Source organism: Bradyrhizobium iriomotense (genome assembly GCF_018130765.1).
Taxonomy (GTDB): Bacteria; Pseudomonadota; Alphaproteobacteria; order Rhizobiales; family Xanthobacteraceae; genus Bradyrhizobium; species Bradyrhizobium iriomotense_A.
Map to the genome: position 1 here is coordinate 113,180 of NZ_JAFCJZ010000009.1, position 57,261 is coordinate 170,440.

Below are 57,261 nucleotides of genomic sequence, written 5' to 3' on the forward strand. Positions count from 1 at the left end.
CAAAGGTGCCTGACGGCGCGATGCGCGCGATGGGGGCGCGGCTCGACCAGTCCCTGCCGGTCGGCAATGAAGGGGCCGGCGTCGTTATCAAGACCGGCTCGTCGGATGCTGCGAAGGCGCTGATGGGCAAGACCGTCGCGATGATCGGCGGCGCCATGTATTCGCAGTACCGGACGATGAAGGTGAGGGATTGCCAGCCGCTGCCCGAGGGCACCACGGCGGCGGAGGGCGCGTCCTGGTTCGTCAATCCGCTCACGGCGCTCGGCATGACCGAGACCATGCGGCGCGAGGGCCACAAGGCGCTGGTGCACACCGCGGCCGCCTCCAATCTCGGCCAGATGCTGAACAAGATCTGCATCGCCGACGGCATCCCGCTGGTCAACATCGTGCGCAGCAAGGAGCAGGCGGAGATCCTGAAGAAGATCGGCGCCAAGCATGTCGTCGACTCCAGCGCGCCAAGCTTCCTCGACGATCTCACGGCCGCGCTGGTCGAGACCGGCGCCACCATCGCCTTCGACGCCATCGGTGGCGGCAAGCTTGCCGGCGACATCCTCAATTGCATGGAAGTCGCGATCAACAAGACCGCCAAGGAATACAGCCGCTACGGCTCCAGCGTGCACAAGCAGGTCTATGTCTACGGCGCGCTCGATGTTCGCCCGATCGAGCTTCCGCGCGGCTTCGGCATGGCCTGGGGTGTCGGCGGATGGCTGCTGACGCCGTTCCTCCAGAAGATCGGTCCGGCCGATATCGGACGGCTGCGCCAGCGCGTCGTGAATGAACTGAAGACCACTTTTGCCAGCCACTACACCAAGGTGGTGTCGCTTCAGGAGGCACTCGATCCCGCCAACGTCGCGGCGTATGCCAAACGCGCCACCGGCGAAAAATTCCTCATCAACCCAAATAAATAATCGTGATCCGCAACGACGGGTCACCGAAAGAAGGTCTTGCCTTCTGGGCGAGGCGGGGGATTATTCCCGCCGCCGTTGAAAGCGGAAAAACCGCAAAGCGCGCTCAGAAGGGGACCTCTCCATGACCGATCTCAATCGTCGTCACCTGCTCGCAGGCGTCGCCGCCGTCGGTGCGGCTGCCGCCACCGGACTTCGCCCGACCATTGCCAATGCCTCAGTGCCGCCAGCCGGGACGCAGGCGCCGGGCTTCTATCGCTACAAGGTCGGCAGCTTAGAGTGCACCTCGATCAACGACGGCGCGCGCACCTTCCCGATGCCCGACAAGTTCGTCGTCAATGTGCCGAAGGAAGAAGCCGCGGCCGCCGGCGAAGCCGCTTACATGCCCAAGGGCATGGTCACGGTGCCGTTCAATCCGCAGCTCATCAACACCGGCTCCAAGCTCGTGCTGATCGATACCGGCAACGGCGTCGCCAATCTCGAGCCGAGCAAGGGCGCTGTCGGCCGCACCCTGCAAAACCTTGCCGCCGCTGGCGTCGACCCGAAGAACATCGACGTCGTGCTGCTGTCGCATCTGCATCCTGACCACACCAACGGCATCCGTCTCGCCGACGGCGCGCTCGCGTTCCCGAACGCCGAGATCATGGTGCCGGGCAAGGACTGGGAGTTCTGGACCAGCGAGGACAACGTCGCCAAGGCCGAGTCCAACCCGATGATGAAGAACTACTTCGCCAACGTGAAGAAGACCTTCGCCGGGCTCGAGTCCAAGGTGACGAAGTACGAGTGGGGCAAGGAGGTGGCGCCCGGCATCACCTCGATCGCGACGCCCGGCCATACGCCCGGCCACACCTCGTTCGCGGTCGCCTCGGGCGATGCAAAGGTGCTGATCCAGTCCGACGTCACCAACATTCCGGAGTTCTTCCTGCGCAATCCGGACTGGCACGTGATGTTCGACAACGATGCTGCAATGGCGCAGGCGACGCGCCACAAGTTCTATGACATGGCGGCGGCGGAGAAGGCCACCGTGATCGGCTTCCACTTCACCTTCCCCTCGGTCGGTCATGTCGAGAAGGACGGCGCCAAGTATCGCCTGATCCCGTCGGCCTGGAATCCGACGATCTGATTTCGGTACGAACATGCGCGAACGTCAGGCCGCCGATTGGCGGCCTGATCGTTTTGGGCAACCATCTGCTTTCGCGAAACGCAGCGTTTCCAAATCGGACCGGTTCATGCACTTGCATCCATCGATCCGGATCGCTTAAGTGCCGCCCGGCACTTCCCCTCAAGGTTTCAAGGACACCCCATGGCCTATAATATCCTCGTTATCGCAGGCAGCCTGCGCAAGGACAGCTTTTCGCTGAAGCTTGCCAATGCGCTCGCCAAGCTCGCGCCAGCCTCGCTCAAGCTCGAGGTCATCACGCCGGCGGGCATCTCTTTCTTCAACCAGGACCTCGAGGCCGCGCCGCCCGCGGACTGGCTGGCCTTCCGCGACAAGCTCCAGAAGTCCGACGGCGTCATCTTCATCACCCCCGAATACAACCGCGCCATTCCGGGCGCACTGAAGAACGCTATCGACGTCGCCTCGCGGCCCTATGGCAAGAGCTCGTTCAACGGCAAGCCGGTCGGCATCATCTCGAACTCGCCGGGACCGCTCGGTGGCGTCAGCGCCGCCAAGACGCTGCAGAACATCCTGCCCGGCATTGCCGGCCCGATCATGCAGCAGCCCGAGACCTACCTGAACGCCGTCGGAGATGCCTTCGATGCGGAGGGCAACCTCATCAAGGACTCGCTGAAGGGTGTGCTCCGGGCCTACATCGATGCCTTCGCCGCCCACGTGGCGAAGCATCACGGCTGAGGCCGAACATCCCGCAGCCACGAGCGAAGCGCCGTCCGGAGACGGCGCTTCGCATCTCGCCATGAGGGTCGGGCAGGGGATCTCTTGATGTTAGGGCTCCCTTAACCAAGCTGCCCCATCTTCCCAAGATGGTCTCCCGCGCGCGCCTGAAATCGATCCTGACCGGTCTCGCCCTCTATGCGATGGCGGCCGCCATCGTCGGCTATTTCGGCGTCAACGCCTATACCGGCAAATATGGCCTCAACGCCCGTCAGGAACTCGACCAGGAGATCATCGCGCTGACGAGCGAGCTGGCGCAGCTCAAGCGCGAGCGTGCCCGGAGCGAGCAGCGCGTCTCGTTGCTGCGCACCTCGAGGATCGATCCCGACATGCTGGACGAGCGGGCCCGGTTCCAGCTCGACTACGTCAATCCGCATGATCTCGTTCGGATGATCCCGCAGAACTAGCACTTTCGCGCGATTCGAAAGCCGTATCGAAAGCCGTCGCCGAGCCCTGCGGACGCCGTGTCAGTCGCAACCGGAAGTCGCAAGGCGATAGTCGGTTTGTCGCCTTGACGGAGCTGCACCGGCGGGGGCATGGCTGGTTCGACGCGCGGCCTCCAGGATTGACGGAGATCAATAAGGCCCCGCCGGCACGTCTTAAGAATGCCACCCGGAGGAAACGGTGATGAATGGGCAAGCCCCCCAGCATCACGCGGCCCGTGTCGAGGCCGCCATTGCATCAGGCCAGGCGGCTCGTTCCGCGCTCGTGGCCTCCTGGCGCCGTTCGTCCCGATTGCATCATCTCGACCCCTCCGGCCGCGGCCTGCCGAAACGGCTGACGGAGGCGGAACTGCGCGAGGCACGCGAGCGCATCGCGCCGCTGCTGGCCGCCGCGCGAGGCGCCATGGACCGGCTCTATCAGGCGGTGGGCGCGGCGGGCTGCTGTGTGCTGCTCGCCGACGGCGAGGGGGTGCCGGTCGACCGTCGCGGCACGCCCGCGGACGATGCGACGTTCCAGTCCTGGGGTCTGTGGACCGGCGCGCTCTGGAGCGAGGAGCACGAGGGCACCAACGGCATCGGCACCTGCGTCGTCGAGCAGCGGCCGCTGACCATCGATCGCGACCAGCACTTCTTCACCCGCAACACGCTTCTGAGCTGCACCGCGGTTCCGATCTACGACCACGAGGCGGCCTTTGCCGGCGTGCTCGACGTCTCCTCCTGCCGCGCCGACCGCACCGATGCGTTTTCCAGTCTGATCGCACTGGCGGCGAGCGAGGCGGCCAAACGCATCGAGGCCGACATGTTCCGCCGCGCCTTCGCCCATGCCCGCATCGTGCTGACGCCGGCCGCGGATGGTCAGTGCGGCGGCCTCGTGGCCGTCGATGCGGACGATCTCGTGATCGGTGCGACCCGCTCCGCCCGGGTGGGGCTCGGCATTGGACTTGGGGTCGCGCCCGGCCGCCCGTTGCGGCCAGTGCCCGCGGCCGATCTGCTCGGTGGCGATATCGCGCATGAGCAACTTGCCAGCGGCCAGCGCGCGGTGCTGCAGCGGGCGCTGCTCCGCGCGGGCGGCAATGTTTCCGCGGCCGCCAAGGCCCTCGGCGTCAGCCGCGCCACGCTGCACCGGAAGCTCAAGCGCTTCGAGCTGAGCCACTGAGCCGCTGTTTCCTCTACCGTCATCGCGAGCCAACGGGTCTGCGCGAAGCGCGGCCCGATGACAGGCTCCGCGAAGCAATCCAGAGTCCCTCCGCGGCCGCAGCCTGGATTGCTTCGCTGCGCTCGCAATGACGGCGTGGAAGCAGGGGCGCTCCATCTCGCGCTTGCCTCGCCCACGACTGTCGCAGAACTGCGACAGGTCCGCGCCGCCATCGCTCCCGACCGGGCTGACAGAAAACACCTCCCGCATCATCGTCTGCGCAAGTCGTGAACACACGGCGACAAGCGCAAACACCAACATCGGGAGTGATCAATGAACAAGGTGGAATTCCTCGGCGTCACCCAGAATCCGTTCGCCGAACGCTATGACAATTTCATCGGTGGCAAGTTCGTCCCGCCGGCTGCCGGCAAGTATTTCGATAATGCCTCGCCGGTGAACGGCCAGGTCGTCTGCAAGATCGCGCGCTCCGACGCGCAGGACGTCGAGGCCGCCCTCGACGCGGCGCATGCCGCCAAGGGCGCCTGGGGCCGTGCCAGCGTCGCTGAGCGTGCCGCGGTCCTGAACAAGATCGCCGACCGCATGGAAGAGAATCTCGAGCGCCTCGCAATTGCCGAGACCTGGGACAACGGCAAGCCGATCCGCGAGACCCGCGCCGCCGACCTGCCGCTCGCGATCGACCATTTCCGCTATTTCGCCGGCGTGGTGCGCGCCCAGGAAGGCTCGATCGGCGAGATCGATCACGACACCATCGCCTATCATTTCCATGAGCCGCTCGGCGTGGTCGGCCAGATCATTCCCTGGAACTTCCCGCTGCTGATGGCCTGCTGGAAGCTTGCGCCCGCGCTCGTCGCCGGCAATTGCGTGGTGCTTAAGCCCGCCGAGCAGACCCCGGCCTCGATCATGGTCTGGGCCGAGATCATCGCCGACCTGCTGCCGCCGGGCGTGCTCAACATCGTCAACGGCTTCGGCCTCGAGGCCGGCAAGCCGCTGGCGTCCAGTCCGCGCATTGCCAAGATCGCCTTCACCGGCGAGACCTCGACGGGCCGGCTGATCATGCAATATGCCAGCCAGAACCTCATCCCGGTCACGCTGGAGCTCGGCGGCAAGTCGCCCAACATCTTCTTCAAGGACGTCACCGCCGAGGACGACGACTTCTTCGATAAGGCGATCGAGGGCTTCGTCATGTTCGCGCTGAACCAGGGCGAGGTCTGCACCTGTCCGAGCCGGGCGCTGGTCCACGCCGACATCTACGACCGCTTCATGGAGCGGGCGCTGAAGCGCGTCGCCGCGATCAAGCAGGGCGATCCGCGCGTGGCCGACACCATGATCGGCGCGCAGGCCTCGAGCGAGCAGCTGGCAAAGATCCTCTCCTATATCGACATCGGCAAGCAGGAAGGAGCCAAGGTGCTGGCCGGCGGCGGCCGTGCCGAACTCGGCGGCGATCTCGCCAAGGGCTTCTATGTCCAGCCGACGGTGTTCGAGGGCCACAACAAGATGCGCATCTTCCAGGAGGAGATCTTCGGCCCGGTCGTCTCGGTCACGACCTTCAAGACCGATGACGAAGCGCTCGCGATCGCCAACGACACGCTCTATGGCCTCGGGGCCGGCGTCTGGAGCCGCGATGCCAACCGCTGCTACCGCTTCGGCCGGGCGATCCAGGCCGGCCGGGTCTGGACCAATTGCTACCATGCCTATCCCGCGCATGCGGCCTTCGGCGGCTACAAGCAGTCGGGTGTCGGTCGCGAGACCCACAAGATGATGCTCGATCACTACCAGCAGACCAAGAATCTCCTGGTCAGCTACAGCCCGAAGAAGCTCGGCTTCTTCTGATCGGCAAGATCTGATCGGCGGAGAGGGCGGCGCCGTTTCGGCGTCGCCCGTTCCAAATGTCGGGACTTGGTTGACCGGGCGTTTCTTGACGCGGCCACGAATCTGCGCGTGCCGTCCCCCGGCAGCGATTTGTTGCCCGATCGGCGCCAAACATTTTGCAATATTACGATCACGTTGCAGTGCGGCATAATGAAAGTCGTGGCATGCCGCCGCGGTGCTTTCCAAGGGCGTTTGACTTGGGTTAGAGAGGGCTAAAGTTTTCTCTGACCCGGAATTCCCATGGCCGCACCCAAGAAAGCCGCCGCAGGCGCTGCACAGGACAAAACCGACGGCGGTTCGCCCCCGGAATTCACGAGGGAGCAGGAGCTCACCGCGCTTCGCGAGATGCTCCTGATCCGGCGGTTCGAGGAAAAGGCCGGCCAGCTCTACGGCATGGGCGCGATCGGCGGCTTCTGCCACCTCTATATCGGCCAGGAGGCCGTGGTGGTCGGCATGCAGATGGCCCTGAAAGAGGGCGATCAGGTCATCACCGGCTATCGCGATCACGGCCATATGCTTGCCACCGGCATGGACGCCAACGGCGTCATGGCCGAGCTCACGGGACGCCGCGGCGGCTATTCCAAGGGCAAGGGCGGCTCCATGCACATGTTCAGCAAGGAGAAGCACTTCTACGGCGGCCACGGCATCGTCGGCGCGCAGGTTTCGCTTGGCACGGGTCTGGCCTTCGCCAATCACTATCGCGGCAACGGCAATGTCAGCGTCACCTATTTCGGTGACGGCGCGGCCAACCAGGGCCAGGTCTATGAGAGCTTCAACATGGCGGAGCTCTGGAAGCTGCCGGTGATCTACGTCATCGAGAACAATCGCTACGCCATGGGCACCGCGGTCTCGCGCGCCTCGGCCCAGCAGGATTTCTCCAAGCGCGGCGTGTCCTTCAACATCCCCGGCAAGCAGGTCGACGGCATGGACGTCCGCGCCGTCAAGGCGGCGGGCGAAGAGGCGGCGGCCTGGTGCCGCGCCGGCAAGGGCCCCTTCATCCTGGAGATGCAGACCTACCGCTATCGCGGCCATTCGATGTCCGACCCCGCAAAATATCGCACGCGCGAGGAGGTCGAGAAGGTCCGCCACGACCAGGATCCGATCGAGCAGGTGCGCAATCGCCTGCTGGCGGCCAAGGTGAGCGAGGCCGATCTGAAGGCGATCGACGCCGAGGTGCGCGACATCGTCAACGCGTCCGCCGACTTTGCCCAGCATGATCCCGAGCCGGATGCCGCCGAGCTCTGGACCGACGTTTACCGCTGAACGCGCGCAAGCTTTCTTTTGGAGTCGATATGCCAATTCAAGTGCTGATGCCCGCGTTGTCGCCCACGATGGAAAAGGGCAACCTCGCCAAGTGGCTGAAAAAAGAGGGCGAGACGATCAAGTCGGGCGACGTGATCGCCGAGATCGAGACCGACAAGGCGACCATGGAGGTCGAGGCGACCGACGAGGGCACGCTCGGCAAGATCCTGATCCCCGAGGGCACCGCCGACGTTGCGGTGAACACGCCGATCGCGACCATTCTGGCGGATGGTGAAAGCGCGGCCGATCTCGCCAAAGCACCTGCACCGGCCGCGAAGGCTGCGGAGTCGGCGCCGCCTGCCGCCGCAAAGGCCGAGGCACCCGCGCCCAAGGCTGCGCCTGCGCCGCAAGCTGTCGCCGAACCCGATCCTGAAGTGCCCGCGGGCACCGAGATGGTGACGCAGACCATCCGCGAAGCGCTGCGCGACGCCATGGCCGAAGAGATGCGCCGCGACGCGGATGTCTTCGTGATGGGCGAAGAGGTCGCCGAATATCAGGGCGCCTACAAGGTCACGCAAGGGTTGCTCCAGGAGTTCGGCGCCAAGCGCGTCATCGACACCCCGATCACTGAGCACGGCTTTGCCGGCGTCGGCGTCGGTGCCGCCATGACCGGCTTGAAGCCGATCGTCGAGTTCATGACCTTCAACTTCGCCATGCAGGCGATCGACCAGATCATCAACTCGGCGGCCAAGACGCTCTACATGTCCGGCGGGCAGATGGGCTGCTCGATCGTGTTCCGCGGGCCGAACGGCGCCGCCGCGCGCGTCGCCGCCCAGCACAGCCAGGACTACTCGGCCTGGTACTCGAACATCCCGGGCCTCAAGGTCGTCGCGCCGTTCTCGGCCGCCGACTACAAGGGCCTGCTCAAGGCCGCGATCCGCGATCCCAATCCGGTGATCTTCCTCGAGAACGAGGTGCTCTACGGCCACACCGGCGAAGTGCCCAAGCTCGACGACTTCATCGTTCCGATCGGCAAGGCGCGCATCGTGCGTTCCGGCAGCCACGTCACTCTCATCTCGTGGTCGAACGGCATGACCTATGCGCTGAAGGCCGCCGACGAGCTCGCCAAGGACGGCATCGAGGCCGAGGTGATCGATTTGCGCACGCTGCGTCCGATGGACACCGAGACCATCGTCAATTCCGTCAAGAAGACCGGCCGCGCCGTCACGGTGGAAGAGGGCTGGGCCCAGAGCGGCGTCGGCGCCGAGATCGCCGCCCGCATCATGGAGAACGCGTTCGACTATCTGGACGCGCCGGTCGCGCGCGTCTCCGGCAAGGACGTGCCGATGCCCTATGCCGCCAACCTGGAGAAGCTCGCGCTGCCTTCGGCGGCGGAAGTCGTCGAGGCCGCCAAAGCCGTCTGCTACAGGTAGACCATGGCGGGCCCCAAGGAGCAGCCTCTGCCGCCCGACGTCATGACCCGCGACGACGCGGTCGAGATCCTGCGCGTGTTCGTGCTGGATGGCGGGCTGTCGATGGCGTTCCAGCGCGCCTTCGAGGAACCCGACATGTGGGGCCTGCTGCTCGTCGATCTCGCCCGCCACGCCGCGCGCGCCTATGCGCGCGAGAGCGAATATACCGAGGAGGACGCGCTGAACCGGATCCTCGACATGTTCCAGGCCGAGATCGAGCGTCCCACGGACACCGGCACCACGACGCCGCGCGGGAAGGGACACTGAAAGTGGCGATCGAATCCTATCACTTCGATTTCATGCTGGAGGCGATCCGCGAGGCGGAAACCTCGATCGCGCAGGGCGGCCTGCCGATCGGCGCCGTGCTGACGCGCGACAACAAGATCATCGCCCGCGGCCACAACAACCGCGTGCAGGAGAACAATGTCATCCTGCACGGCGAGATGAGCTGCCTGCGCGAGGCCGGCGCGATCACGTTCCACGACACCGTCATGTACACCACGCTGTCGCCTTGCTCGATGTGCGCCGGCGCGCTCGCGCTGTTCAAGGTCAAGCTGGTGGTGATCGGGGAGTCCGTCACCTTCCCGGGCTCCAAGGACATCCTCGACAAGTTCGGCATCTCCTGGATCGATCTTGCCGACGACCGCTCCATCACCATGATGAAGAATTGGCGTTCCATCCCTGCCAATGAGCGCCTGTGGCAGGGCGACATCGGCAACTAAACCTGGTCAGTTCGTCTCCGCTGTCGGAGACGACGTTTTGCAAAGTTCTTCTTGAGGTCAGCATGCCCATCAACATCCTGATGCCCGCTCTCTCGCCGACGATGGAGAAGGGCAACCTCGCCAAATGGCTGAAGAAGGAAGGCGACAAGGTCAAATCCGGCGACGTCATCGCCGAGATCGAGACCGACAAGGCGACCATGGAGGTCGAAGCCATCGACGAGGGCACGATCGCCAAGATCCTGGTGCCCGAGGGCACGCAGGATGTCCCGGTCAACGACGTGATCGCCGTGCTCGCCGGCGAGGGCGAGGACGTGAAGGCCGCTGGTAGCGCCAAGCCCAGCGCTTCGGCCGCGCCTCCGAAAGCTGCTGAAGCTCCCGCTGCTGCGCCGGCTCCCGCACCTGCGCCGGCCGCGCCCAAGGCGGCACCGCCCGCCGCCGCACCTGCGCCGCAGGCAGCACCTGCCGCGCAGAGCAACGGCCATGGCGGCCGCGTGTTCTCATCGCCGCTGGCGCGTCGTCTGGCCAAGGATGCCGGCATCGACGTGTCGATGGTCACGGGCACCGGCCCGCACGGCCGCGTGGTGGCTCGCGACGTCGAGCAGGCCAAGTCCGGCAAGGGCCTCAAGGCGCCCGCCGCGGCGCCGTCAGGTGCGCCCGCGATCGCGCCGACCATGTCGGACAAGCAGATCCTGTCGCTGTTCGAGCCGGGCTCCTACGACATCGTCCCGCATGACGGTATGCGTCGCACCATCGCGCAGCGCCTGACCGCGTCGATCCAGAACGTCCCGCACTTCTACCTCACCATCGACTGCGACATCGGCAAGCTGCTCGCCGCGCGCGAGGAGATCAACGCCGCCGCGCCGAAGGACAAGGAGAAGAAGCCGCTCTACAAGATCTCGGTCAACGATTTCGTCATCAAGGCGATGGCGGTGGCGCTGCAGAAGATCCCGAACTGCAATGTCAGCTGGACCGAAAGCGGCATGGTCAAGCACCACCATTCCGACGTCGGCGTTGCCGTGGCGATGCCGGGCGGCCTGATTACGCCGATCATCCGCAAGGCCGAGACCAAGACGCTCTCGACCATCTCCAACGAGATGAAGGACTTTGCCGCCCGCGCCCGCTCGCGCAAGCTGAAGCCCGAGGAGTACCAGGGCGGCACCACCGCCGTGTCCAACCTCGGCATGTACGGCATCAGCCACTTCACCGCGGTGATCAACCCGCCGCATGCGACGATCCTCGCGGTCGGCACCAGCGAGGAGCGTCCCGTGGTGCGCGGCGGCAAGATCGAGATCGCGCACATGATGAGCGTAACCTTGTCCTGCGATCACCGCGCCATCGACGGCGCGCTCGGCGCCGAGCTGATCGGTGCGTTCAAGCAGCTCATCGAAAACCCCGTCATGATGATGGTCTGAGATGGCGCATGACGACGCGCTGGCCCTGGATCTCGATGCTGGTTTCGCTGATCCTTACGCTCAGCCCGCTCGGCCGCGAGATCATTGAGTCAGCCTTCTTTGCCGGCGAGGCGCTGTCGCGCAACATCTGGGCGCCGATCGCACTCACCATCTTCGCCATCATGGCGGCGGTCATTCTCATCGAATGGCTGATCAGAGCCTACATATTCAAACGCCGCGCCCGCGGCGCAACGACCGCTTGAGTTGAATGGGAGCCGACATGGCCGATACATCCTTCGACATCATTATCATCGGCTCCGGTCCCGGCGGCTATGTCACCGCGATCCGCGCCGCCCAGCTCGGCTTCAAGGTTGCGATCGTCGAGAAATCCTATCTCGGCGGCATCTGCCTGAACTGGGGTTGCATTCCGACCAAGGCGCTGCTGCGCTCGGCCGAGATCTACCACTACATGCAGCACGCCAAGGATTACGGCCTGTCGGCGGAGAAGGTCTCGTTCGATCCGAAGGCCGTGGTGCAGCGCTCGCGCGGTGTCTCGAAGCGGCTCAACGACGGCGTCGGCTTCCTGATGAAGAAGAACAAGGTCAGCGTGATCTGGGGCGCAGCCTCGATTGACGCCCCCGGCAAGATCACCGTGAAGAAGTCCGACGTCGAGGGACCCAAGGGTACGCTGGGCGAGGGGACCTACCAGGCCAAGCACATCATCATCGCGACCGGCGCGCGCCCGCGCGTGCTGCCGGGTCTCGAGCCCGACAAGAAGCTGGTCTGGACCTATTTCGAGGCGATGGTGCCGGACCGGATTCCGAAGTCGCTGCTCGTCGTCGGCTCCGGCGCGATCGGCATCGAGTTCGCCTCGTTCTTCCACACCATGGGCTCGGACGTGACCGTGGTCGAGGTGCTGCCGCAGATCCTCCCGGTCGAGGACGCCGAGATCGCGGGCCTTGCGCGCAAGCGCTTCGAGAAGATGGGCATGAAGATCATGTCCTCGACCAAGGTCACCAAGCTCGACAAGAAGGCCGACAGCGTCGTCGCCACCATCGACGACGGCAAGGGCAAGCCTGTGACGACGGAGTTCGAGCGCGTGATCTCGGCGGTCGGCGTCGTCGGCAACATCGAAAATCTCGGCCTGGAAAAGCTCGGGGTCAAGACCGACCGCGGCTGCATCGTCATCGACGGTTACGGCAAGACCAACGTGCCCGGCATCTACGCCATCGGCGACGTCTCCGGTCCCCCGATGCTGGCGCACAAGGCCGAGCATGAGGGTGTGATCTGCGTCGAGGCGATCAAGGGTCTGCATCCGCACGCCATGGACAAGAACATGATCCCGGGCTGCACCTACTGCCATCCGCAGGTCGCTTCCGTGGGCCTCACCGAAGCCAAGGCCAAGGAGAACGGCCGCGAGATCCGCGTCGGCCGCTTCCCCTTCGTCGGCAACGGCAAGGCGATCGCGCTCGGCGAGGACCAGGGCCTCGTCAAGGTGATCTTCGACAAGAAGACCGGCCAGCTCCTCGGCGCCCACATGGTCGGCGCGGAAGTGACCGAGCTGATCCAAGGTTACGTTGTCGCCATGAACCTGGAGACCACGGAAGAAGAGCTGATGCACACGGTCTTCCCGCATCCGACCCTGTCGGAGATGATGAAGGAAGCCGTGCTGGATGCGTATGGACGGGTGCTGAATATCTGAGGGCACACGTCATTCCGGGGCGCCTCGAAGAGGCGAACCCGGAATCTCGAGATTCCGGGTTCGATGCTTCGCATCGCCCCGGAAAGACGGACGATAGAGATCACTGGCATAAGCAAGAAGAAAGAAGCCATGCACGACAACGACAACCTCACCATCGAACGCCCGACCTTCGTCACCCATCTCGAATGCGCGATGGAGGGCGACCATTACGCGGCCGATCAGGTCCACAACCTCTCCAAGGCCGGCAAGCCGCTCTTGGTGCGTTACGACCTCGCCGGTGTGAAGAAGGCGCTGACCAAGGACGCGCTCAGCAATCGCCCCGGCGACATGTGGCGCTACCGCGAGCTGCTGCCGGTGCGCAAATGCAAGGACATCGTCTCGCTCGGCGAAGCCACGACGCCGCTGATCCGGCTGCCCAAGCTCGGCAAGAAGCTCGGCGGCGGCGAGATCATCGTGAAGGACGAGGGGCGCCTGCCGACCGGCTCGTTCAAGGCGCGCGGCCTGGTGATGGCGGTGTCGATGGGCAAGGCGCTCGGCATCAAGCACATGGCGATGCCGACCAACGGCAATGCCGGCGCGGCGCTGGCGGCCTATGCGACGAGCTGCGGCATCAAGACCACGATCTTCTGCCCGGCCGATACGCCGGAAGTGAACGTCAGCGAGATCGAGCTGCAGGGCGCGACCGTCTACCGCGTCAACGGCTATATCGACGATTGCGGCAAGATCGTCGGCGAGGGCAAGGCGAAAGTCGGCTGGTTCGACACCTCGACGCTGAAGGAGCCGTATCGCATCGAGGGCAAGAAGACGATGGGCCTTGAGCTCGCCGAGCAGCTTGGCTGGGACGTGCCCGACGTGATCTTCTACCCGACCGGCGGCGGCACCGGCCTGATCGGCATGTGGAAGGCGTTCGACGAGCTCGAGAAGATCGGGTTCATCGGCTCAAAGCGCCCGCGCATGGTCGCGGTGCAGGCCTCGGGCTGCGCGCCGATGGTGCGTGCCTACGAGGCCGGCACCGAGCACGCAACGCGTTGGGAGGACGCCCACACCATTGCGTCGGGCATCCGCGTGCCGCAGGCGATCGGCGATTTTCTCATTCTGCGCGCGGTGCGCGAGAGCAAGGGCTTTGCGATCGCGGTCGATGACGACAAGATCTCGGCGGCCCTGAACGAGGTCGCGCGCGAGGAGGGGCTGCTGCTGTGCCCGGAGGGCGCTGCGACCTACGCCGCCTACAAGGAGAGCCTTGCCGACGGCCGCGTCTCGAAGGGTGACCGCGTGATGCTGTTCAATTGCGCCACCGGCCTGAAATATCCGCTGCCGCCGGTCACCCGCACGCTCGATCGCCACAAGCCGATCGACTACTCGCAGTTCTAAGCAAGACCAGACAGCCGGAGCGCGACTATCGCGCTCCGGCGCGTCATTTCGTCTCTTCACGACCGATCCCTCTTCCCGTACGCGGGAGGGCATAAAAATAACAACGACATCGCTGGGGAGAACACAATGAAGAAGGCCGTCTGGGCCGGACTGATCGGTCTTCTCGCTCTTGCAGGCGCCGCGCGCGCCGACGACTATCCCTCGCGCCCCATCACCATCGTCGTTCCCTTCGCAGCCGGCGGTCCCTCGGACGCGATGGCGCGCGTGCTCGCCGAGCGGATGCGGACCTCACTCGGCCAGCCCCTGGTGATCGAGAACGTCACCGGCGCAGGCGGCTCGATCGGCGTCGGCCGCGCCGTGCAATCGCCGCCCGATGGCTACACCATCTCCTTCGGTCATCTCGGCACTCACGTCGCCAACGGCGCCGTCTACAAGCTCAGCTACGATCTCGTCGCCGATCTCGAACCCGTGGTGCTGCTGCCGAGCAACCCGATGATCGTGGTCAGCAAGAACGCGGTACCCGCGGCCTCGCTGAAAGAGCTGATCGAATGGCTGAAGTCGCGGCCGTCGCCGCCGACCGCCGGCACCGCCGGTGCAGGCTCCGGCAGCCACATCGCGGGCGTCTATTTCGAGAGCGTGTCCGGCATCAAGCTGCAATACGTCCCGTATCGCGGCACTGCGCCTGCGCTGAACGATCTGATCGCCGGCCAGATCGATATCATCGTCGACCAGACCTCCAACTCCATCAACCAGGTCCGCGCCGGCACCATCCGCGCCTACGCCATCACCGACAACAAGCGCCTCGCGTCCGCGCCCGATATTCCGACCGCGGAGGAGGCGGGCCTGAAAGGCTTCAACATGACGCTGTGGTCGGGAATGTGGGTGCCGAAGGGCACGCCGAAGGCGATTGTGACGAAGCTCAATGCCGCGGCTGTGGAGGCACTGAACGATCCCGCCGTGAAGAAGCAGCTCGAAAGCCAGGGCCTGGAGATGACGCCGCAGGACCAGCTCACCCCGGAGGCGCTCGGTGCGCAGCAAAAGGCCGAGATCGCAAAGTGGTGGCCGATCATCAAGGCGGCCAACATCAAGGTGGAGTGAGTGCTTCGCTTTGGCCGCAGCGCGCAGGGCTTGCCCTGAGGACCGGCGGGACGCGGCGCCGCCGCATCACATCGTGGCGCCACCGGCGTCCGAAAGTGCCGTCTCCAGGCACTCGATCAGGGCTCGTGTTGAAAACGGCTTGGCGAGAAAGCCGATCGCGCCGGCCTTCAGCGCGCGGTCGCGCACGGCCTCGTCCGGAAAAGCCGTCATGAAGATGAAGGGCGTAATGCGCCCGAGGCCGCGCAGATGCGCCAACAGCTCGATGCCGCTCATGGCCGACATCTGCACATCCGCGATCACGCAGGAGGTCGTCTCCAGTTCGGCGGATTGGAGAAATTCGTGAGCCGAGCCAAAGGTGTAGACCGTGTATCCGCGCGACGTCAGGAGGTTGTTCGTCGCAAGGCGAACCGAGGCATCATCATCAATGACGGAAATGATCGAAGGCACTGACAAGATGATCGCTCCTGAACGGGGAGCCGCCGGCCGCGGTTCAGCCGCTTCAGGGAAGGTGGGCCACCGGAGCGAGCTTGGAAAGCATACTTAGGTTTGCAGGTGACCCCTGTTGCGCGGGATTCCGAGCGCGTCCGTCATCCTGACAAGATCGGCCAACGACTTCGCCCCCATCTTCCGCATGATCTGCCCGCGATAGATCTTCACGGTGATCTCGGCCAATCCAAGCTCGGCGGCGACCTGCTTGTTCATCAGCCCGGATGCAACCAGGGCGAGGACGTCGCGCTCGCGTGCCGTCAGCCCCTCGAAACGGGATCGCACACCCGAGATCGACTTCTCGGCATCGCGCCGCTTGCGATCTCGTTCGATCGCCGCCTGCACCGCATCCAGCATGTCCTGGTCGCGCACCGGCTTGGTCAGGAAATCGACGGCACCGCTTTTCATGGCTCTGACGGTCATGGGGATATCGCCATGGCCGGTGATGAAGATGATGGGCGTGTGAATATTGGCCTTGGCGAGGTCGGCCTGGAGGTCGAGGCCGCTCGAGCCCGGCAGGCGGATGTCGAGCACGAGGCAACTGGGGACCGCAGGCGGCTTGGCTTCCATGATCTCAGCCGCCGAACTGAAGGCTTGGACCTTGAGACCGACCGATTGAAAGAGATTGGTGAGCGCACGGCGCATCGAGGGATCATCATCGACGATCAGGACGATCGGTTCGCCGGCGCTCGCCTCGGTCTGCTTGGCATGGTCAGTCACGACGTGTCCTTGTGTGGCAAGGGCAGGGCGATCTGGAATGTTGCACCGCGCCCCTCGTTTTGAAAGGCCGAAAGCCGGCCCGCGTGGGCCTCGATGATCGACCGGCAGATCGACAGTCCCATTCCCAGGCCGCTCGATTTCGTCGTGAAGAAGGGAGTGAATATGCGCTCCTTGACGTCCTTGCCGAGGCCGACGCCGCGGTCCGTCACGGTGAGGAGCAGGCGGTCGTCGTCGTCCGCCCGGTACGAGCGGATCGCCAGTTCGCGCGGGCGGTCGACATTGCCCAGCATGGCTTCGATGCCGTTCATCACCAGGTTGATCAGCACTTGCTGGAGCTGGATCCGGTCACCGCAGATCCGGGGCAGGTCGGATGCCAACTCCATTCGCACCGACACCGCATGGGTCGCGAGTTCGCGCCGAACGAGCGCCACTGCCTCCCTGACGACCTGGTTGATGTCGAGCGGGACGACTTCGATCTCGGTCTTCTTCGCAAGCGCCCTGATCCGGCGGATCACCTCGCTCGCCCGATTGGCGTCCTCGACAATCCATTCAGCGGAACGGCGCGCGGCCTTCAGATCCGCCGGTTCGCGGTCGAGCCAGGCGATGCAGGCGTCCGCATTGGAGATCACCGCGGCCAGAGGCTGGGTGATTTCGTGGGCGATCGACGTGGTCAGCTCGCCGAGCGTCGTGACGCGCGTGACATGGGCGAGCTCGCCTTGCGCCTTGCGCAGCGCCTCTTCCGCTTGCTCGACGCGGATCGCCGCCGTGATGTCGCTGCTGACGCCGCGATAGCCGAGAAAATTGCCTTGCGCATCATGAAGGGGCTTGCCGCTGGTGCGCACGTAGATTGGAGATCCGTTGCGATCCCTGCTGCGGTAGATCAGATCGCGGAACGGGACATGGGCATCGAGCGCCGCGCGGTGCTGCTCCCATTTCTCCGGCTCGAACTCGGCATCGGGTGGGATGTCCCAACGGGTCAGGCCGATCAAGCCCGTCGGCGGAGCGCTGGACGTATCGGAATGTTCCGATATCCGCGTGATGCGGTGGTCCGGCCCGGTCTCCCAGAACCAATCCGATGCGGTTTCGGCATAGTCGCGGAATCGCTGCTCGGATGCCTTGAGCTCGTCGAACGCCTTATGCAGCGCATCCTTTGCCGCCAGCTGCTCGGTGACGTCTACGTGCGTGCCGATGATTTCTATCACCTCGCCATCGTGGCCGATCACGGGATGTCCCTCGCTATGGACGCGCCTGATCGAACCGTCGGGGCGCACGATCCGGAAGTCGATTTGGAAGGGCTGCTTCTGCCTGATAGCTTCGCGTTCCATCTCGACAATCCGCTGAAAGTCCTCCGGCAGGATACGTTGCTGAAATGCTCGGGCGGGGACATCGATCTGGTCCGGCTCAAACCCGAACAGACGGTAGAGTTCAGCCGATCGGTAGGCGAACTCCTGGCGATGAATGTCCCAGGCCCAGCTGCTCGTATGGCTGAGGCGTTGGGCTTCGCTCAAATAGGCTTCGCTGCGACGCAGCCTCTCTTCCGCTTCCTTTGCAATCGTGACATCGGTCACCGCCCCGACGAATTCGATGCGCCCGGACGGATGTCGAACCGCGCGTGCCACGGAATGGAGATATTTGACCGATCCATCGGGCATCAGCAGGCGGTATTCGTGGTCGAAATCCTCCGCCAGGCGGTAGGCCCGATCAAGGGTGCTGCGGACCGTATCGCGGTCTTCCGGATGGATGCGCTGAAAGACGAATCTCAGGGTCGGCTTCGCCGCCGGGTCGCATTGGAAGATGCGGAAGGTCTCCCTCGACCAGACCGCTTCGCCGGTCGCGAGGTTCAAGCCGAAGCTGCCGGTGTGGCTCAATTCCTGAGCCTGGGCGAGATAGGCCTCGCTCTGCCGCAGCGCATCCTCCGTCTCCTTGCGCTGGGTAATGTTCTCGCAGGCGACCAGCAGGATCGGCGTGCCGTCGCCGCGCAGCATCGCCTTGGCGTTTTCACGGACCCAGAGCACCGACCCGTCCTTCCGGAACTTGCGAATCTCCCAGGTGTGCGACTGGTCCAAGGTCGTAAGGCACAAGGCGACGCATTGACGAACGAAGTCGTGGTCCTCCTCGAAGAAGACGTTCAGCACGGATTGGCCGATCAGCTCGTCCGTCGTGTAGCCCAGTTGTGCGGCGCCGAACGTATTGACGTTGAGCACCGTTCCGGCCGGATCGACCATGAAGTACATGACCGGATTGTGCTCGAACACCTCGCGCCATTGCTTCATGGCGTCACGCAGATCGGTGTTCTGCCGCGCAGCGTCTGCGACCGCACGCCCGTCCTTCTCGCCGTTGCCGAATGATCGAAGCGCCGCAAGGCCGCCGAGCAGGAATTGTGCGGCCGAACTCCCGATTTTCGTGATCTGGCCAGGCATCATCGCAAGCGTCCCGGCTCGCCAGCGTCGAGGCGAGTAGAGCACTTTGGCATAACAGGGGCAATTCCCTGCGACGAAAGTCGGATTCCCGGCAAAATTCCCGATTGCCGTGCAGCTTGCGCGCGTTGCGCCGTCTCGTTGCGCGGGCGGGGAGGCCCGGAAAACTACGGCACAAACCTACGTATAGCTCGCACAACCCTAGTTCTAGCGCGCATTTACCTCCGTACAATTGAGCGGTGCGTTGCACGGAGCCTAGTCTTGCAGCCAATCGAGGGGAGACGATTGCGGAGCACGAATTGCCGAAAAGTTCGGCGTGTTGCCTCCAAAGAGCCAGGCTCTGCGTCCGCCGCCCTGACTAGCCGGATGAATAGCCGGTCACGATTGAGAAGCCGCATTTTCCGTGACGACCCCTGCCTTTGCGCACGAGGACGCCAGGACCCAAAGAGGTCAAGAGGAGAGGATGATGTGCGATAGCCCCGAGTATTCCGAGCGCCGTTCCGAGTCCAAAGGCTGTGCCGTCTGTGCCGGCAAGTTTGGCCTGATCCGATACTACTCCTGGCGGACGCCGCTCTGCTCAAGGAAATGCCTCGACCGGTTCAGGGCGCGTCGCGAACGCGACCGCAGCTGGCTGTTCCAGTGCCAGGCGGCATGAGGATCGGCCGCCGCACCTAGCCCGTCAGGTCATTTCTTCGTTCGGAGGCTGTGAATTGAACCGTGGCTGCAAGCTCCTGTTGGCGATCACGCTGCCGCTTCCGCTGCTGGCGGGCGTGAAGGCCGAGGAAGCCGGACGGGATGGTTCGCATCGTCACCATCCGCCTCAGGATCAGCTGCTGCACGAGAAATTCTATTCGGGCTGGCGCATGCCGGACAATCCGATTTTGAGCTGCTGCAACAATGCGGATTGCTACCCGACCGAGATACGCTACGCCGAAGGCAGGATCTATGCGCGGCGCCGGGAAGACGGGAAATACATCCTGATCCCGTCCCAGAAGGTCGAGCGCAACAGAGACAATCCCGACGGCCGCAACCATATCTGCGCGCCGCCGCCGTCCGCCTCTCTGGTCGACACGGTCTACTGCTTCGCGCTGGGAGGTGCCACGTGAGATTCATATTGGTGAACGGCAGAACCCCGTTTCGCAAGACGTCGTGCCTGTGGTGCTGCGAGGAGATCGAGGGGGGCTATCTGCGCGATGCCAGGACGCTGCTGCCCTACTGCGGCTACGAATGCTACGCGATTCACCAGGAGACGGCGCGGTTGATCGAGGGGCGTACGCGCGCGGCATCCTGAGCAGACAGGCCAGAGGGACGCATCAGCGGACATTCCATCGGCAGGAGAGGACACGGCATTGAGATTCATGCTCGTCAATCAGGAACATCCCTGCCACGACGCCGCCTGCAGCGCATGCGACCGGCCGCTGGGTTCGAGTTACGTCCGGCATGTGTCGAAGCAAGAGCGCTATTGCGACTACGATTGCTATCGTCGGCAGACGGCCACGGACATGCTGTGGCCCTACCGCAGCTCGCTCGAGGCGGTCGCGGTGCTGACGGCTATCGCGAGCTGGAGCTGGATGATTCAGATGGGCGCGCTGTCGCGCTCACTGGGCGAGGCATATCTGCGCGGGTACGACCTTCTGACCCTGGAAGGAGGTGACGGCTAGCTGCACGACGCAGGCCGCGCAGAATCGTCGGCCGCAGTCACCATTGTCCAGCCTCGCGCCGCGTCCAGCCCCGGCGGTCGCGAGGCTACGGCGATGGGGCTGCGGCCGATACCGTTGGTGCCGCGCTCGCGTCTTGCGTCACCACGCGCTGGTCGCTCTTGCCGGCGATCATGCCGCTGCCCTCGAACCGTGCGCGGTAGACCAGCACGTTCTCCATCACGCGCTGTACGTAATTGCGCGTCTCCGACAGCGGGATGCGCTCGACCCAGTCGACCGGATCGACATTGGCATCCCTGGGGTCGCCGCGCGCCTGCACCCATTCCCGCACCCGGCCACGGCCGGCATTGTAGCCGGCGAAGGTCATAATCTGGTTGCCGCGATATTCCGACAGCAGCGCACTGAGCTCGGCCGCGCCCATCTGCGTGTTGTAGACGGGATCGGAGACCATCCTGTCCCAATCATAGGTCAAGCCGAAGCGCTTTGCGGTGTCGCGGCCGGCTTCCGGCGTCACCTGCATCAGCCCGACCGCATTGGCGGGCGACTTGTCGCGCTGGTCGAACGAGCTCTCGGTGCGCGCCACCGAGTAGATTACGCTGGTCTCGATCGGCGGGGCGAGCTGCTTGTGCTCGGGGATGCCGATGGTCGGGAAGGCGTAATGGTCGAGCGCGAGCCCGCGCGCCAGCGCCGACTTGCCGACCTCCAGCATCACGCGCGCATCGTTGCGCCGGCCGGCGAGCTCGCCGAGCGCTTCGAGCGCTGCGACGTCGGTGCTCTCCTTGGCAAAATCCTCGGCGTAATAGAACACGGTGTCGCGCTCGCCGATCCCGTACAGCATGTCGGCGGCGCGCACGCGCTCGTCGGCAGGAAGGGTGTCGGCAGAAGCCAGAACAGGCGAGGGCGCACGCAGCTCGATGCGGTCGAGCCCGAGCTTGGCGCGGGCGAGCTGGCCGTAATAGGCGGTCGAGTAGCGCGCCGCGGCCTTGTAGCTCATGCGGGCGTCGGCGGTCGCGCCCATGGCTTCCGCTGCGCGGCCACGCCAGTAATGCGCGCGCGACAGCGCGATCGGATTGGCCGAGCCTTCGTCGATCGCGGCGAAATGCACCATCGCCGTCCTGGGATCGTTGAGGTAGCGCAGCGCAATCCAGCCGCACATGAAGTGATAATCGACGCGGTAGACTTCCTTCTCGGGCACCGCCGCGGTGCGCACTACGTCGTAAGCGGTCTTGAACTTGTCCTGGTCGAGCAGCTTGCGCGCCAGCAGGCGGCGCTCGCGCCACCAGGCGTCGGTGTCCTGCGCCGCCATCGTGTCGGGCGCGGCTGCGAGGATCACCTCGGCCGCATCGTCGATGCGGTCTTTCTGGAGATGCCACTGCGCGCGGCACAGCACATAGCCGAGATCGCGGCGCGCCTCGGCTGAGACATCGTCGAGATAGTCCTTGGCCTTGTTCGCCTTGCCCGTGACCGCGGCACAGGCCTTGACGATTGCGAGCGCATCCTCGCCGAGCCGTTTGGCCGCGCGCCTTGCGCCGGCGTAGTCCTTGGCGCCGAGCCGCTTGTCCATGCGCGCGCGATGGTCGTCGGCGTTCAGCAGATCGCGGAACGCCTCGTAGGAATCCTCCTCGCTGCGCTCGGACAATTCGTCGGTGCGCCAGGCCTCGCGCACCAGACGCGCGGCCCTGTCGCTCTCGCCTTCCGTGAGCAGCACGCGGGCGAGCGCGAACTTGCCCTTGGCGCTGGTCGGGTGGTCCATCGTGAATTTGTGCACGGTGGCGGCGTCGGCCTTTTCCTGCCACAGCCGGGCCTCGGCGCGACGGCGCAACAGTGCGCTGCTCGGCCAGTCCGGGTTGGCGGTGAGGAAGCCGGCGTAGCGCTTGAAATTCGCAGTGCTCTCGGAATGGCGCAGCATGAACCAGTCGGCGAGCTTCTGCCCGGCGGGGTCGGCGATGCGGTCGCGCGCCGCGCCCGCATCGTCGGTCTTGCCCTTGCGCGCGAGATCGATCGCGTCCTTCAGCGCGGCGAGATCGCCGGTGAGCGGCGGGGCGGCCGGCTTGTCCGCGGGCTCGTCGTCCTGCTTCTTCGACTTGCGTTTGGCCTCGGCATGCTTGCCGTGCCGTGACTTCGCCGCGGCATGGCGCTGCTTGCCGGCTTTCGCCTCATGCGTCTTTTTGGACGCAGACGATTTGTGACTGCTCTTCGCCGCCAGCTCCGACGGAAGGAGGGCCAGTGCGGCCACGGCAACGACACACGCGAGCGAGCGTAGGCACTGGTTCATTGGATGGTCCCCCTGCGAAACCACTACAAACCAAGGTCCGCGATCGTATGCGGCTTGAGAATCAAAGACACCAAACGATGCCACGGCATCGTTTCGCATTTCTCACGCTGTCGCAACAATGCGGCAAAATACGGATGAGGCGAGGGAACTTCCGCAAAGGAGAAAAGGACAGGCGCTTTAACCTTTGTTAACGATTTGGGCTCGCGCGACGGTTGTGCATGGTTTGGAGCGTCACACTGGCCAGATTGCGCGTGTTCCCGCCGCCAAATCCGGTGTATTGAGTTCCGAACCGTCCTTTCAGCATTTGCTCCGCACCTATGCCGATTTTCAACCAGTCGATCCGGCGCAAGATCGTCGGCATCGCCCTCGGACTCATCGTCCTGATGCTGGTCACCTCGATCCTGTCGATGGTGATGTCGAGCCAGGTCGGCGTCCTCCTGGACGAGCTGACCAACCGCTACATCCCGGCCTATGGCGATCTGGCGCGCGCCAACATCCGCTCGTTGGAGCGATCGGTGGCGCTGCGGCGGATGATCATGATGAAGATGCAGGCGTCCTCGGACGAGGAGGCCTACGCGGCGCGCCTGCGCGAGTTCGAGGAAGCGGACCGCAGGATCGAGGAGGAGGCCGAGCGCGCACGCCAGCTGATCACTGCGATCATCGACGACACCAGGACGCCGTCCGACAACGCGGCGCTGGCGCGGATCGAGACGCGCATCGAGACCGCCGTCAGCGAGCTGCGCCGCGACATGAACGAGGACCATGCAAAGCTTCTCAAGCAGGTCGATGCCAAGCAGATGGCGGAGGCGCGCGGCACGCTGGAGCACATCGACGCCGTCCGCGACCAGTTCAACCAGAAGATCGACGGCATCCGTGCCGACATGCTCAAGCAGGTCTTCGCCTCGACCTCGCAGGTGATCAGCCATCAGCGTCAGGCGATCATCATCTCGGGTGTCGTGACCCTGCTCGCCGCGGTCCTCGGCTTTGCCTTTGCGCTTCTCGTCTCCAGCGGCATCACGCGGCCGGTGCGGCTGCTGCTCGCCGGCACCCGCGAGGTTGAGGCGGGGCGCTTCGACAAGACCATCACGGTCTCGACCCAGGACGAGATCGGCGAGCTCGCCGCGGCCTTCAACCGCATGATCGAGCAGCTCAGGCACAATGAGCGCATCCGCGAGACCTTCGGCCGCTACATCGATCCCAAGGTGGTGCAGGGCCTGATCGACCGGCCGGAGGTCGCCATCGACGGCCAGCGCCGGGTCATGACCATCATGTTCTGCGACATGAGCGGCTTCACCTCGATGAGCGAGGGCATGACCCCGCGCGGCCTCGTCAAGGTGATGAACCACTATTTCACGGTGATGTCGGCGCCGGTCAGGAACAATCGCGGCGTCATCGACAAATATATCGGCGACGCCATCATGGCCTATTGGGGGCCTCCCTTCATCGAAGGGGACGAACCGGCGCTGCTCGCCGGCCTTGCCGCCATTGAGATGGCCGACCAGGTGCCCGCGCTGCAGAAGCAGCTGCCGGATCTGCTCGGCATCCGCGCCATGCCCGCGCCGTGCGACCTGCGGATCGGCATTGCCACCGGCGAGGTCCTGACCGGCAGCATCGGCTCGGAGCTGATGATGAGCTTCACCGTGATGGGCGATGCGGTGAACCTCGCCTCGCGGCTCGAGGCCGTCAACAAGGTCTACGGCACCCGCATCCTGATCGCGCAGGCGACGGCGGATGCGATCGGCGCGCAGCTCGAGCTGCGCGAGATCGATCGTCTCGCGGTCGCCGGCCAGAACGTCCCGCAGGCGATCTTCGAGGTGCTGGGCAGGGCAGGCGCGCTGACCGAAGCGCAAGCGAGCCTGCGAAAGCATTATGCCGAAGGTCTCGCCGCCTATCGCAGCTGCCGTTTCGCCGAAGCTAGTAGCGCCTTCAACGCGGCGCTCGAAGCCGTCCCCGGCGACGGTCCCGCGCGCGCGCTGCTCGATCGCATCGCGCAGTTCGAGGCCAATCCGCCGGAGGCGGGCTGGGACGGCGCTTGGCGGCTGGAGCAGAAATGAGCCGCCACAACGTCGCCGTGCCGCCTGTGCCGACGAAAATTGATTCTACTTCATAACGATGTTCGCCGTGACCTATTTCCCAGGCTTAGGTTGATTGTCCTTGAGGCGTTTGAATGGGGACACGCCGATGACAGAACTTGAGGACAGGCTGGAACGGTTCGAGACACTCACCGCCGAATGCGAGCTGATCGCCAAGCTCGCCACCGACAGCACCAAGCGCGAATTCTATCTGAAACTGTCAGAACAGTACCGCCAGCTCGCGGTGGACATGCGGCAGGCGATCGCGACCAAAGCTGCGGCCTGACGTCAGCTGCAATCCGTTTTTAATCTTTGACGCGCATCCTTCGGGGATGCGAGCGTCGGGCTTCCACGGTTGCTCGCGGTGGGAATGCCGGGGTCCGTTGCGGTGCAACGTACCTCGCTAACGTCGCTTGCCGCTCCCTACAGGGCAATCCCATGCGCCTTCTTGCAGTCCTTGTTCTCGCGCTCGCAACGGCGGCCTGCAACCAGGAGCAGGACATCACCGGGTCGACCTCGACCTGCCCGATGCGGAACTACAGCTCGTATAATGCGCGCGACATGAACCAGTGCGTTGCCGCCTGCAAGGCGTGCGATCACGGCACCACGGTCACCTGCACCACCTCCTGCACCCTCAAGGGCGCGCACTGAGCCGTTCGAAGCCGGAGGCCGGCGGATCGGGAACAGCCAGTCCATTTACTCCGCACGGCACGAGGCTGACGGTGCCAAGGCACCGGAACGATTCACATGGGTTAATCATTGAAGGAGCGGGCAGGCCGCGGAGGCCGATGGAATGGGTATGCTCGATCCCGGGCGATTTCTGGTGTCGTGCTCGAAATGCAAGGCCTGGCCGATGGCGGCCAATGTGAAACGTTCCAGCTGGTCGGCGTCCCCGCATGAGGTTCGCTTCGTGTGCTCGCGCTGCCGCCGCGAGGAGACGGCGATCATCTCCGCCTCGGGCGAATTGACACCGATCCGACGCATGGACGCTCCGCCGCGCGACGTTGCCGTGGCCTGGGCGCAGGCACAGCGCCCGAGAGGCCGGACGTAGACGGCCCCGGCACATCGCTCGCTTCCGTTTTGGACGCCTGCGGAGAAAGAGCCGGCGTGATCGCATTGGCCTGACGTTGGGGCCCATCGTTCGACCGGTCGATTGACTCAACCTGCGATGGCCTCGTAGATTGATCGGTGACGGTTCTCCTCACGGAGATCAAAAGGGAACGTGGTGCGGGATTTTCCCAAAACCACGGCTGCCCCCGCAACTGTAAGCGGTGAATCTTTCGTCATATGCCACTGGGAATCTCGGTCCTGGGAAGGCGACGTAAGGTAACGACCCGCGAGCCAGGAGACCTGCCGTCAGCCGTGGTCACACGCGAAGATGTCGGTCGGGGAGTACAGACATTAGCTTCACCGGAGCAATCCATCGCTCCGCGCGAAACCTCGTTCGCTGTGACGTGCCACTGACGTCATACCGAGGTTACAACTGTGTCCCGCATTGTCTCTGTCGCCAGGCGCCTCAGCGCCGGCCTTGTCGCATCTATTTCCCTCCATTCGCTCGATCTCTCCGCCGCCCGGGCGCAGCAGGCTGCCATCGAACAGCTGCCGCCGGTCGAGGTGACCAAGTCGGACGATCAGAATCGCACCCGCGCCAGGGCGACGGGCGATGGCGATACGGTGAGGAGACGTCCGCCGTCGAATTTCGCCCCGACCGGCGCCGGCTCATCCGGCTCCGGCAGTGCGGCCGCCGCCGGCAACGGGGGCATTGTCGGGGCCGCCACGACCGTTATCACGGCCGCGGACATCGCGCATTCGCCGTCGCAGACCCTTGCCGAGATCATCGCGACGCAAGTTCCGGGCGCCCAGATCACAACGCTCTATGGCGGGCCGGTGGCCGCGAAGACCAGCGTCGACCTGCGCGGCTTCGGCGCGTTTGCCACCGCCAACACGCTGGTGCTGGTCAACGGCCGGCGGTTGAACGATATCGACATGGCGCAGGTGGACCTCTCCACCATTCCGCTCAATTCGGTCGAGCGCATCGAAATCACGCGCGGCAATTCGGGCGCGGTGCTCTACGGTGACAACGCGGTCGGTGGCGTGATCAACATCGTCACAAAGAACGGCGTCGGCGGGCCGCCCGTGACCGCGCGGATCGAGGCCGGCTTCGGCTCGTTCAATACCAGGCTTGGCAACGTCTCGACCTCGCTCAATTCCGGTCCGTGGTCGACCTCGTTCTACGGCAATGTCGTCAAGACCGACGGCTACCGCGACAACAATCGCTATTCCCAGGAGAACGGCGTCGGCAATCTGAACTACACGACGCCGGGCCTGACCGCTTTCCTGACCGTCACCGGCGACAATCAGGAGCTGCGACTGCCGGGCGGCCGCACCGTCGATCCCTCGATCGGCGTCGACGAACTCGCAACCAATCGGAAGGGCACCAGCACGCCTTTCAACTACGCCAACCAGCAGGGGTTTAGCGCAACAGCGGGCTTCACCAAGACTCTGGTCAACGGCGTCGATCTCATCGTCGACGGCGGCGTGCGCGACAGGAAGCAGCAGAGCGCGTTCTTCTCCAGCCCGACGCCTGTCCCGGCCTTGTTCACGTCGACCTATGTCGATGCCGGTCTAACGACATGGTCGATCACGCCGCGTCTCGGCGTGAAGAGCCTGCTGCTGGGGATGCCGTCGCAGCTCCTGACCGGCATCGACTATTACGATGCGAGCTTTCAGCAGAACCGCGGCGCCGGGCAGGGGCTCGCTCCCTGGCACAATTACGATCTCAGGCAGCAGACGGTTGCGGGCTATTTTCAGCATACATTGGGTGTGCTGCCCACGACCGACATCTCCTATGGCGCGCGCGTGCAGAACGTCAGCCTCTCGGCGCGCGACAATTTCGACCCGGCGGCTCCGTTCAACACCGACATCGGCGCGCTCCCGCTTCGGAGCGATGAGACTCAATACGCGCTGCATCTCGGCGCGGAGCATCACCTCAACGACATAGTTTCGCTGTTCGGCCGCGCGGCGCGCGCATTCCGCACGCCCGACGTGGATGAGCGCGTGTCGTCGGGGCCGTCGTTCGATCCCTTCACCTTCGCTCCGATCCCGCAAACCTTCCAGCTCAAGACCCAGACCTCGCAAGACATCGAGGGCGGGCTGCGCATCAAAGGGGGCGGGCTGCAGTTGCAGAGCAGCCTCTATCTGATGGACCTCGCCAACGAGATCCATTTCAACCCGATCCTCTTCTACAACACCAATCTCGATCCAACCCGGCGCTACGGCTCCGAGACCAGCCTGTCCTATCGCGTCAACGACGCCCTGCTGCTGCGCTCCGGCATGGCCTATACGCGGGCCACGTTCCGCGAAGGCGTCTGGGCCGGCAACGATGTGCCGCTCGTGTCGCGCTACACCGCCAGTGCGGGCTTCACTTGGAACATCTGGCAGAACTATGTTGTGCTCGATGCCACCGCGCGCTTCTGGAGCGAGCGGCGCATGGACAACGACCAGGCGGGAACCCAGAAGCCGATCCCTGCCAACGGCACAATCGACCTCAAGCTCAGCGGCCAGTATGAGCGCTATTTCTGGTCCCTCAGCGTCAACAATGTGCTGAACACGCTCTACTACGATTATGCGATCGCAAGCACCTTCACCGACGGCCGCTTCAGCGCCTATCCGCTGCCAGGTCGCACCTATCTGCTCAAGGCCGGCGCCACGTTCTGATCCCCGATGGGGCTGTCACATGCTTCCGAATGTACTAGAGTTGGAAAAGAAGGAGATACCCATGGCTCTCGACATCCTGCCGTCTCAAGACAACCGCTTCCGGCTTCACCCGGTCGCGCCGCGCCTAGCGCCGATGTTCTGTCTTGCGCTGCTGACGGCATCGTGTGCGCTCGCAAGCTTCGCGCTCGCCTGCGCGACGCCGTTTGCTGCCTTCGCCGTCGTCGCGGCCGCGATGCTGCCGCTACGCCCGGCACTGCTCGTCGTCACCGGCGCATGGCTGGTGAACCAAAGCATCGGTTTTGGTGTTCTGCACTATCCGGTCGATGGCAGCACTCTCGCCTGGGGATTTTTGATCGGTGCCGCTGCGCTGGTTGCGACCGCGACATCGTCCGCCGTGCTCCGCGCGCTGCCGCAGGGGCGCACGCCGCTGGTGCTGGCGATCACGCTCGTCGCCGCCTATGCCGCCTATGAGCTCGTGCTGTTCGCCGCGACGCCGGCTCTCGGCGGAGAGGCGGCTTTCACTGCGGCTATCGTGACGCGGCTTGGGCTGCTCAGCGCCGTCTGGCTCGCCGGTCTCGTCGCGGTCTGTGAGATCGTCCGCCTGGTCGCACCGTTCGGGCGCAAGGCGATGTCGGCCTGAGCGGCCATTCGTAGCCCGGGTGAGCGAAGCGACACCCGGGTATCCGCCCGCAATATCCCGGATATCGCTTCGCTCATCCGGGCTACGGGACCCGGGCTGTGTCGCCCGGCTGTCAACCCGTCGCGCCAAAAATATTCCACTTTACCGAAATTCGGATTTGTCGTATGTGATCGCCCATCCCGGCTCATCGGGAGGGGCGATCATGTTGTCGTCACGATACGCGAGCCGGGCTTGCGGTGGACGCGGCAGCGTCGGCACGAAATGGTAGCGGGCAGGGCGGGTAGTCCCTGTGAGCTCGTGACCGCGTGCGGATGAGCGGCGCTGTGAGTTCGTCGTGCCAACATTTCGATGGCAACGTGCACAACGCCGTCGAACCCTGTGGTGCCAACGAACGCGCGTACGGCAAAACCGTGTGGTCCTGGCCGTCGTTGCTACGGTCAAGCCTTTCGCGAAGATGCGCGCGAGCCCAACCGGGCAGACGGCATCGTCAATTCGCGAAGGTGAGGGAGGCCAGAACGAACTCGGCTCCCGGGAGAGCACGGCATAAGCCGTCCAACCATCGCGCAGGGAAGGCCGTGTGTTGGGCTTCACCTGTATGCTGCTGTGCGGTCTCCTTGCGCACCATTTTCGCGCAGCGGACCGCGGGTGCCGCCGGCACCCGGCCTTCCCTGCGCCCTCTTGGCTTGAGGGTGGAGAGACGAAGCAAAGCTCGGGCGAAAATCAGCCGCGAGGCTGCGAAGGTGTGTCTGCAAGTTGAAGTGTGCAGTTGGAGGATGGTGACGCTGCCTCTTGCTCCGTCATTGCGAGCGCAGCGAAGCAATCCAGACTCTTTCCGCGGAGAGATTCTTGATTGCTTCGCAATGACGACTTGGAGAGAGCGTGTGCCCCACTTCGCTCTCGTGTCCCGCGCAGCGTCATCCCGGCGATGCGAAGCATCGTCCGGAGCGACGGTGCGCTGCAGAGCCGGGACCCATCTAACCGCCGGGGCCACGCCGCCCTGGGTCCCGGCTCTGCGCCGCAACGCCTTACGCGTTGCGGCTTGTCCGGGACACGAGCAATGCACCTCGCTCCGCGAGGGGCGCCAGCGACTCACTTCGTGGGTGTGCCCGTCGGTCGTTCCAGGCCGCGTGTTCTGTGCCTGCTACAAAATCTCAGATTGTAAACCGTCATCTTCGTAGCGGTATCCAAGTAGCCATCTCCGTGTCTTCCCGGTAACGATTGTGCTGTCTGCGCAACACCTATTCCGGATTAAGCCCTCATCGCCAGCCGTTCGCATCACCGCCGCTTTTTGGCCACACCCGAACATGAATAAAATCGCTCTAAGTTTTTCAGCGGGAGCGGCGGTCCGCGAAGACGACGGGAAATCCCCAAGGTCGATTCAAATCTTGGCTCTGATTTTTCGGGTCTGAAAGGGTTGACCGGGGAAACTGGTTGCGATGGACGCGAAGTCTAACATCAAGCAGAGGCTGCCGAGCCGTCACGTGACGGAAGGCCCTGCGCGCGCGCCCCATCGGTCCTACTTCTACGCCATGGGTCTGACCACCGAGCAGATCCACCAGCCCTTCGTCGGCGTCGCCTCCTGCTGGAATGAAGCCGCCCCCTGCAACATCGCTTTGATGCGCCAGGCGCAGGCGGTGAAGAAGGGCGTCGCATCGGCCGGCGGTACGCCGCGCGAGTTCTGCACCATCACCGTGACCGACGGCATCGCCATGGGCCATGACGGCATGCGCTCCTCGCTGCCGTCGCGCGAATGCATTGCCGATTCCGTCGAACTGACCGTGCGCGGCCACGCGTATGATGCACTCGTGGGCTTGGCAGGCTGCGACAAGTCGCTGCCCGGCATGATGATGGCGATGGTCCGCCTCAACGTGCCCTCGATCTTCATCTATGGCGGCTCGATCCTGCCCGGCAACTTCCGCGGGCAACAGGTCACCGTGCAGGACATGTTCGAGGCCGTCGGCAAGCATTCCGTCGGTGCCATGTCGGACGAGGACCTCGACGAGATCGAGCGCGTGGCGTGCCCCTCGGCGGGCGCCTGTGGCGCGCAGTTTACCGCCAACACCATGGCGACCGTCTCCGAGGCGATCGGCCTGGCGCTGCCTTACTCGGCCGGTGCCCCGGCGCCCTATGAGATCCGCGACGCCTTCTGCATGACCGCGGGCGAGAAGGTGATGGACCTGATCGCCCAAAACATCCGGCCGCGCGACATCGTCACCCGTAAGGCATTGGAAAACGCGGCGGCCGTCGTCGCGGCCTCCGGCGGCTCGACCAATGCTGCGCTGCATCTACCGGCGATCGCCCATGAGGCGGGCATTAAGTTTGACTTATTCGACGTCGCCGAAATCTTCAAAAAGACACCATATGTCGCGGATTTGAAGCCGGGCGGCCGTTATGTCGCCAAAGACATGTTTGAAGTAGGTGGCATACCGCTTCTGATGAAGACGCTGCTCGACAACGGATTTCTCCACGGCGACTGCATTACGGTCACCGGTCGAACGATCGCCGAAAACCTCAAAAGCGTGAAGTGGAATCCGCACCAGGACGTGGTGCACCCGGCAGACAAACCCATCACCGTCACTGGCGGTGTGGTCGGTCTGAAGGGCAATTTGGCGCCAGAAGGTGCGATCGTGAAAGTCGCGGGAATGTCCAACCTCAAGTTTACCGGTCCGGCCAGGTGCTTTGACCGGGAGGAGGACGCGTTCGAGGCTGTTCAGAACCGCACCTACAAGGAAGGCGAAGTCATCGTCATCCGCTACGAGGGCCCCAAGGGCGGCCCCGGCATGCGGGAAATGCTCCAGACCACCGCGGCGCTGACCGGGCAGGGCATGGGCGGCAAGATCGCGCTCATCACCGATGGCCGCTTCTCCGGCGCCACCCGCGGCTTCTGCATCGGTCATGTCGGGCCCGAGGCCGCCATCGGCGGCCCGATCGGGCTGCTCGAGGATGGCGACATCATCGAGATCGATGCGGACGTGGGTACCCTTAACGTAAAATTGAGCGACCAGGAGCTCGCCCAGCGCAAGACCAAATGGAGCGCTCGCGCGACTAACCACACGTCGGGTGCGCTCTGGAAATATGCTCAACAGGTTGGACCAGCGGTCGGGGGGGCTGTGACCCATCCGGGCGGCGCGCACGAGAAACAGTGCTATGCGGACATCTAGGCGTGCCATAGTTGCGTTTGTGTTGGGGGCCAGTGCGCTGGTCGCACCTGCGCTCGCCTTTGACGGCGCGCCGGTCAACCAGAAGGACGCGACCATCCCCGTCGTGACCACGCTGCCGGGCGCGGCGGGCGCGGTGCGCAGCAAGGTGCCGCCGGCGACCCAGGAAACCTCACTCAGCGCCCTGCAATATGCCGCCGAGGGCGGTCATCCCATTGCGCAGTGGAAACTCGGCCGCATGTATGCCAATGGCGACGGCGTCGCCCAGGACGACGTGCGCGCCTTCGAATACTTCAGCCGGATCGCCAACGCGCATGCCGAGGACAGCCCGTCGGCGCCGCAGGCACAGGTCGTGGCCAACGCCTTCGTCGCGCTCGGCCGCTACTACCTGAGCGGCATCCCGAATTCGAAGATCAAGGCCGACCCGGAGCGGGCGCGGGAGATGTTCTCCTATGCGGCCTCCTATTTCGGCAACGCGGACGCCCAGTACGATCTCGCCCGGCTATACCTGAAGACGCCGGACGCCTCGCGCGAGGACTTCCGCTACGGCGCCCGCTGGCTCGGCCTTGCCGCCCAGAAGGGCCAGCACGAGGCGCAGGCGCTGCTCGGCCAGATGCTGTTCAACGGCGACCGCCTGCCGCGGCAGGCCGCGCGCGGCCTGATGTGGCTGACGCTGGCGCGCGACAGCGCCGGTGCCGAGGAGACCTGGATCAAGGAAAGCTACAACCGCGCTTTCGCCAAGGCCTCCGACGACGACCGCGCCATGTGCCTGCAAATGCTGGAACAATGGGTGCAGGGCCGTAGGGAGTAATCTCGGCAGCACCAGTGCCGTAGGGTGGGCAAAGCGCAGCGTGCCCACCATCTCGACGTAGCTTACGCCGCCTCCAGATCCAGATCCGCCCACACCGGCACGTGGTCCGACGGCTTCTCCCAGCCGCGCACATAGCTGTCGATTCCGACATTGGCGAGCTTGTCGCTGGCCTGCGGCGACAGCAGCAGATGATCGATGCGCAGCCCCTGGTTCTTCTGCCAGGCGCCTGCCTGGTAGTCCCAGAACGTGTAGAGCCCCGGCTCGTCGGTCACGGCCCGCAAGGCGTCGGTCAGGCCGAGGCCGAGCAGGGACTGAAAGCTCTCCCGCGTCTCGGTCTTGAACAGGGCGTCCTCGGTCCAGGCGGCCGGATTGGAGACGTCGCGGGCATGCGGGATGACGTTGAAGTCGCCTGCGAGGATCAGCGGCTCCTCGGTCTTAAGGCGCTCCTTCGAATACTCAAGAAGCCGGGACATCCATTTGAGCTTGTAGGGATATTTCTCGGTCCCGACCGGATTGCCGTTGGGCAGATAGAGGCAGGCGATGCGCAGCACGCCGGACTTGAGCGTCACCACGCCCTCGAGGAAGCGGGCATGGGTGTCCTCGTCGTCGCCGGCGAGCCCCGACTTGGTCTCGTCGAACCTGAGCTTCGAGAGCAGCGCGACGCCGTTGAACGTCTTCTGCCCGTGGGTGACGACGTTGTAGCCCAGCGCCTCGATCTCCAGCCGCGGGAAGGCCTCGTCGACGCATTTGATCTCCTGCAGGCAGACGATGTCCGGCTGGCACTCCCTCAGCCAGGTCAGGAGGAGATCGATCCGCTGCCGGACCGAATTCACGTTCCAAGTGGCAACTCTGATGGGCATTGGGGGAGGGCTCCAGGCAGGGGCCATGGTTAGAACAAAATGCAAACGTGCCCGTCAAGGACGCCGCAAAATCTCCCACAAAATTAACCCGGCTTAAGCGGGCCGCAGGCCATTGATACGGGAAAGGTTCCGCTGGAATGGGATGGCCGGTCGAGACTTCACAACGCCCTGAGCCGCGCGACGGCCTCGTCGGCGCGTTCCTGTATTGGCTCGGCGGCTTCGAGATCGAGGACGGCCTCACCGCCGATCTCAGCGAACGGCAGATGCGCCGCATCCGCGCCAAGCAGATTGACGCCGTGACGCGGCTGATCCCGGTGACGATGGCCGTCACCATGCTCAACGTCGCCATCGTGCTGATCCTGTTCTGGGGCCGGGGCTGGAACGACTTTCTCGCGATCTGGGGCATGACGCTTGCCGTCACCGCCTCGCTCGCGGTGCGGGCCTGGCGGCGGTCGCATCAAAACCCGCCGCAGGAAGCATCGCCCCGCGCCGCGCGGCAGATGATGCGGCAGGCCTTTTTCCTCGCCGCGATCTGGGGCACGCTGCCGCTGGCGCTGTTCAGCCGCATCGAGCCGACCAGCCAGCTCCTCCTCGCCTGCCTGATGGTGGGCATGATGTCGGGCGGCGCCTTTATGCTCTCGACCTTTCCCCGCGCCGGGCTCGTCTATCTCGCCACCATGACGGTCGCCTGCACCGGCGCGCTGCTGCTGTGCGGCACCGGGCCCTATCTGGTGACCGCGGTGTTCCTGCTGCTGTTCGCGTTCTTCATGGCGCGCAACATCGTCTCGCAGGGCAATCTGTTCCTCGGCAATCTCAAGGCCCAGCTCGAGCTCGAGCGGCAGACCGAGATCATCTCGCTGCTGCTGAAAGATTTTCAGGAGAACGCCAGCGACTGGCTGTGGCAGACTGATGCCGAGGGACATCTGATCGACGTGCCGCAGCGCTTCGCCGATGTCGCGCAGCTGCCGCTTCCGCTGCTGAAGGGCTCGCATTTCGCCGACGTGCTCGACATGCTTTGCCCCGAGGATAAGACCGCGGCCTACAACGTCGTCGGCCTGATGGAGCACAACGAGCCGCTGCACGAGATGAACCTCAAGGTCGTCGCCGGCGGCGAGGCGCGGCTGTGGTCGCTGACGGCAAAGCCCGCCTATGACCGTGACGGGCAATTTTTGGGCTATCGCGGCTTCGGTCGCGACGTCACCGAGCGCTGGCGCGCCGAAAAGGCCGAGGCCGAAAGCCGCGCCAAGTCAGATTTTCTCGCGGTGATGAGCCACGAGATCCGCACGCCGATGAACGGCGTGCTCGGGCTCGCCAGCATGCTGCTGGAAACCGACCTCGATCCGGAGCAGCACGAGGCCGTCACCACGATCCGCGAGTCCGGCGACAATCTGCAGCGCATCCTCAACGACATTCTCGACCTGTCCAAGCTGGAAGCCGGACGCTTCCAGTTCGAGGCGATCGACTTCGCGCCGCAGGCGCTGGCCGAGACGGTTGCGACCGTGGTGCGCGCGAGCGCCAAGAGCAAGGGTCTCACGATCAAGGTCGAGCTCGATCCGAACCTGCCACCGACGCTGCGCGGCGACGTCGCGCGCATCCGCCAGGTGCTGCTCAATCTTGCCTCCAATGCGGTGAAGTTCACCGATGAAGGCGAAGTGACGATCGCGGTCACCTGCCAGGCGCGACGCGATCTGCTGGCGACCGTCGAATGGACGGTGACCGACAGCGGCATCGGCATCGCGCCTGAGAAGCTCGGCCTGCTGTTCAGCGATTTCGCCCAGGCTGACGCCTCGATCAGCCGCCGCTTCGGCGGCACCGGCCTCGGCCTTGCGATCTCCCGGCGCATCATCGAGCAGATGGGCGGCACCATCGGCGTCACCTCGACGCCGGGCGAGGGCTCGACCTTCCGCTTCACGCTGGTGCTGCCCTGGAGCCAGGCGCAGGCCTCCGATGCGACGGCCGAGCGCGATGAGGCAGAGGAGCTGAAAGCGCGCATTGCCGAACTCGACCAGCCGCTCAAGGTGCTGGTCGCGGAGGACGATGCCGTCAACCGCATGGTCGTGAGCAAGATGCTGGGGGCGTTCGACGTCGAGCTGCGCGTCGTCACCGACGGCGTCGAAGCCGTCGCGGCGGTCTCTGAGGTCGACTACGACGTGGTGCTGATGGACGTGCGCATGCCCGACATGGACGGCCTGGCCGCAACCCGCGCGATCCGCGCGCAGGGCGGCCGCTTCGAGGCCCTGCCGATCGTCGCGCTCACCGCCAACGCCTTCCCCGAAGACGTCAGGATCTGCCGCGAGGCCGGGATGTCGGATTTCCTGGCCAAGCCGCTGCGCAAGCCGGCGCTGGTCGAAGCCTTGCTGCGCGCGCTGAACGGCCAGATGGTGTCGGAGGACGCACCGCTTCAGCCGGCGCTATTGTCGGGCGACGTGGAGTGGACGGACGAGGAAAGGCAGATGACCGGCGTCTGACCGGTCAGACCGAGAAGCTGGTGCCGCAGCCGCAGGACGCCGTCGCGTTCGGATTGTTGACGCGGAACGAGGCGCCGATCAGATCGTCCACGAAATCGACCTGCGAGCCCGCCAGGAACGGCTGCGAGGCGGAATCGACCAGCACCACCGCGTTGTCCTGCTCGATCACGAGATCGTCGTCAGTGCGCGCACGGTCGATGTCGAATTTGTATTGGAAGCCGGAGCAGCCACCGCCCTCGACCGAGATGCGCAGCATCGCGCCCGACCCTTCGCCCTTGAGGATCTCCCCAATCCGGCGTGCGGCCCGGTCACTGATGGTCACGGCAGTCGTCATTGCTGGTCTCCGATAGTCCCGCAGTCATACCAAGTTCACTTGCCCAATTCATTTGGTATCCCGCGCCTGACATAGTTAAGTGCCACCATACGCAGAATCAAATGGATAGGGACTAAATTCGCCGTGTCCGTCGGAATGGCAGCCCCCCGTGCGCCCTATGCCTGCGACCCCGATCGCAGCCGCGGCCGGCTGGTCGCGGAGCCCCCGAGCCGGACCCGCAGCCCGTTCCGGCGGGATTGCGACCGGGTGATCCATTCCACCGCGTTCCGCCGCCTCAAATACAAGACCCAGGTCTTCGTGTTCCACGAGGGCGACCATTATCGCACCCGGCTGACCCATTCGCTGGAGGTGGCGCAGATCGCCCGCGCGCTGGCCCGGCAACTCGGGCTGGACGAGGATCTCACTGAAACCCTGGCGCTCGCCCACGACCTCGGCCATCCGCCGTTCGGCCATGCCGGCGAGCGGGCGCTGGACGCCTGCCTGAAGGAGTTCGGCGGCTTCGATCACAATGCCCAGGCCTTGCGCGTCGTTGCGGCGCTGGAGCACCGCTACCCCGAATTCGACGGGCTCAACCTGACCTGGGAATCCCTGGAAGGCATCGTCAAGCACAACGGCCCGCTGACCGATCGCAGCGGCGCGCCGGCCGGCCGCTATCGCGAGCATGGCATTCCTGTCGGGATCGCCGACTACATCAAGGTCCATGATCTCGAATTGTGGAGTTTTGCTTCGCTCGAAGCCCAGGTCGCCGCGATCGCTGACGACATCGCCTATGACGCCCACGACATCGACGACGGCCTGCGCGCCGGCCTGTTCGATCTCGACGATCTCAAGGTCATGCCGCTGACCGCCGAGATCATTGCCGGCATTGCTGCCCATTATCCCGATCTTGAAGACGTCCGGCGCGGCGCCGAGCTCGTGCGCGAGCTGATCTCGCATCTGATCGGCGCGGTGTTCGCCGAGGCGCAGAAGAACCTCGCCGCCACCAGGCCACAATCGGCCCAGGACGTGCGCCAGCAGAGCCGGGCGCTGGTCGCCTTTCCCGCGGAGGTCGCCGAGGAGGAGGCCGCCATCAAGGGCTTCCTGTACCAGCACATGTACCGCCACAAGCGGGTGATGCGGGTGATGGGGGAGGCCGAGCAGATCCTGTTCGACCTGTTCGCAAAATACCTGAAATCGCCTGCCGAGCTGCCGCCGGAATGGCTGCTGGGCGCGGAGGCCGACGACGAGGGCGACCGGGCCCGGCGGATCGGCAATTTCATTGCCGGAATGACCGACCGTTTCGCCCTGACCGAGCACCAGCGGCTTTTTGACTCGACCCCGGATTTGCGTTAGGCGGCGGCCATGCCCCAGACATCCTCATCCCTGCATCTGTTCGCCGATGTGCTCGCACGCGTGCACGCCGCCTGCCGCGCGCTCGCGGCGGATTCCAGCTGGCCCGAGGGCATCGATTTCTCCCGCGTCGTGGTCGAGCCGCCGCGCGATGCGTCCCATGGCGATATGGCGACCAACGCCGCGATGGTGCTTGCGAAAGAGGCAAAGGCAAAGCCGCGCGATCTCGCCGAGCAGATCGCCGAGCGGCTGCGCACTGATGCGCTGATCGCCAAGGTCGATGTCGCCGGTCCCGGCTTCATCAACCTGACGCTGAAGCCCGCCGCCTGGGCCGAGGCGCTGCGGACGGTGCTGCGCGAGGGCCCCGATTACGGCCGCGTCCACGGCGGCTCCAAGGTCAATGTCGAATACGTCTCGGCCAATCCGACCGGGCCGATGCATGTCGGCCATTGCCGCGGCGCCGTGTTCGGCGACGCGCTGGCGAGCCTGCTCCAGTTCGGCGGCCATGACGTCACGCGTGAATATTACATCAACGATGCCGGCGCGCAGGTCGACGTGCTCGCACGCTCCGCGTTCCTGCGGTACCGCGAGGCGCTCGGCGAGGACATCGGCGCGATCCCGGAGGGCCTCTATCCCGGCGACTATCTGAAGCCGGTGGGTGAGGTGCTGGCAAAGGAGCACGGCGACAAGCTGCTGGCGAAGAGCGAGGCCGAATGGCTGCCGACGGTGCGCGCCAAGGCGATCGCGATGATGATGGACGAGATCAAGGACGATCTCGCCGCCCTCAACATCCGTCACGACGTGTTCTTCTCCGAGCGCTCGCTGATCGAGACCGGCAACAACAAGGTCGCCGAGACCATCGATTTCCTGAAGGCCAAGGGCGACATCTACGAAGGCCGCCTGCCGCCGCCGAAGGGCGCGCCGGTCGAGGACTGGGAAGATCGCGAGCAGCTGCTGTTCAAGGCGACCGCTTACGGAGACGACGTCGATCGGCCGCTGATCAAGTCGGACAATTCCTACACCTACTTCGCCTCCGACATCGCCTACCACAAGAACAAGTTCGACCGTGGCTTTGCGGAGATGATCGATGTCTGGGGCGCCGACCATGGCGGCTACATCAAGCGCATGCAGGCGGCGGTGAAGGCGACGACCTCGGGTAAGGGCTCGCTCGACGTCAAGATCGTCCAGCTCGTGAAGCTGCTGCGCAACGGCGAACCGGTGAAAATGTCGAAGCGGAGCGGGGACTTCGTCACCTTGCGTGAGGTGGTGGATGAGGTCGGCCAGGACGCCGTCCGCTTCATGATGCTGTACCGGAAGAACGACGCGGTGCTCGATTTCGACCTCGCCAAGGTCATGGAGCAGTCGCGCGACAACCCGGTGTTCTATGTCCAGTACGGCCATGCCCGTGGCCACTCGATCTTCCGCAACGCCCGGGCCGAGGTGTTCCCGAATCTCCCCGAAGATGCCGGCGAGCGCATCGCCTGGCTCAGCGAGTCGGCCGTGGAGCGGCTGTCGGACCCAGTGGAACTCGACCTTCTTAAGCGCCTCGCAATTTATCCGCGCATGCTGGAAGCCGCCGCCGCGGCCCATGAGCCGCACCGAATTGCCTTTTATCTCTATGACTTAGCGAGCGAATTTCACGCGCTTTGGACGAAGGGGCGCGATTTGCCCTATTTACGCTTCATTATCAATAATGATGCAGATCTTACAAAGGCGCGACTGGCCATGGTCCAGGGCGTCGTCTCTGTCCTGGCATCGGGCCTCGCCATCCTCGGCGTCCATGCTCCGGACGAGATGCGGTAGTTTGGGGCGAACTACTTAAGGGGAATTCGGGGGTAACCGGCAGAAGCCGGATCGCTTAGACTTGGTTGAAAGCCTTGTGGGTCGAAAGCCGTGCCTTGGTCGAGGGGCGCGCGGCTTTCCCGAAGGGACGCATCATCACGATGGCCGAACGATATCACGACAGACCGTTTCCTTCCGATGACTATGGTCGCGGCGGCGATCAGCATGGAAAGGCGGAAAACGATCCGTTGGCCGAACTCGCCCGCCTGATTGGCCAGACCGATCCGTTCGCAGCACAGGGGCGACCCGGCGCCCACTCGCCGACACCACCCGCGCCTTCGCAGGGCTATCGGGACGACTATAGCCAGGACGATTATCAGCAGGACTATGCCGAGCCGGCCGCGCCGCCTCCGCCCGGGCCGCCGTCATGGATGCGCCGCGCCAATGTGCAGCCGCAGCCGGCACCCGCGCCGGAGCCGGACTATCCCGTTTCTGTCAGTCCGGTTCATCCGTTGCATCGCTATTCCGCTCAGCCGGCCGCGCCTGAGCCTGATTTTCATCAGCCGCAGGCCTATCAGGATCACGCTTACCAGGATCAGGCTTATCAGGCTCAAGCCTATCAGCAGGACCAGGCCTACCAGGAGCCGCATCAGCAGCCCGATCCGTCGCGCTACGACGATGCGCTCTATGGCCGCCTGGAGACGGGCGAGCAGGACTACCAGCGCGATCCGGCCTATCCGGACGATCCTTACGCGTTCCAGAGCGACTATCCCGAGGCCGACCTCGACGAGCCGAAGAAGCAGCGCGGCGGCATGATGACTGTCGCGGCCATCCTCGCGCTTGCGGTGGTCGGCACCGGCGCGGCCTTCGCCTACAAGACCTATGTGGGCTCGCCCCGCAGCGGCGAGCCGCCGATCATCAAGGCCGACAACACCCCGACCAAGATCGTGCCGGCGCCGACGGATTCCTCGGCCAAGGTGCCGGATCGCATGGTTACGGGCGACGGCACCGAGAAGATCGTGCCGCGCGAGGAGGCGCCTGTCGACGTCAACGCCAAGGCAGGCGGTCCCCGCGTGGTGTTCCCGCCGCTGAATCCGAATGCGAATCCGCCGCCGGTGGCGAGCGTGTCGCCGTCCACGGCGCCGCCGCTGAGCGCAGGTCCGATCCCGAGCAACGGAACGCTGCCGAACAATTCGCCGCGCCCGATCAGGACCGTGGCCGTGAAGGGTGATCAGACCGACAGCGCCACGCCGCAATCGGCCGCTGCCAAGCCGGCAGTAGCCGCGCCGAAGTCTGTTGCTGCGCCGGCCGCGCCGCGTAATCCGCCAACCTCGGCCAATGCCAGCGCCAACCAGCCGATGTCGCTGGCGCCGCAATCGGTACCGGCGGCCGAGCCGCCGCAGCGGATGGCTGCGACCAATCCGACGCAAATTGCACCCGCGAGCAGTGGTGGTGGCGGCTTCATCGTCCAGGTCTCCTCGCAGCAGACCGAGGACAGCGCGCACGCCTCCTACCGGGTGCTTCAGAGCAAGTACGGCAGCGTTCTTGGATCGCGCGCGCCGGTGATCAAGCGGGTCGATCTCACCGACAAGGGCAAGGGGATCGTCTACCGCGCGTTCGCTGGTCCCTATGCGTCGGCCGAAGAAGCGACGCAGGCCTGCAACAGCCTGAAGTCTGCCGGCTTGCCGACCTGCTTCATCCAGAGGAATTAACGGCCGTTTCCTTGACCCCCTCGCGGGGCAGGGTTAATCGGCCGTTATGAGCACGCGGGCCTTCATTACCGGCGTATCCGGAACCGAACTGACCGCCGCCGAGCGGGAGTTCATCCGTGCCGAGCGCCCATGGGGCTTCATCCTCTTCAAGCGCAATGTCGCGACGCCGGCGCAAGTTGCTGCGCTCGTTGCGGAATTGCGCTCGGTGGCGAATGCTCCCGACGCGCCCGTGCTGATCGATCAGGAGGGCGGACGGGTGCAGCGGCTCGGCCAGCCGCACTGGCCGGTCTATCCGCCGGGGGCCGTATTCGCGACCTTGTACGACACTGATTCGGCGCTCGGGCTCACCGCGGCGCGGCTCAGCGCCCGGCTGATCGCGGCCGATCTCGCCGATCTCGGCATTACCGTGGATTGCTTGCCGCTGGCTGACGTGCCGGTCGAGGGCGCCGACGCCGTGATCGGGAACCGGGCCTACGGCACCTCGCCGGCCAAGGTCGCAGCGATCGCCCGCGCGGTCACCGAGGGGCTGGAGCAGGGCGGCGTACTGCCTGTCCTCAAGCATATCCCCGGCCATGGCCGCGCCACCGCTGACACCCATTTCAAGCTGCCAACGGTCGATACGCCCCGGGACGAACTGGAACGGACCGATTTCGCCGCGTTCAAGCCGCTCGCGGATCTGCCGATGGCCATGACTGCACATGTTGTGTTTAGCGCGGTCGACCCCGCCCATCCGGCGACGACATCTGCGACAATGATTGCTCAGGTGATTCGCGGCGCAATCGGGTTCCAGGGTTTGTTAATGAGTGATGACGTGTCGATGAACGCGCTGGCAGGAAGCATCGCCGAGCGGACCCGCGCCATCTTCGCGGCCGGCTGCGACGTGGCCCTGCATTGCAACGGCAACATCGATGAAATGCGCGAGGTCGCCAGTCAGACGCCGGAACTGTCCGGCAAGGCGCTGGCGCGGGCGACAGCCGCGCTCGCCGCGCGCAAGCCGCCGCAGCCGTTCGATCGGGCGGCCGCACGCGCTGAACTGGACGCATTGATCGCACGGGCAAACACGGCATCCGCATGACCGCAGAAATCCTATCGTTTGAAACCGGGCGGCCCGCAGAGCTCGCCGAGGGTGAGCCGGCGTTGGTTGTGGACGTCGAGGGCTATGAAGGCCCGCTCGATCTGCTACTCGCGCTGGCGCGGCAGCAGAAGGTCGATCTCGCCAAGATCTCGATCCTGGCACTGGCCGACCAATATCTCCACTTCATCGAAGCCGCGCGAAAAATCCGGCTGGAGCTTGCTGCCGACTATCTGGTCATGGCCGCCTGGCTCGCCTTCCTGAAATCGCGCCTGCTGCTGCCGGAGCCGCCGAGTGCGGAAGGGCCGAGTGCCGAACAGATGGCGACCGCGCTCGCCAATCGCCTGCGTCGTCTGGAAGCCATTCGCGAAGCCGCCAACCGGCTGATGAACCGGCCGCAATTGCAGCGCGACATCTTCCCGCGCGGCGAGCCCGAGCAGATCGCCGAGATCAAGCATCCCAAATACACCGCAACGCTCTACGACCTGCTCACGGCCTATGCCTCGCAGCGGCAGTCGCGCGTGCTGGCGAGCGTGCATCTGGCCAAGCGCACGGTGTGGTCGCTTGCGGAAGCGCGCGCCACGTTGGAGCGGCTGGTCGGCAGCATCACCGAGCAGGACGACTGGGGCGTTCTCGACGACTTCCTGATCCGGCACGTCGCCGATCCCACGCAGCGCGCGACGGTGTTCGCATCGAGCTTCGCCGCCGCGCTCGAGCTGGTGCGCGAAGGTCAGCTCGAGCTGAATCAGAAAGAGGCGTTTGCGCCGATCTATTTCCGGAAAGGGCGCCACAAACCGGTTCCGGACGCAGCTCCTGCGCCCGACGCGCCGGTCGCTTAAGTGCAAGAAGGAGAATCTGCCATGGCAAGCCTGGCTGAAGTGCGGGTAGAAGAGGCCGAGCCGATGGAGAACGAGACCCAGGCACGTCCCGAAGAGCTACGGCTGCTGGAAGCGCTGCTGTTCGCTTCGACCGAGCCGCTGGATACCGCGACGCTGGCCAAGCGCATGCCTGACGGCGTGGACGTCAAGGCCGCGCTCGAGCAGCTCCAGGCCGACTACGCCTCGCGCGGCGTCAATCTCGTGCGGGTCGCCAACAAATGGACCTTCCGCACCGCCGGCGATCTCGCTTGGCTGATGACGCGCGAGAGCACCGAGACCCGGCGCCTGTCGCGCGCGGCGATCGAGGTGCTGGCGATCATCGCCTATCACCAGCCGGTGACGCGCGCCGAGATCGAGGAGATCCGCGGCGTCGTCACCTCGAAGGGCACGCTCGACGTGCTGCTGGAGACCGGCTGGATCAAGCCGCGCGGCCGTCGCAAGACGCCCGGCCGTCCGCTCACCTTCGGAACCACCGAGGACTTCCTGTCGCAGTTCACCCTGGAACAGCTCGGCGATTTGCCGGGCCTGGAAGAGCTGAAGGGCACGGGCCTCTTGGATTCGCGCCTGCCGACGGGCTTCAGCGTGCCGACGCCGTCCGATGATCCGGCGCTGCGTGAGGACGAGGATCCGCTGGAACCGGGCGAGGACCTCGACCTGGCGCTCGCGCCGGCGGTCGAGCCCGAGGCGCCGGAAGGCGGCAATGAGGGCGGCGGCGAAGGTGGCAGCGAGGGCGGCGCCGAGGACTGACGTACCGTCCGTTTGCGGGCCCTGCGACAGGTTAACACTAGCAAGATTACGTAGCGCCAACAGCGAATTGGCGCTGCCTTGGTCCTTGTTTTTGACACCCGCCAAGCCTAGGTTTCGGTGAAGATCGGCCGGGTCCCCGGCCATGCGCGTTTGGAGGGTTGCAGGATGGGTTCACTCAGCATTTGGCACTGGATCTTGGTGATCGCAGTGGTCCTGCTGCTGTTCGGCCGCGGCAAGATTTCGGATCTGATGGGCGACGTGGCGCAGGGCATCAAGGCGTTCAAGAAGGGCATGCAGGACGACGACAAGCCTGCCGAGAAGCCCGAGCCGGCCAAGTCCATCGAGCACAACGCCGCGCCGACCGCGGCCCGGTCCGACGTCGGCAGCAAGGCCGTCTGAGCCAGAGAGCACGCGAGACGCGGGTAGCGGCCCCGATCCTGCGCGCAAGGGATTGGGCCGGTTGCGGCTTCGCGTGAACGGAAGACCTCATGTTCGACATCGGGTGGAGTGAACTGGTCCTCATCGGGGTCGTGGCCCTGATCGCCATCGGCCCGAAAGAGCTGCCGGGCGTGCTGCGCATGGTCGGACAGTGGATGGGCAAGGCCCGCAAGATGGCCGCCGAATTCCAGGGTCAGTTCCAGGAGGCGATGCGCGAGGCCGAGATGGCCGACCTCAAGAAGAGCTTTGACGAGGTCAAGGAAGCCGCCACCGGCTTCAATCCGCTGACCTCGCTGCAGAAGGACGTCAGCGACGCGCTTCGCGTCGATGCGCTGGACAAGCCGGCCGAGACGCCGGCTCCCGCCGCTGTCGAACCGCCGGCGACTTCAAGTGACGCGCCTGTCACACCAACGACTCCGGAAGCGCCGACGCCCGCGACCTTCGTGGAAGCCGAGGCGCATGCGGCGGTGGACGAGCCGCTCGCCATCACGCGTGAAGTCGAGCAGGCAAAGGTCGCGCAGGACGCCGCGCCATCCGAACCGATCAAGGACGCCAAAGCGTCATGACCGACGCCGATATCGAAGCCAGCAAAGCCCCTCTGATGGACCACCTGATCGAGCTGCGCTCGCGGCTGATCAAGGCGCTGCTCGGCTTTGGCGTGGCCTTCATCTTCTGCTTCTTCTTCGCCAAGCAGATCTACAACGTGCTGGTCTGGCCGTTCGTGTGGGTCGCAGGGCCCGAGAACTCCAAGTTCATCTACACGGCGCTGCTGGAATATTTCATCACGCAGCTCAAGCTTGCGCTGTTCGGCGCCGGCTTCATCTCGTTTCCGATCGTTGCGACGCAGATCTACAAGTTCGTTGCGCCCGGGCTCTACAAGCATGAGAAGCAGGCTTTCCTGCCGTATCTGGTCGCGACCCCGTTCTTCTTCGTGCTGGGCGCGGCGCTGGTCTATTTCGTCGTGCTGCCGATGCTGGTGCGCTTCTCGCTCGGCATGCAGCAGGCCGGCAGCGACGAGACCGCGCAGATCCAGCTCCTGCCCAAGGTCGGCGAATATCTGTCGCTGATGATGTCGCTGATCTTCGCCTTCGGCATCGCCTTCCAGCTCCCGGTGATCCTGACGCTGCTCGGCCGCATCGGCATCGTCACGTCGAAAATGCTGCGCGAGAAGCGCCGCTATTTCATCGTGATCGCCTTCGTGATCGCAGCCGTGCTGACGCCGCCCGACGTGCTCAGCCAGTGCTCGCTCGCGATCCCCTTGCTGGCGCTCTATGAAGGCTCGATCATCGCGGTGGGGATGGTGGAGAAGAAGGCGGCGGCCTCGTCGCAGGCGACCGGCACCGACGTGTCGACGCCGGCGAAACCGGCGGAGTAGGGGCTTCACCCTCCCGTGTCATCCCCGCGAAGGCGGGGAATCGAGTACGCCGCGGCCTCTCGGGGAATCACTGACGTCTCTGGAATACTGGATCGCCCGCTTTCGCGGGCGATGACAGAGTGCTAGGAGACGCATCGATGCAAATCGTTGACATACAACGTTGACTGTTCGCGCGCTTCCCCAGGACCACGGCCATGCACGACATCAAATCGATCCGCGACAATCCGCAAGCCTTCGACGCCGGTCTCGCCCGGCGGGGCCTGAAGCCGTTGTCGGCGTCGCTGCTGGCGATCGACGAGAAGCGGCGGGCGGCGATCCTGGCCTCGGAGCAGGCGCAGGCGCGGCGCAATGCGGCCTCCAAGGAAATCGGCGACGCCAAGAAGGCGAAGGACGAGGCGCGCGCGGCCAAGCTGATGGCCGAGGTCGCCGAGCTCAAGACCACGATGCCGGAGCTCGAGGCGGCCGCGAAGGCTGCCGACGAGGAGCTGACCAGAGAGCTGTCCGCAATCCCGAACATTCCGTTCGACGACGTGCCTGATGGTGTCGACGAGCACGGCAACGTGCAGCACCATGTGTTCGGCAACAAGCGCAACTACAGCTTCGCGCCGAAGCTGCATGACGATCTCGGCACCGCGCTCGGCTACATGGATTTCGAGGCGGCGGCCAAACTCTCCGGCGCGCGCTTCGTCGTGCTGAAGAAGGGGCTGGCGCGGCTCGAACGCGCGATCGGCCAGTTCATGCTCGATCTGCACACGACCGAGCACGGCTATACCGAGATCAACCCACCGCTGCTGGTGCGCAACGAGGTGATGTTCGGCACCGGACAATTGCCGAAATTCGAGGACGATCAGTTCTGGGCGATCAAGGGCGAGCTGCTCGCCTCGCCAGACCATGAGCGGCTGAAGACCGAGCGCCTCGGCCTCATCCCGACGGCGGAAGTGTCGCTCACCAACCTCGCGCGCGAATCCATCCTCGACGAGAAGCAATTGCCGATGCGGCTCACCGCGCTGACGCCGTGCTTCCGCGCCGAGGCGGGCGCGGCCGGGCGCGACACGCGCGGCATGATCCGCCAGCACCAGTTCACCAAGGTCGAGCTGGTCTCGATCACGACGCCCGAGACCAGCAAGGACGAGCTGGAGCGTATGCTGTCCTGTGCCGAGCAGGTGTTGCAGAAGCTCGACCTGCATTATCGCGTGATGACGCTCTGTGCAGGAGATATGGGTTTCTCGTCGCAAAAAACCTATGACATCGAGGTCTGGATGCCCGGGCAGGGCGATGGCGGCATGTTCCGCGAGATCTCGAGCTGCTCGGTCTGCGGCGACTTCCAGGCCCGCCGCATGGATGCGCGCTCGCGCGGTCCCGACGGCAAGCCGCGCTTCGTGCACACGCTGAACGGCTCCGGCACCGCGGTCGGCCGCGCGCTGATCGCCGTGATGGAAACCTATCAGCAGGAGGACGGTTCGATCGCGGTCCCCAGCGTGCTCCAGCCCTATATGGGCGGGTTGAAGGTGGTCGCGCGCGAGTAGGGTTGCGAAGATCGGGCGGCTGGCTATCCTGCCGTCCCGTCAACGCGAACCTACCGCTCATGGCCTTGCATCGCGACATCTTCTGGGTCGGCAGACAATGGGCGGTGACAGGCGCCGGTATCCAGGCCGTCGACCAGCGTTTGCGCGGTGTGCTCGACATCGAGATCGCGCGGCTCTGGGACGACGATCTCGTGCAGAGCCGGCGGGCCAAGCCTGGTGTGAATGCCGTTGATTTCGACAAGGCGCTGACGGTCGCGCGCGAACGCTTTCCGCAGACACCCGACCCCATCGTTGCGCAGCTGGAGGCGCTCGGCGTGGTCGAGGCGCCCGTCGCAAGGCCGGTCCCGCGGGCGATGCAGCTGCGTGTCGAAGGCCGGCTGGCGCGCTTCCTGCCGCAATGGCGCGTCCGCCGGTAACGGGACCAGGCCCTGGAACCGGGCCGGCGCCGAAATTGGCCCGGTTTGCCTGATCGGCCGTTGCCGGATAAGACGGCTCAGAACCCCGCTTCAGGAATCGACCTCTCGCATGCGTATTCTCTGCACCAATGACGATGGCATCCACGCTCCCGGCCTCAAGGTCGTGGAGGAGATCGCGCGTGCATTGTCCGACGACGTCTGGGTGGTGGCGCCCGAGCTCGACCAGTCCGGCGTGTCGCATTCGCTGTCGCTGAACGATCCGTTGCGCCTGCGCGAGGTCGGTCCGCGGCACTTTGCCGTGCGCGGCACCCCGACCGACTGCGTCATCATGGGCGCGCGGCATATTCTGGGCAGCCAGCCGCCAGATGTCGTGCTGTCCGGCGTCAACAAGGGCCGCAACGTCGCCGAGGACGTGGTCTATTCCGGCACCATCGCCGGGGCGCTGGAAGGCACCATCCTCGGGCTGCCGTCGTTCGCGCTGTCGCAGGAGTTCAGCATCGAGACCCGCGAACGGCCGCCGTGGGACACCGCGCGCAAATTCGGTCCCGACATCCTGCGCAAGGTGATCAAAGCAGGCATCCCGAAGGACACCGTCATCAACGTCAACTTCCCGTCCTGCGCGCCAGAGGATGTGCTCGGCATTCGCGTCACGCGGCAGGGCAAGCGCAATCTCGGCTTCCTCAGGATCGACGAGCGCAGGGACGGCCGCAACAACCCCTATTTCTGGATCGGCTTCGAGCGCGCGGCGATGATGGATACGCCGGCCGACGGCACCGATCTCGCCGCGCTGCGCGATCGCTATGTCTCGGTCACGCCGCTCAGGCTCGATCGCACCAACGAAGCGTTCTCGGAAGAGCTGAGCGCGACGTTGAAGTAGCTAGCCGCCGCGGAGGGCGGCTTCGATGGTCTTGCCGAGCGCGTCGAGCTGGAACGGCTTCTGCAGCGCCGGCCGGTCGCGATACTGCTCGGGCAGGCCCGAGGAGCCGTAGCCGGTGGCGAAGATGAAGGGACAGCCCTTCGCCTTGATCACATCGGCGACCGGCGAGATGACCTTGCCGTTGACGTTGACGTCGAGGATGGCGATGTCGAACTCGGTCGCCTGGGCGAGCCGCATGGCTTCGGTGATATCTCCGGCTTCGGCTGCGACCTTGTAACCGAGCTCTTCGAGCATGTCCGCGACCATCATTCTGATCATCACCTCGTCCTCGACGAGGAATACAGAGCGGCCCGGAAGCCCTGTCGCGGTCATTGTCGGTGAGTCCTTGCCCATTTGCGAAAACGTTCGCAGATAACGCGAATCGACGCAATGCGCGTTTCGGCGAACGAGCGCCCGAAAATGGCCCTTGCGGCCACACCGCTGCAGGCCAATTTGTGGTCAAATACTGCAGCAAAAGGCTATCATGGGTTCCTGGGCAGGAACAAGATTCTCGCCCGGGCCTTGAGCTCAGCAAGCGACGATCCCGACCTGACGAGACGATACAAGCAGCGATGACTTCCAATCAGCGTCCGCCGGAAAAGATGATGTTTCAGCTCACGCTGAGGCGTCGGGGCATCAGCGACCAGGCGGTGCTGAGGACCATGGAGGAGGTGCCGCGCGAGCTTTTCGTCGATGAGGCCGATCGCGAGGGGGCCTATCGCGATAGCGCGCTGCCGATCGCGTGCGGGCAGACCATCAGCCAGCCCTTCGTCGTCGCCTACATGACCGAGCAGCTCCAGCTCCAGAAGCAGCATCGTGTGCTCGAGATCGGCGCCGGCTCCGGCTATCAGGCCGCGGTGTTGTCGCGGCTCGCAGGCCAGGTGCTGACCGTCGAGCGCTATCGCAAGCTGGCCGATGCCGCACGCGCCAGGCTCGAAAAGCTCGATTGTCACAATGTCGAGGTGATGCTCGGCGATGGGCTCAACCTGCCACCCAATATCGGGCCGTTCGACCGCATCATCGTCACCGCGGCGATGGAGCAGATTCCGGAGAACCTGATCGAGCGGCTCGAGGTCGGCGGCATCCTGATCGCCCCGGTCGGGCCGCATCACGGCGTGCAGACGCTGATCCGACTGACCCGGAACGAAGCCGGGATCGAGCGCAAGGAACTCGTCGAGGTCCGCTTCGTGCCGGCACTGCCCGGTGTGGCGCGGGAGCTGTAGAATTCCGGATTGGCTGTTCCGCCAACATCTTATTGGGAGGGTTAAGCCGTTATTTACTCGGCGCGTGTTTACTTAAAATACCAGTTCTGTTGCGTACGAGTGAGTAACCATGTCTGTCGTCGTCGAGTTGCTTTACTCGCGCCGCGTGCCGCAGGTCGCGGTGCTGGCGCTGATCTCCTTCAGCTTCGCAGGGTGCAGCGCCGATATGTCGTCGCGGCTGTCCCAGTCGAATTTCTCCAACCCCTTCGCGTCCGATCAGACCGGTTCGGTGCAGCAGGCGCCGCCGCAGCAGCCGCGTGAGCTGCCGCAATATGCGCGGCCGCAGACGCAGCCCGGTTACTATCAGTCGCAGCCCTTGCCCCCGCCCGCGGTGGCTGCACCGCAATCCTATCCGGTCGCGGCGGGCGGCGGCGTGTCCGGAGGCGGCCGCGGCGTCGGCACCTACGCGCCCCCGGCGCAGCCGCATCTAGAGACCACGGCCACAGTGCCGCCGCGCTCGGTCGCGGCCGCCCAGCCGGCCGGCGGCACCAAGATCATCGTCGGCACCAGCGACACGCTCGATGTGCTGGCCAAGCGCTATCACGTCACGCCGCAGGCGATCCTCGCCGCCAACGGCTACAAGGGACCGCGCGCGCTGTCGCCCGGCCAGCAGCTGATCATTCCGCATCCGGCCACGGCCGCTGCGCCCGCGGCGGCGCCTGTCGCCGCGGCTCCGGCGATGGCGCCTGCCGGCAAGCCGGTTGCGGCCGTCGCTGCGCCTCCGAGCACTCATTTCGTCAATCGCGGCGATACGCTCGCCAGCATCGCCCGCAAGAACCATATCTCGGCGGCCGAGCTCGCCCGCGCCAACGGCCTCGAGCCCTCGGCCAAGCTCAAGCTCGGCACCAAGCTGACCGTGCCCGGCGCGAAGACGGCTGCGGTGGCGGCCCCGGTTGCCGCGGCTCCCGTCGCAGCGGCCCCGGTTGCGGGAACGCTGCAGCCCGTTGCGGCGGCTCCGGCACCGGCTCCCGCCACCAAGATGGCGGCCGTCGCGCCCGCGCAGAGTGCCCGCCTGGCGCAGGCCACGACCAATGTTGAAGAGAAGCCCGCCGAGGCACCGGCGAAGGCTGCCGAGGCCACCGGCGCGCTGCCGACCTTCCGCTGGCCGGTGCGCGGCAAGGTGGTCACGACCTACGGCGCCAAGACCAACGGCAAGTCCAACGACGGCATCAATCTCGCGGTGCCCGAGGGAACGCCAGTCAAGGCGGCTGAAGACGGCGTCGTCGCCTATTCCGGCAACGAGCTGAAGGGTTACGGCAATCTGGTCCTGGTTCGGCACTCCAACGGCTACGTCACCGCATATGCCCATGCGAGTGAGCTGTTGGTGAAGCGCGGCGATACCATCAAGCGCGGTCAGGTCATTGCCAAGTCGGGTCAATCCGGTGAGGTGGCGTCGCCGCAGCTCCACTTCGAGATCCGCAAGGGATCGAGCCCGGTTGACCCGCTTCAATTCCTGAATGGGGCGTGAGGCGCGGGCCCAAGAAGTCGGACGCGCAATCACCACGAATATGCTGCCATCGCCCGCCTTGTGCGCATTGCGCAACTAGAGCGGGCGATCCACTATTTCGAGAGGCGGCGGTCGCCAAGCCGAGAAGTTCCTCGAACCATGGCGTACAGAGACTTTTGCGACCGGAAAATCAAATTTCGAAAAACAACCCCATGCAAAGTAGCCGATGGCTGTCGGTGCGATCTTCTAGTGTTTTGAGTCTGCTTCGGTTTCGACGGCGCAACGGACATAGCTGGGCTTGCCAGCGACCCGGCGGCGTGAAAGACCCAACCCGCAACCCTTGATCTAGATCAACCTGAAAGAGTGGCGTTCCGTTTCCGTAGCGGTGCAAACCAATGATGCACGGGGCCGGAGATCGGGCATGAAGCTGGCTGATACGGCATCGTCGCCTGATCCCGGACAATCGTTCCAGCATCCAGCAGGTGAGGGGATGCTGTACGTGCCGGGCGGCACGTTTCGCATGGGTTCGGATCGGCACTATCCGGAGGAAGCGCCGGTCCACCGCGTCACCGTGGATGCGTTCTGGATGGATCGCCATCCAGTGACGAACCGGCAATTCAAGGCATTCGCCAGAGCTACCGGCCACGTCACCGTTGCCGAGATCACGCCCGATCCAAAGGATTACCCCGGAATTCTCCCGCATATGATCTACGCGGGTTCGCTGATGTTCTCTCCGCCCGCGTATCCCGTCAGTCTCCGGGACTTCAGCCAGTGGTGGACCTTCGCCAAAGGCGCGGACTGGCGGCATCCCTACGGGCCGGGCAGCGACATCCGTGGGCTGGACGATCATCCCGTCGTACATGTGGCGTTCAGCGACGTGATCGCCTACGCAAGATGGGCCGGCAAGGATTTGCCGACCGAGGCGGAATGGGAATTCGCGGCGCGCGGCGGGCTGGACGGCGCCGAGTTCGCATGGGGAGATGAATTTACACCCGAGGGCCGTCACATGGCCAACACCTGGCAGGGCGAATTTCCACGCCAGAACACTGGGGACGACGGGTACGAACGGACATCGCCGGTCACCGCATTTCCGCCGAACGGATACGGACTGTACGATATGATCGGCAACGTCTGGGAGTGGACGTCCGATTGGTACTCGCCTCGGCATGAGGCCGACGCTGCAAAAGCCTGCTGCATTCCAGAGAACCCGCGCGGCGGCCGCGAGGCCGATAGCTACGACCCCAGAACGACCAACATCAAGATTCCACGCAAGGTCATCAAAGGCGGCTCGCATTTATGCGCGCCGAACTACTGCCGGCGCTACCGGCCGGCTGCGCGGCATGCGGAGCCGGTCGACACATCCACGAGTCATCTAGGATTTCGGTGCATCAGACGAGGTGTCTCTAACGCATCATAACGGGAGTGCAATGCCATGTTGAATTGCATATTCAACGACAAGCTTTCGGTTGCAACGCCGCGCAAGACGCAAAGCTGGATCAAGCGGTCCTGTCTAGCGCTGCTCAGTGCGACGATGATAATTCCATCCTCAGCGTTGATCAGCACTCCGGTAGTCGCCCAAGCGCAAAAACCAAACATCCTCTTCATCATGGGCGACGACATCGGCTGGATGCAGCCGAGCATCTACCACCGCGGATTGATGGTCGGGGAAACGCCCAATATCGATCGCATCGGCAACGAGGGTGCGATGTTCACGCACTATTACGCGGAGCAGAGTTGCACGGCCGGGCGTACGGCCTTCCTCACCGGCATGCAGCCGGTTCGTGTCGGTATGACCTTGCCAGAGATTCCCGGTAGTCCATCCTATCTGCGGCCCGGGACGCCGTCGCTTGCCAGGTTCCTGCTCGATCTCGGCTACAACACTGGGGAGTTCGGTAAAAACCATCTCGGCGACCACACCGACTCGCTGCCAACTGCGCATGGTTTCCAGGAGTACTGGGGCTACCTGTATCACCTCGATGCGATGCAGGGGGTGAGCTTCCCCGACATCAACAAGAGCCCGGCCCAGCAGACCGTCGCGCCGCCATGCAAGAACACGCCGATCCCCGGCGTACCTGAGGTTCCCGGCGCGGTGGACCCCAAGACCACGGTCTGCCTGACGCCACCGCGTCCAATGCTCGCGTGTAAGTCTTCAGATGGCACCGCCAAGAACATGACATGCAAGGACGAGGGCCCGCTGACGCTCGATCGATCGAAGGGTATCGACGAGGAAATCTCGGCCAAGGTCGTCGACTTCCTCGATCGCAACGACCCACGCCGCACCAACAAGCCGTTCTTCGTCTGGTACAATCCGGCGCGCATGCACATCACGACCGTGCTGTCGGACAAGTACCTGGCGATGGTGGGCGAGCCCGGCGGCAAGGATTGGGGTATCAATGAAGCCGGCATGAAGCAGATGGATGACAACATCGGCGTGGTGCTGAAGAAGCTCGGAGACATGGGCCAACTCGACAACACGATCGTCGTCTTCACCACCGACAACGGCGCCGAGACAATCACCTTTCCGGACGGCGGCGTCACGCCGTTCAAGGGCGGTAAGTTGAGCACTTGGGAGGGCGGCATGCGCGCCCCGATGGTGATCCGGTGGCCAGGCGTCATCAAGCCCGGCACGGTGAAGAACGAAATGTTTTCCGCCCTTGACTGGCTTCCGACTCTCGTCGAGATCGCCGGCGGGCCCAAAGGCGACGCACTGAAGCAACGGATCGAGGCCGGCGAGTATCCCGGCATCGTCAAGACCACGCTCGACGGCATCAACCAGATCGACTACCTGAGCGGCAAGTCAGAGAAGTCGGCACGCGACCACTTCTTGTACTACTCCAGCAAGGATCCGTCGGCGGTCCGCTACAAGAACTGGAAGATGTATTTCGCAATGGTGTCCGACGACCCGGCCGGCTTCGTTAACGGAGTGCGGCCCTACTCCTGGACCCAGGTCGTCAACATCAAGCGCGATCCCTTCGAGACCTCGGTGGGTCAGCAACAGAAGACGCTCTTCGGTATGGGCGGGGCGATTGCTTCTCCATCGACGGCCTATGTCTATGACTGGAACTTGCTGCCCATCGGCCAGCAGCTTTGGCTGATGCACCTCGAGACCTTCATCAAGTTCCCGCCGCTGCAGGACCCGGCCAGCTACAACCTGGAACAGGTCATGCAGCAAGTTAAGAATATGAAGACGGCAGGCCGCAGCGACTAGTGGCTCGATACTGCATTGGCGGGCGTCACTTCGGCACCCGCCAATTCATTGCGGTCAGAATCCAGTTTCTCACGAAGCAGCATATCGGCAAGCGCGCGACGAATAGCAGCGACACTAGCCTCGCGCGCACCTTCAATGTTGACCGGTAAGGCCCGCACAATCGAAGCGGATCGGCAATGAAACAGATCATGCGATTTCCGCGCCTTGACCGTCGCGCGCTGCTCTCGTCTCTGGCGATGCTTCCGTTTCTATCTGCGGCCCTGCGTTCCACGTCCGCCATGGCCCAGACGCAAGCCGGTCCTCTGCCATCTTGGAATGAAGGCCCGACGAAAGCTTCGATCGTCGACTTCGTCGCACGGGTCACGGAGGTTGGCGGGCCCTATTTCGTACCGCCCGATCAACGCATCGCGACCTTCGACAACGATGGGACGCTTTGGATCGAGCAGCCAATGTATGTGCAGCTCGCTTTTGTGTTGGAGCGCGTGAAGGTTCTTGCGCCCATGCATCCGGAATGGAAGGACAAGCAGCCCTTCGCGGCAGTGCTGAACGGGGACCTGAAGGCGCTCGCAGCTTTTGGAGAAAAGGGCGTGGCCGAGCTGGTGGCGGTGACTCACGCCGGTATGACGACAGCGGAGTTTGAGAAGATCGTCACAGATTGGCTTGCGACCGCGCGTGATGCTCGCTTCAAACGCTCCTACACCGAACTCGTGTATCAGCCTATGCTCGAATTGCTCGCTTACCTCCGCGCCAACGGCTTCAAGACCTTCATCGTGTCAGGCGGGGGCATCGAATTCATGCGGCCATGGACCGAGACGATTTATGGAGTGCCTCCCGAGCAGGTCGTCGGATCGTCAATCAAGACCCGCTATGAAATGCGCGACAGCACGCCGGTTCTGTTTCGCTTGCCGGAGGTTGATTTCATCGACGACAAGGCCGGCAAGCCGATCGGGATCAATGGCCACATTGGCCGGCGCCCGATCGCCGCCTTCGGCAACTCCGATGGCGACCTCGAAATGTTGCAATGGGCGACGCTCGGCGCCAGCGGCGCGCGGTTCGGCCTGATCGTCCACCATACCGATGCGGAACGTGAATATGCCTACGATCGCCAGTCGCATTTCGGCAAGCTCGATGTCGCTCTCGATGCTGCAGCGCTGAACAGGTGGACCGTTGTGGACATGAAGAGGGACTGGAAGAGGATCTTTTCGTTTGATTAGAGGCGAGATCGTCGGGCTCCTGGCCGCGTGAATGCGGTGCGAATCAACCATCACGCTAAATGCACGCTATTGAGCAGAGCGCGCCAATTAAGTTTCAGGTTGTGGCCAATTCACAACGGACATGGGACCTGGAACATGGCTTACTTGCAGACCGGAGACGTAATTCGGATTCGTTCTGCCTCGAAATGGGCTTGGGCCTCATGACGGGACCATGTCTCGGAACGGAAGGTGTGTCCGCGACCGCCAAAGCCTGATGCACATCACCTCTAGCGCTTGGAGATTTGCAGATGAAGCCCACGTTGGAATTTGCGGGTACCTCTCAACCGACTCTGCTCAGCGCGATTGTGGTTGCAGCTCTCGCGTTTTCCCCGCAAATCGCCAGCGCCGACGAGAGCGGCATCTCATTCTGGGTCCCGGGGCTGTTCGGCAGTCTGGCAGCGGCACCCACCGCCCCAGGCTGGTCCCTCGGGACCATCTACTACCACACCAGTGTGTCCGCTTCCGGTGCTGCCGCAGCGGCCCGAGAAGTCCAGGTCGGCCGCTTCTCTCCGAACGTCAATGTCAGCCTGGACGTCCATCTGAATGCGCCGCCAGACCTGCTGTTCCTGGCTCCGACGTATACGTTCGCGACACCGGTCCTCGGCGGGCAATTGTCCGTCGGCGTCATGGGCGTGTACGGCCGAAACAGCACGACCCTCGATGGCACGCTGACGACCGGGTTCGGTCCGATTTCGGCGACCCGCACGGGAAGCATATCGGACTCGCTCACCGGGTTCGGCGACCTCTACCCGATGGTCACGATGAAGTGGCACGACGGCGTCCACAACTACATGGCCTACGTGACCGGCGACATTCCAGTCGGTGCCTATGAACCCAGCCGCCTCTCCAACATCGGCATCGGTCATGGCGCCATCGACGCGGGCGGGGGTTACACTTACCTCAACCCGATGACGGGATATGAATTCTCCGGCGTCGCTGGCTTCACGTACAACTTCAAGAACCCGGACACGCAGGTTCAGAGCGGCGTCGATTTCCACTTCGATTGGGGCGCGTCGAAA

The 57,261-nt window shown here is 64.5% G+C and carries 51 protein-coding genes and 1 riboswitch (2 of these 52 only partly in view); of the genes, 44 read left to right on the plus strand and 7 right to left on the minus strand.

All coding sequences use genetic code 11. The features are described from left to right. The 15 genes from JQ635_RS17430 to JQ635_RS17500 all read left to right on the plus strand — a co-directional run. Nucleotides 1-908, plus strand: the 3' portion of a protein-coding gene (locus JQ635_RS17430) for a zinc-binding dehydrogenase (RefSeq protein WP_211411071.1). The gene continues 226 nt to the left of window position 1, outside the view; the window shows 908 of its 1,134 coding nt (coding positions 227-1,134); its start codon lies off the left edge, out of view; the stop codon is at nt 906-908. 121 nt (nt 909-1,029) lie between these two features. Continuing rightward, nucleotides 1,030-2,028, plus strand: coding sequence for an MBL fold metallo-hydrolase (locus JQ635_RS17435; protein WP_211411072.1), 999 nt, complete (start codon nt 1,030-1,032; stop codon nt 2,026-2,028). A 180-nt stretch (nt 2,029-2,208) separates the two neighbouring features. Further along, the gene (locus JQ635_RS17440; RefSeq protein WP_211411073.1) at nt 2,209-2,760 is read left to right on the plus strand and encodes an NADPH-dependent FMN reductase; all 552 of its coding nucleotides are present in this window, start codon (nt 2,209-2,211) and stop codon (nt 2,758-2,760) included. Nucleotides 2,761-2,888: 128 nt separating this feature from the next. Continuing rightward, nucleotides 2,889-3,206 carry an FtsB family cell division protein gene (locus tag JQ635_RS17445; protein WP_129271678.1) on the plus strand — a complete coding sequence of 106 codons (318 nt, stop codon included), beginning with the start codon at nt 2,889-2,891 and terminating at the stop codon, nt 3,204-3,206. A gap of 220 nt (nt 3,207-3,426) precedes the next feature. Further along, nucleotides 3,427-4,398 carry a GAF domain-containing protein gene (locus JQ635_RS17450; protein ID WP_211411074.1) on the plus strand — a complete coding sequence of 324 codons (972 nt, stop codon included), beginning with the start codon at nt 3,427-3,429 and terminating at the stop codon, nt 4,396-4,398. A gap of 312 nt (nt 4,399-4,710) precedes the next feature. Then, nucleotides 4,711-6,228, plus strand: coding sequence for an aldehyde dehydrogenase (gene adh, locus JQ635_RS17455; protein ID WP_211411075.1), 1,518 nt, complete (start codon nt 4,711-4,713; stop codon nt 6,226-6,228). Between the two features lie 279 nt (nt 6,229-6,507). After that, on the plus strand, nt 6,508-7,530 hold the full coding sequence (gene pdhA / locus JQ635_RS17460; RefSeq protein WP_211411076.1) for a pyruvate dehydrogenase (acetyl-transferring) E1 component subunit alpha: 1,023 nt from the start codon (nt 6,508-6,510) through the stop codon (nt 7,528-7,530). 29 nt (nt 7,531-7,559) lie between these two features. Then, a complete protein-coding gene (locus tag JQ635_RS17465) occupies nt 7,560-8,942 on the plus strand; it encodes a pyruvate dehydrogenase complex E1 component subunit beta (RefSeq protein ID WP_211411077.1) in 1,383 nt (460 codons plus the stop codon). Nucleotides 8,943-8,945: 3 nt separating this feature from the next. Continuing rightward, complete coding sequence (locus JQ635_RS17470) at nt 8,946-9,248, plus strand: DUF5076 domain-containing protein (RefSeq protein WP_008547332.1); 303 nt, start codon at nt 8,946-8,948, stop codon at nt 9,246-9,248. 2 nt (nt 9,249-9,250) lie between these two features. Continuing rightward, entirely contained in the window at nt 9,251-9,703 is a 453-nt protein-coding gene (locus JQ635_RS17475) for a nucleoside deaminase (protein ID WP_211411078.1), read from the plus strand. A gap of 62 nt (nt 9,704-9,765) precedes the next feature. Further along, nucleotides 9,766-11,115, plus strand: a complete 1,350-nt coding sequence (locus JQ635_RS17480) for a pyruvate dehydrogenase complex dihydrolipoamide acetyltransferase (protein WP_211411079.1) — start codon at nt 9,766-9,768, stop codon at nt 11,113-11,115. Between the two features lie 8 nt (nt 11,116-11,123). After that, nucleotides 11,124-11,357 carry a hypothetical protein gene (locus tag JQ635_RS17485; RefSeq protein ID WP_211411080.1) on the plus strand — a complete coding sequence of 78 codons (234 nt, stop codon included), beginning with the start codon at nt 11,124-11,126 and terminating at the stop codon, nt 11,355-11,357. Between the two features lie 17 nt (nt 11,358-11,374). Further along, the gene (gene lpdA / locus JQ635_RS17490; protein ID WP_211411081.1) at nt 11,375-12,796 is read left to right on the plus strand and encodes a dihydrolipoyl dehydrogenase; all 1,422 of its coding nucleotides are present in this window, start codon (nt 11,375-11,377) and stop codon (nt 12,794-12,796) included. Between the two features lie 129 nt (nt 12,797-12,925). Then, nucleotides 12,926-14,167, plus strand: a complete 1,242-nt coding sequence (locus tag JQ635_RS17495; RefSeq protein WP_211411082.1) for a threonine synthase — start codon at nt 12,926-12,928, stop codon at nt 14,165-14,167. 126 nt (nt 14,168-14,293) lie between these two features. Next, the gene (locus tag JQ635_RS17500; protein ID WP_211411083.1) at nt 14,294-15,265 is read left to right on the plus strand and encodes a tripartite tricarboxylate transporter substrate binding protein BugD; all 972 of its coding nucleotides are present in this window, start codon (nt 14,294-14,296) and stop codon (nt 15,263-15,265) included. 66 nt (nt 15,266-15,331) lie between these two features. Here the strand turns inward: JQ635_RS17500 and JQ635_RS17505 are convergent, their stop codons facing one another. From JQ635_RS17505 to JQ635_RS17515, 3 genes are all read right to left on the minus strand, one after another. Next, nucleotides 15,332-15,718 (minus strand): response regulator transcription factor, encoded by a 387-nt coding sequence (locus JQ635_RS17505; RefSeq protein WP_211411084.1) that lies wholly within the window; start codon nt 15,716-15,718, stop codon nt 15,332-15,334. An 87-nt stretch (nt 15,719-15,805) separates the two neighbouring features. Then, entirely contained in the window at nt 15,806-16,471 is a 666-nt protein-coding gene (locus JQ635_RS17510; RefSeq protein ID WP_211411085.1) for a response regulator transcription factor, read from the minus strand. Further along, nucleotides 16,468-18,894, minus strand: coding sequence for a PAS domain S-box protein (locus JQ635_RS17515; protein WP_211411086.1), 2,427 nt, complete (start codon nt 18,892-18,894; stop codon nt 16,468-16,470). Before JQ635_RS17515 ends, JQ635_RS17510 begins: the two co-directional genes overlap by 4 nt. Nucleotides 18,895-19,598: 704 nt before the next feature. Between JQ635_RS17515 and JQ635_RS17520 the strand changes: the two genes are divergently transcribed. The 3 genes from JQ635_RS17520 (at nt 19,599) to JQ635_RS17530 (ending at nt 20,549) form a co-directional block, all read left to right on the plus strand. Beyond that, nucleotides 19,599-19,994 carry a hypothetical protein gene (locus tag JQ635_RS17520; protein WP_211411087.1) on the plus strand — a complete coding sequence of 132 codons (396 nt, stop codon included), beginning with the start codon at nt 19,599-19,601 and terminating at the stop codon, nt 19,992-19,994. Beyond that, entirely contained in the window at nt 19,991-20,179 is a 189-nt protein-coding gene (locus JQ635_RS17525; RefSeq protein WP_211411209.1) for a hypothetical protein, read from the plus strand. The genes JQ635_RS17520 and JQ635_RS17525 overlap by 4 nt, the downstream gene beginning before the upstream one ends. A 67-nt stretch (nt 20,180-20,246) precedes the next feature. Then, on the plus strand, nt 20,247-20,549 hold the full coding sequence (locus tag JQ635_RS17530; RefSeq protein ID WP_246583604.1) for a hypothetical protein: 303 nt from the start codon (nt 20,247-20,249) through the stop codon (nt 20,547-20,549). 85 nt (nt 20,550-20,634) lie between these two features. Here the strand turns inward: JQ635_RS17530 and JQ635_RS17535 are convergent, their stop codons facing one another. Next, nucleotides 20,635-22,821 carry a lytic transglycosylase domain-containing protein gene (locus JQ635_RS17535; RefSeq protein WP_211411088.1) on the minus strand — a complete coding sequence of 729 codons (2,187 nt, stop codon included), beginning with the start codon at nt 22,819-22,821 and terminating at the stop codon, nt 20,635-20,637. 317 nt (nt 22,822-23,138) lie between these two features. On the opposite strand from JQ635_RS17535, the gene JQ635_RS17540 reads away from it, so the two are divergent. The 7 genes from JQ635_RS17540 (at nt 23,139) to JQ635_RS17570 (ending at nt 33,219) form a co-directional block, all read left to right on the plus strand. Continuing rightward, the gene (locus JQ635_RS17540) at nt 23,139-24,875 is read left to right on the plus strand and encodes an adenylate/guanylate cyclase domain-containing protein (RefSeq protein ID WP_211411089.1); all 1,737 of its coding nucleotides are present in this window, start codon (nt 23,139-23,141) and stop codon (nt 24,873-24,875) included. A gap of 127 nt (nt 24,876-25,002) precedes the next feature. Continuing rightward, the gene (locus JQ635_RS17545) at nt 25,003-25,179 is read left to right on the plus strand and encodes a hypothetical protein (protein WP_183239034.1); all 177 of its coding nucleotides are present in this window, start codon (nt 25,003-25,005) and stop codon (nt 25,177-25,179) included. A 152-nt stretch (nt 25,180-25,331) separates the two neighbouring features. After that, the gene (locus JQ635_RS17550) at nt 25,332-25,544 is read left to right on the plus strand and encodes a hypothetical protein (protein WP_211411090.1); all 213 of its coding nucleotides are present in this window, start codon (nt 25,332-25,334) and stop codon (nt 25,542-25,544) included. 524 nt (nt 25,545-26,068) lie between these two features. Further along, nucleotides 26,069-26,265, plus strand: a riboswitch (cobalamin riboswitch). A 113-nt stretch (nt 26,266-26,378) separates the two neighbouring features. Then, entirely contained in the window at nt 26,379-28,610 is a 2,232-nt protein-coding gene (locus JQ635_RS17555; protein ID WP_211411091.1) for a TonB-dependent receptor, read from the plus strand. A gap of 61 nt (nt 28,611-28,671) precedes the next feature. After that, nucleotides 28,672-29,250 carry a hypothetical protein gene (locus tag JQ635_RS17560; RefSeq protein WP_211411092.1) on the plus strand — a complete coding sequence of 193 codons (579 nt, stop codon included), beginning with the start codon at nt 28,672-28,674 and terminating at the stop codon, nt 29,248-29,250. 1,436 nt (nt 29,251-30,686) lie between these two features. Further along, on the plus strand, nt 30,687-32,411 hold the full coding sequence (ilvD, locus tag JQ635_RS17565) for a dihydroxy-acid dehydratase (RefSeq protein WP_211411093.1): 1,725 nt from the start codon (nt 30,687-30,689) through the stop codon (nt 32,409-32,411). After that, entirely contained in the window at nt 32,398-33,219 is an 822-nt protein-coding gene (locus JQ635_RS17570; protein WP_211411094.1) for a tetratricopeptide repeat protein, read from the plus strand. The genes ilvD and JQ635_RS17570 overlap by 14 nt, the downstream gene beginning before the upstream one ends. Nucleotides 33,220-33,281: 62 nt before the next feature. Here the strand turns inward: JQ635_RS17570 and xth are convergent, their stop codons facing one another. Further along, nucleotides 33,282-34,079: an exodeoxyribonuclease III gene (gene xth, locus JQ635_RS17575; protein WP_211411095.1), complete on the minus strand. Its 798-nt coding sequence runs from the start codon at nt 34,077-34,079 to the stop codon at nt 33,282-33,284. Nucleotides 34,080-34,216: 137 nt separating this feature from the next. Here xth and JQ635_RS17580 point away from each other — a divergent pair, with 137 nt between their 5' ends. Then, nucleotides 34,217-36,547, plus strand: coding sequence for an ATP-binding protein (locus JQ635_RS17580; RefSeq protein ID WP_211411096.1), 2,331 nt, complete (start codon nt 34,217-34,219; stop codon nt 36,545-36,547). Between the two features lie 4 nt (nt 36,548-36,551). On the opposite strand, the gene erpA is transcribed toward JQ635_RS17580, so the two are convergent. Beyond that, nucleotides 36,552-36,881, minus strand: coding sequence for an iron-sulfur cluster insertion protein ErpA (erpA, locus tag JQ635_RS17585; RefSeq protein WP_024342679.1), 330 nt, complete (start codon nt 36,879-36,881; stop codon nt 36,552-36,554). 123 nt (nt 36,882-37,004) lie between these two features. Here erpA and JQ635_RS17590 point away from each other — a divergent pair, with 123 nt between their 5' ends. The 12 genes from JQ635_RS17590 to surE all read left to right on the plus strand — a co-directional run bounded on the left by JQ635_RS17590 (nt 37,005) and on the right by surE (nt 49,033). Then, a complete protein-coding gene (locus JQ635_RS17590; protein ID WP_211411097.1) occupies nt 37,005-38,213 on the plus strand; it encodes a deoxyguanosinetriphosphate triphosphohydrolase in 1,209 nt (402 codons plus the stop codon). Nucleotides 38,214-38,222: 9 nt separating this feature from the next. Beyond that, nucleotides 38,223-40,013: an arginine--tRNA ligase gene (gene argS / locus JQ635_RS17595; protein WP_211411098.1), complete on the plus strand. Its 1,791-nt coding sequence runs from the start codon at nt 38,223-38,225 to the stop codon at nt 40,011-40,013. Nucleotides 40,014-40,153: 140 nt separating this feature from the next. Further along, nucleotides 40,154-41,704: an SPOR domain-containing protein gene (locus JQ635_RS17600; RefSeq protein WP_211411099.1), complete on the plus strand. Its 1,551-nt coding sequence runs from the start codon at nt 40,154-40,156 to the stop codon at nt 41,702-41,704. Nucleotides 41,705-41,750: 46 nt separating this feature from the next. Further along, nucleotides 41,751-42,779 carry a beta-N-acetylhexosaminidase gene (gene nagZ, locus JQ635_RS17605; protein ID WP_211411100.1) on the plus strand — a complete coding sequence of 343 codons (1,029 nt, stop codon included), beginning with the start codon at nt 41,751-41,753 and terminating at the stop codon, nt 42,777-42,779. Beyond that, nucleotides 42,776-43,615: a segregation and condensation protein A gene (locus JQ635_RS17610; RefSeq protein ID WP_080137487.1), complete on the plus strand. Its 840-nt coding sequence runs from the start codon at nt 42,776-42,778 to the stop codon at nt 43,613-43,615. Before nagZ ends, JQ635_RS17610 begins: the two co-directional genes overlap by 4 nt. A gap of 21 nt (nt 43,616-43,636) precedes the next feature. After that, nucleotides 43,637-44,401: an SMC-Scp complex subunit ScpB gene (gene scpB / locus JQ635_RS17615; protein ID WP_211411101.1), complete on the plus strand. Its 765-nt coding sequence runs from the start codon at nt 43,637-43,639 to the stop codon at nt 44,399-44,401. Between the two features lie 165 nt (nt 44,402-44,566). Beyond that, on the plus strand, nt 44,567-44,800 hold the full coding sequence (locus JQ635_RS17620) for a twin-arginine translocase TatA/TatE family subunit (RefSeq protein WP_018642198.1): 234 nt from the start codon (nt 44,567-44,569) through the stop codon (nt 44,798-44,800). Between the two features lie 89 nt (nt 44,801-44,889). Continuing rightward, on the plus strand, nt 44,890-45,405 hold the full coding sequence (tatB, locus tag JQ635_RS17625; RefSeq protein ID WP_211411102.1) for a Sec-independent protein translocase protein TatB: 516 nt from the start codon (nt 44,890-44,892) through the stop codon (nt 45,403-45,405). Continuing rightward, nucleotides 45,402-46,214 (plus strand): twin-arginine translocase subunit TatC, encoded by an 813-nt coding sequence (gene tatC / locus JQ635_RS17630; RefSeq protein ID WP_211411103.1) that lies wholly within the window; start codon nt 45,402-45,404, stop codon nt 46,212-46,214. Before tatB ends, tatC begins: the two co-directional genes overlap by 4 nt. Before the next feature lie 194 nt (nt 46,215-46,408). After that, nucleotides 46,409-47,740: a serine--tRNA ligase gene (serS, locus tag JQ635_RS17635; protein WP_211411104.1), complete on the plus strand. Its 1,332-nt coding sequence runs from the start codon at nt 46,409-46,411 to the stop codon at nt 47,738-47,740. Between the two features lie 59 nt (nt 47,741-47,799). Then, a complete protein-coding gene (locus JQ635_RS17640; RefSeq protein WP_211411105.1) occupies nt 47,800-48,156 on the plus strand; it encodes a hypothetical protein in 357 nt (118 codons plus the stop codon). 109 nt (nt 48,157-48,265) lie between these two features. Next, the gene (gene surE, locus JQ635_RS17645; protein ID WP_211411106.1) at nt 48,266-49,033 is read left to right on the plus strand and encodes a 5'/3'-nucleotidase SurE; all 768 of its coding nucleotides are present in this window, start codon (nt 48,266-48,268) and stop codon (nt 49,031-49,033) included. On the opposite strand, the gene JQ635_RS17650 is transcribed toward surE, so the two are convergent. Continuing rightward, a complete protein-coding gene (locus tag JQ635_RS17650; protein WP_063683327.1) occupies nt 49,034-49,405 on the minus strand; it encodes a response regulator in 372 nt (123 codons plus the stop codon). It lies immediately after the preceding gene. A gap of 239 nt (nt 49,406-49,644) precedes the next feature. Between JQ635_RS17650 and JQ635_RS17655 the strand changes: the two genes are divergently transcribed. The 6 genes from JQ635_RS17655 to JQ635_RS17680 form a co-directional block, all read left to right on the plus strand. Next, nucleotides 49,645-50,295, plus strand: a complete 651-nt coding sequence (locus tag JQ635_RS17655) for a protein-L-isoaspartate(D-aspartate) O-methyltransferase (protein ID WP_211411107.1) — start codon at nt 49,645-49,647, stop codon at nt 50,293-50,295. A 109-nt stretch (nt 50,296-50,404) separates the two neighbouring features. Beyond that, nucleotides 50,405-51,802, plus strand: a complete 1,398-nt coding sequence (locus tag JQ635_RS17660) for a LysM peptidoglycan-binding domain-containing M23 family metallopeptidase (RefSeq protein WP_211411108.1) — start codon at nt 50,405-50,407, stop codon at nt 51,800-51,802. A 400-nt stretch (nt 51,803-52,202) separates the two neighbouring features. Continuing rightward, nucleotides 52,203-53,198: a formylglycine-generating enzyme family protein gene (locus JQ635_RS17665; protein WP_211411109.1), complete on the plus strand. Its 996-nt coding sequence runs from the start codon at nt 52,203-52,205 to the stop codon at nt 53,196-53,198. Between the two features lie 114 nt (nt 53,199-53,312). Continuing rightward, entirely contained in the window at nt 53,313-54,989 is a 1,677-nt protein-coding gene (locus JQ635_RS17670) for an arylsulfatase (RefSeq protein WP_211411205.1), read from the plus strand. Between the two features lie 176 nt (nt 54,990-55,165). After that, a complete protein-coding gene (locus JQ635_RS17675) occupies nt 55,166-56,203 on the plus strand; it encodes an HAD family hydrolase (RefSeq protein WP_211411110.1) in 1,038 nt (345 codons plus the stop codon). Between the two features lie 287 nt (nt 56,204-56,490). Then, on the plus strand, nt 56,491-57,261 hold the 5' portion of the coding sequence (locus JQ635_RS17680; protein WP_211411111.1) for a SphA family protein. The gene runs 297 nt beyond the window's last position; only the first 771 of its 1,068 coding nucleotides appear in the window; its start codon is at nt 56,491-56,493; its stop codon lies off the right edge, out of view.

What these genes read in the sequence shown, in the direction of transcription:
- JQ635_RS17435 (WP_211411072.1), top strand. Translation starts at nt 1,030, where the DNA reads ATGACCGATCTCAATCGTCGTCACCTGCTCGCAGGCGTCGCCGCCGTC.
- JQ635_RS17440 (WP_211411073.1), top strand. Translation starts at nt 2,209, where the DNA reads ATGGCCTATAATATCCTCGTTATCGCAGGCAGCCTGCGCAAGGACAGC.
- JQ635_RS17445 (WP_129271678.1), top strand. Translation starts at nt 2,889, where the DNA reads ATGGTCTCCCGCGCGCGCCTGAAATCGATCCTGACCGGTCTCGCCCTC.
- JQ635_RS17450 (WP_211411074.1), top strand. Translation starts at nt 3,427, where the DNA reads ATGAATGGGCAAGCCCCCCAGCATCACGCGGCCCGTGTCGAGGCCGCC.
- adh (WP_211411075.1), top strand. Translation starts at nt 4,711, where the DNA reads ATGAACAAGGTGGAATTCCTCGGCGTCACCCAGAATCCGTTCGCCGAA.
- pdhA (WP_211411076.1), top strand. Translation starts at nt 6,508, where the DNA reads ATGGCCGCACCCAAGAAAGCCGCCGCAGGCGCTGCACAGGACAAAACC.
- JQ635_RS17465 (WP_211411077.1), top strand. Translation starts at nt 7,560, where the DNA reads ATGCCAATTCAAGTGCTGATGCCCGCGTTGTCGCCCACGATGGAAAAG.
- JQ635_RS17470 (WP_008547332.1), top strand. Translation starts at nt 8,946, where the DNA reads ATGGCGGGCCCCAAGGAGCAGCCTCTGCCGCCCGACGTCATGACCCGC.
- JQ635_RS17480 (WP_211411079.1), top strand. Translation starts at nt 9,766, where the DNA reads ATGCCCATCAACATCCTGATGCCCGCTCTCTCGCCGACGATGGAGAAG.
- JQ635_RS17485 (WP_211411080.1), top strand. Translation starts at nt 11,124, where the DNA reads ATGACGACGCGCTGGCCCTGGATCTCGATGCTGGTTTCGCTGATCCTT.
- lpdA (WP_211411081.1), top strand. Translation starts at nt 11,375, where the DNA reads ATGGCCGATACATCCTTCGACATCATTATCATCGGCTCCGGTCCCGGC.
- JQ635_RS17495 (WP_211411082.1), top strand. Translation starts at nt 12,926, where the DNA reads ATGCACGACAACGACAACCTCACCATCGAACGCCCGACCTTCGTCACC.
- JQ635_RS17500 (WP_211411083.1), top strand. Translation starts at nt 14,294, where the DNA reads ATGAAGAAGGCCGTCTGGGCCGGACTGATCGGTCTTCTCGCTCTTGCA.
- JQ635_RS17515 (WP_211411086.1), bottom strand. Translation starts at nt 18,894, where the DNA reads ATGATGCCTGGCCAGATCACGAAAATCGGGAGTTCGGCCGCACAATTC.
- JQ635_RS17530 (WP_246583604.1), top strand. Translation starts at nt 20,247, where the DNA reads ATGCTCGTCAATCAGGAACATCCCTGCCACGACGCCGCCTGCAGCGCA.
- JQ635_RS17535 (WP_211411088.1), bottom strand. Translation starts at nt 22,821, where the DNA reads ATGAACCAGTGCCTACGCTCGCTCGCGTGTGTCGTTGCCGTGGCCGCA.
- JQ635_RS17540 (WP_211411089.1), top strand. Translation starts at nt 23,139, where the DNA reads ATGCCGATTTTCAACCAGTCGATCCGGCGCAAGATCGTCGGCATCGCC.
- JQ635_RS17545 (WP_183239034.1), top strand. Translation starts at nt 25,003, where the DNA reads ATGACAGAACTTGAGGACAGGCTGGAACGGTTCGAGACACTCACCGCC.
- JQ635_RS17550 (WP_211411090.1), top strand. Translation starts at nt 25,332, where the DNA reads ATGCGCCTTCTTGCAGTCCTTGTTCTCGCGCTCGCAACGGCGGCCTGC.
- JQ635_RS17560 (WP_211411092.1), top strand. Translation starts at nt 28,672, where the DNA reads ATGGCTCTCGACATCCTGCCGTCTCAAGACAACCGCTTCCGGCTTCAC.
- ilvD (WP_211411093.1), top strand. Translation starts at nt 30,687, where the DNA reads ATGGACGCGAAGTCTAACATCAAGCAGAGGCTGCCGAGCCGTCACGTG.
- JQ635_RS17570 (WP_211411094.1), top strand. Translation starts at nt 32,398, where the DNA reads ATGCGGACATCTAGGCGTGCCATAGTTGCGTTTGTGTTGGGGGCCAGT.
- xth (WP_211411095.1), bottom strand. Translation starts at nt 34,079, where the DNA reads ATGCCCATCAGAGTTGCCACTTGGAACGTGAATTCGGTCCGGCAGCGG.
- JQ635_RS17580 (WP_211411096.1), top strand. Translation starts at nt 34,217, where the DNA reads ATGGGATGGCCGGTCGAGACTTCACAACGCCCTGAGCCGCGCGACGGC.
- erpA (WP_024342679.1), bottom strand. Translation starts at nt 36,881, where the DNA reads ATGACGACTGCCGTGACCATCAGTGACCGGGCCGCACGCCGGATTGGG.
- argS (WP_211411098.1), top strand. Translation starts at nt 38,223, where the DNA reads ATGCCCCAGACATCCTCATCCCTGCATCTGTTCGCCGATGTGCTCGCA.
- JQ635_RS17600 (WP_211411099.1), top strand. Translation starts at nt 40,154, where the DNA reads ATGGCCGAACGATATCACGACAGACCGTTTCCTTCCGATGACTATGGT.
- nagZ (WP_211411100.1), top strand. Translation starts at nt 41,751, where the DNA reads ATGAGCACGCGGGCCTTCATTACCGGCGTATCCGGAACCGAACTGACC.
- JQ635_RS17610 (WP_080137487.1), top strand. Translation starts at nt 42,776, where the DNA reads ATGACCGCAGAAATCCTATCGTTTGAAACCGGGCGGCCCGCAGAGCTC.
- scpB (WP_211411101.1), top strand. Translation starts at nt 43,637, where the DNA reads ATGGCAAGCCTGGCTGAAGTGCGGGTAGAAGAGGCCGAGCCGATGGAG.
- JQ635_RS17620 (WP_018642198.1), top strand. Translation starts at nt 44,567, where the DNA reads ATGGGTTCACTCAGCATTTGGCACTGGATCTTGGTGATCGCAGTGGTC.
- tatB (WP_211411102.1), top strand. Translation starts at nt 44,890, where the DNA reads ATGTTCGACATCGGGTGGAGTGAACTGGTCCTCATCGGGGTCGTGGCC.
- tatC (WP_211411103.1), top strand. Translation starts at nt 45,402, where the DNA reads ATGACCGACGCCGATATCGAAGCCAGCAAAGCCCCTCTGATGGACCAC.
- serS (WP_211411104.1), top strand. Translation starts at nt 46,409, where the DNA reads ATGCACGACATCAAATCGATCCGCGACAATCCGCAAGCCTTCGACGCC.
- JQ635_RS17640 (WP_211411105.1), top strand. Translation starts at nt 47,800, where the DNA reads ATGGCCTTGCATCGCGACATCTTCTGGGTCGGCAGACAATGGGCGGTG.
- surE (WP_211411106.1), top strand. Translation starts at nt 48,266, where the DNA reads ATGCGTATTCTCTGCACCAATGACGATGGCATCCACGCTCCCGGCCTC.
- JQ635_RS17650 (WP_063683327.1), bottom strand. Translation starts at nt 49,405, where the DNA reads ATGACCGCGACAGGGCTTCCGGGCCGCTCTGTATTCCTCGTCGAGGAC.
- JQ635_RS17655 (WP_211411107.1), top strand. Translation starts at nt 49,645, where the DNA reads ATGACTTCCAATCAGCGTCCGCCGGAAAAGATGATGTTTCAGCTCACG.
- JQ635_RS17660 (WP_211411108.1), top strand. Translation starts at nt 50,405, where the DNA reads ATGTCTGTCGTCGTCGAGTTGCTTTACTCGCGCCGCGTGCCGCAGGTC.
- JQ635_RS17665 (WP_211411109.1), top strand. Translation starts at nt 52,203, where the DNA reads ATGAAGCTGGCTGATACGGCATCGTCGCCTGATCCCGGACAATCGTTC.
- JQ635_RS17670 (WP_211411205.1), top strand. Translation starts at nt 53,313, where the DNA reads ATGATAATTCCATCCTCAGCGTTGATCAGCACTCCGGTAGTCGCCCAA.
- JQ635_RS17675 (WP_211411110.1), top strand. Translation starts at nt 55,166, where the DNA reads ATGAAACAGATCATGCGATTTCCGCGCCTTGACCGTCGCGCGCTGCTC.